Genomic DNA, 57,052 nt, shown 5'->3' with positions numbered 1-57,052 from the left:
TGGCGGAGCCGGACCCCTTCGAGACGGACGACTGGCTGAGCGCCTGGTACCTCCAGATGGGCCGCACCGGCGCCGACGTCGAGGTGTACCGGTACGCCGGGGCCGGCCACCTCTACACCGACCCCGACCTGCCGGACTACGACGAGGAGGCCGCCGAGACCACCTGGCGGGTGGCCCTCGGCTTCCTCGACACCCTGTAGGGCTGTTACACCGGGTCGTAGGTGCGCTCGACCTTCTGCGTGCCGCTGCGGGTGCGGTACGAGCGGGACCACTTGGCGGTCGCGTCGGGCTTCGTGCGGTCGGAGACGACGTAGAAGTCCATCTGCGCGCGCTCGGCGGTGATGTCCAGGACGCCGAAGCCGTGCCGGTCGGTGTCGACCCAGTGGACATGGCGGTTGGCGGCGCGGATGACCGGTGAGGCGACCGCGGAGACCGTGCCCTCCGGCACCTTCACGATGTCGTCGAGGTTGTCGGAGGTGACCGACGTGACCACGAACTCCGTGGCGGCCGAGGGGGACAGCGGATACGTCCCGGCGTCCACCGGCACGTCGTTGGCCCAGGCCATGTGGATGTCGCCGGTGAGGAAGACCGTGTTGCGGATGGCGTTCGTCCGCAGATGCGCCAGGATCTCGCGGCGGTCGTCGGTGTAGCCGTCCCACTGGTCGGTGTTGAGGGCGAGGCCCTCCTGCGGCAGGCCCAGGAGCTTGGCCAGCGGCTTCAGCAGGTCGGCGGAGAGTGAGCCGATGGCGAACGGCGAGATCATCACCGAGTTGCCGACCAGGCGCCAGGTGGTGTCGGAGGACTTCAGCCCCGCCTTGAGCCAGTCGAGCTGGGCGCGGCCGGTGAGCGTGCGGTCCGGGTCGTCGACCTCGCCGTTGCCGACCTTCACCTGCTGCGAGCGGAAGGACCGCAGGTCCAGCAGCGAGAGGTCGGCCAGCTTGCCGAAGCGCAGCCGCCGGTAGGTGGTGCCGGCGATCGCCGGGCGGACCGGCATCCACTCGAAGTAGGACTGCTTGGCCGCGGCCTGACGGGCGGACCAGGCACCCTCCGCGCCCTCCGTGTGGTTCTCCGCACCGCCCGACCAGGTGTCGTTGGCGAACTCGTGGTCGTCCCAGATCGCCACGACCGGGGCCGTCGCGTGCAGCGCCTGGAGGTCCGGGTCGGTCTTGTACCGCGCGTGCCGGATGCGGTAGTCGGCGAGCGTGACGATCTCGTGCGCCGGGGCGTGCGGGCGTACGACCGTGCCGCGGGTGGCGTACTGGCCGGTGCCGTACTCGTAGATGTAGTCGCCGAGGTGCAGCCAGGCGTCCAGGTCGCCGCGGGCCGCGAGGTGCCGGTACGAGGAGAACCAGCCGGCCTCCCAGTTGGCGCAGGAGACCACGCCGAAGCGCAGGCCCGTGACGGCCGCGTCGTGCGCGGGGGCGGTGCGGGTGCGTGCCGCGGGGGAGTCGGTGCCGCCGGCGGAGAAGCGGAACCAGTAGTCGGTGCCCGGTTCCAGACCGCGGATGTCGGCCTTCACGGTGTGGTCGGAGGCCGCCGTCGCGGTCGTGGAGCCCTTGGCGACGACGGTGGTGAACGCCTTGTCCCTGGCGACGACCCAGCTCACCTCGGTGTCCGGGCCGAGACCGGAGCCGGGTATCGCCCCGGGCACCGGCGTGACGCGGGTCCACAGCAGGATGCCGTCCGGCAGCGGGTCACCGGAGGCGACGCCGTGCAGGAAGGCGGGTGCCTGGTCGACGGCGCGCGCGGGCAGGGTCGCCGCCAGCGGCCCGGCCAGAACAGCGGTCGCCGCCGCGGCCTTGACGACCGTACGGCGGCGCGGGGTGAGGGAGTTGAGTCCCTCTGACGTATTCGATGATCTGTATCGACTGGTCACGACCGATCAGGTTACTGGTCGGTATGGGCCGGAGCGGGCGAACTCCGGAAGTTCGCCCGCTCTTCACATCCCGACCGGTACCTGACCCGGCGTCACTTCTTGAGGGCCTCGCCCACGACCCGGTTGAAGTCGTCCACGGTCATCAGCGGCGTGCCCTGGTTGTCGGCGGTGAGCTGCTTGCCGTCCATGACGAAGCCCGGCGTGCCCTTCACGCCGTCCTTGTTGTCGTCGAAGGTCTTCGACATGGCCATCGCCCAGGCGTCGTAGGTGCCCTTCTCGACCGCGTCCTGGAACTTCTTGTTCCCCTTCAGCTCGGGGACGGTGTCCGCGACCTTGATGAGGTAGCTGTCGTCCTTGAACTTGTCGGTCGTCTCCTCCGGGTGGTACTTCGCCGAGTACAGCGCGGCCTTGTAGTCGAGGAACGCCTGGTCGCTCACGTTCAGCGCGGCGCCCAGGGCGCTCAGCGCGTTCTTGGAGCCCTCGCCGTTGTCCTTGTCGTCGATGAAGGTGGCGCCGACGAACTGCATCTTGAACTTGCCGTCGTCGATGTCCTTCTTCACGGTCGGGCCGACGGTCTGCTCGAACTGGGCGCACACGGGACAGCGCGGGTCCTCGTAGATCTTCAGCGTCTTCTTGGCCGAGGCCCTGCCGATGACGACCGTGGTGCCGTCGGTGCCCGTGGTGTTGGCGGGGGTGACGACCTTCTCGTCCTTCACCGCCTCCCAGTGGGTGGGCTTGTTGGCCTGGACGACCGCGTACCCGATGCCGCCGGCTATCGCCAGGACGCCGACGATCGAGCAGGCGACGATGATCTGCCGCTTGGTCTTCGCCCGCTTGGCCTCGCGCTCGCGCTCGATGCGCAGCCGCTCGCGGGCCGCCGTCTTCGCCGACTGGCTGTTGCGCTTGCTCATGGTGATGTTCTCCGTAGGGGACGCGCACCTCTGTGGGTGCGGGATACGTAGGGGACTGCTGGTGCTCGAAAGTGCCGCGGGTGGCGAGGGTGCCTCGCACGACGGCGGGTGCCTTACGCGAAGGCGGATGAGCACGGCGGTCCACGCCGTCCCAGGGAGTACGCGAGGATCCGGTCCCGGGCCGTCGGGGTGCGGTCGGCGGCACGCGCCGGCAGGCGCCGCCCGGCCGGGGCCCGCTCCACCGCGACCGCGGCGACCGCCAGCAGCAGCGGCCGGAACGTGGTCGCCGTCACCGCCCGCAGCAGCTGGGCCAGGGCCCGCTCGCCGCGGCGCAGCCACACGGCGGCCAAGAGGCCGACACCGACGTGCGCTCCGAGGAGGAGCCAGGCGGTGGCCGGGTCGGCGTGGGCGACCGCGGCCGCGAGCCGTTCCGTGCCGGTGGCGCCGGCCATCCGGGCCAGCGGCGTGCCGACCTCGCCGCCACCGCACAGCACGTCCAGGCCCACCGAGCGCAACGGGCCGGCGACCGGGCCGCCCGCACGGCCGTAACAGGCGTGCTGGCCCGTGGTGAACACGGTGTCGGCGGCGAGTTCCAGCGGGATCAGCAGAGCCGCGATCCTCCCGAAGGAGCGCTCGCGGCCCGCCAGGGCGAACGCGATCACGAACACGGCGGCGGCGACCGCCGCCACCGTGCCCATCGGCAGCGGGGCGCGGGACAGCAGGACGTGCGACGCGGTGCTGAGCGTCACGACCACGGCCGTGAACAGTGCCGCGCGTACGGCTCTGAGCTGGATCCCGGATATGTCCATAGCGAGAGGAGAGTGTGTCACGTCGGCCTGTAAGAGACCCCTAAAGGATGCCTGTGAGAGGCCTTGCCGTCACAGGCCCGGAATGCGGCCGTTGCGGAACAGGTCCACGAAGGTCTGGTGGTCGGCACGCGCGCGGGCGCCGTAGCTGTGCGCGAAGTCGACCAGCAGGGGCGCGAAGCCCTCCTCGTCGGCCGCGATCGCCGCGTCGATGGCCCGCTCCGTGGAGAACGGCACCAGGGACTCGCCGGACTGGTCGTCCGCCGCCGCGTGCATCGTGGCCGTCGCCCGGCCGAGGTCGGCCACCACCTGGGCGATCTCGCCCGGGTCGTCGATGTCGCCCCAGTCCAGGTCGACCGCGTACGGCGAGACCTCCGCGACCAGCTGGCCCGCGCCGTCCAACTCGGTCCAGCCCAGCCACGGGTCGGCGTGCGCCTGCAGGGCGCGCTGGGAGATGACCGTGCGATGCCCCTCGTGCTGGAAGTAGTCGCGGATCGCCCGGTCCGTGACGTGCCGGGAGACCGCCGGGGTCTGGGCCTGCTTGATGTAGATCACGACATCGTTCTCCAGGGCGTCGCTGTGCCCCTCCAGCAGGATGTTGTACGACGGCAGCCCCGCCGAACCGATGCCGATGCCGCGCCGGCCGACGACGTCCTTCACGCGATAGGAGTCCGGGCGGGTCAGCGAGCTGTCCGGCAGCGTCTCCAGGTAGCCGTCGAAGGCGGCGAGGACCTTGTAGCGCGTGGCCGCGTCCAGCTCGACCGAGCCGCCTCCCGAGGCGAACCGGCGTTCGAAGTCGCGGATCTCCGTCATCGAGTCCAGCAGCCCGAAGCGGGTCAGTGAGCGGGCGTCACGCAGCGCGTCCAGCAGCGGCCCCTGTGCCGTGTCCAGTGTGAACGGCGGCACCTCGTCGCTCTTCGCGCCCGTCGCCAGGGCGTGGATCCGCTCGCGGTAGGCGACCGCGTAGATCGTCACCAGCTCCGAGATCTGCTCGTCGCCGAGTGCCTTCGCGTAGCCGATCAGGGCGATGGAGGCGGCCAGGCGCTTGAGGTCCCAGGTGAAGGGGCCGACGTAGGCCTCGTCGAAGTCGTTGACGTTGAAGATCAGGCGGCCGTTGGCGTCCATGTACGTGCCGAAGTTCTCCGCGTGCAGGTCGCCGTGGATCCACACGCGCGAGGTGCGCTCGTCCAGATACGGCCCACTGAGCGTCCTCCCGCCACCCCGCCCGGCGTTCTCCTCGTCCAGATCGTGGTAGAAGAGACCCGCCGTGCCCCGGTAGAACGCGAAGGCCGAGGCCGCCATCTTCCGGAACTTCACGCGGAACGCGGCCGGGTCGGCGGCCAGGAGCTCGCCGAAGGCGGTGTCGAAGACGGCGAGGATCTCCTCACCGCGTTGCTCGTCGCTGAGCTGCGGGAACGACATCGCTGGGTGCCTCCTGGTACATGCGTCTCAGGGCGGCAGGTCCGCCCTGAAGCCTAACGTGCGGCGTCCCGCGGGAGTGCCCGCGAAGCCTCGCACGAAGGTACGCGGGTCAGCCCTCCAGGTGTCAGTGCCGAGGCATAGACTTCGACGCTGTCCCCCAGACTGTTCGCAGCCTGCCGGACCCCTTTGCCGTACTTTTTCTCTGGAGGCCGCCGCATGTCGAAGCCGCCGTTCACGCACCTGCACGTCCACACCCAGTACTCGCTGCTGGACGGTGCCGCGCGGCTGAAGGACATGTTCAACGCCTGCAACGAGATGGGCATGACGCACATCGCCATGTCCGACCACGGCAACCTCCACGGCGCCTACGACTTCTTCCACTCCGCGCAGAAGGCCGGGGTCACGCCGATCATCGGGATCGAGGCCTACGTCGCCCCCGAGTCCCGGCGCAACAAGCGCAAGATCCAGTGGGGCCAGCCGCACCAGAAGCGCGACGACGTCTCCGGCTCCGGCGGTTACACCCACAAGACGATGTGGGCGGTGAACTCGACCGGCCTGCACAACCTCTTCCGGCTGTCCTCCGACGCCTACGCCGAGGGCTGGCTGCAGAAGTGGCCCCGGATGGACAAGGAGACCATCGCGAAGTGGTCCGAGGGGATCGTCGCCTCCACCGGCTGCCCCTCCGGCGAGGTCCAGACCCGGCTGCGCCTCGGCCACTTCGACGAGGCCCTGAAGGCCGCCGCCGACTACCAGGACATCTTCGGCAAGGACCGCTACTTCCTGGAGCTGATGGACCACGGCATCGAGATCGAGCACCGGGTCCGCGACGGCCTCCTGGAGATCGCCAAGAAGCTCGGCATCCCCCCGCTGGTCACCAACGACTCGCACTACACGTACGCGCACGAGGCGAGCGCCCACGACGCGCTGCTGTGCATCCAGACCGGCAAGAACCTCTCCGACCCCGACCGCTTCCGCTTCGACGGCACCGGCTACTACCTGAAGTCCACGGACGAGATGTACGCCATCGACTCCTCGGACGCCTGGCAGGAGGGCTGCGCCAACACCCGGCTCATCGCCGAGATGGTCGACACCACGGGCATGTTCGAGAAGCGCGACCTGATGCCCAAGTTCGACATCCCGGACGGGTACACGGAGGTCAGCTGGTTCCGCGAGGAGACCCTGCGCGGCATGCACCGCCGCTTCCCCGACGGCATCCCGGACGACCGCATGAAGCAGGTCGAGTACGAGATGGACACCATCATCTCGATGGGCTTCCCGGGTTACTTCCTCGTGGTCGCCGACTTCATCATGTGGGCCAAGAAGCAGGGCATCGCGGTCGGCCCCGGCCGAGGCTCCGCGGCCGGCTCGATCGTCGCCTACGCCCTGGGCATCACCGACCTCGACCCCATCCCGCACGGTCTGATCTTCGAGCGGTTCCTCAACCCCGAGCGCATCTCCATGCCCGATGTCGACATCGACTTCGACGAGCGCCGGCGCGTCGAGGTGATCCGCTACGTGACGGAGAAGTACGGCGCCGACAAGGTCGCCATGATCGGCACGTACGGCACCATCAAGGCCAAGAACGCGATCAAGGACTCCGCGCGCGTGCTGGGCTACCCGTACGCGATGGGCGACCGCCTCACCAAGGCCATGCCCGCCGACGTCCTCGGCAAGGGCATCAACCTCGACGGCATCACCAACCCCGAGCACCCCCGCTACTCGGAGGCGGGCGAGATCCGGGCGATGTACGAGAACGAGCCGGACGTGAAGAAGGTCATCGACACCGCCAAGGGCGTCGAGGGCCTGGTCCGGCAGATGGGCGTGCACGCCGCCGGCGTGATCATGTCCAGCGAGACCATCACCGACCACGTGCCCGTCTGGGTCAGGCACACGGACAAGGTCACCATCACTCAGTGGGACTACCCGAGCTGCGAGTCGCTCGGCCTGCTGAAGATGGACTTCCTGGGCCTGCGCAACCTGACGATCATGGACGACGCCGTCAAGATGGTGAAGTCCAACAAGGGGGTCGACATCGACCTCCTGAGCCTCCCGCTCGACGACCCCACAACCTTCGAACTGCTCCAGCGCGGCGACACCCTCGGCGTCTTCCAGTTCGACGGCGGCCCCATGCGCTCCCTGCTCCGGCTGATGAAGCCGGACAACTTCGAAGACATCTCCGCCGTGTCGGCCCTGTACCGCCCGGGCCCCATGGGCATGAACTCCCACACGAACTACGCGCTGCGCAAGAACGGCCAGCAGGAGATCACGCCCATCCACCCCGAGCTGGAGGAGCCGCTCAAGGAGGTCCTGGACGTCACCTACGGCCTGATCGTCTACCAGGAGCAGGTGCAGAAGGCCGCCCAGATCATCGCCGGGTACTCGCTCGGCGAGGCCGACATCCTCCGCCGCGTGATGGGCAAGAAGAAGCCCGAGGAACTGGCGAAGAACTTCGTCCTGTTCCAGGAGGGCGCCCGCAAGAAGGGCTTCAGCGACGAGGCCATCCAGTCCCTGTGGGACGTGCTGGTCCCCTTCGCCGGCTACGCGTTCAACAAGGCGCACTCCGCCGCGTACGGACTCGTCTCGTACTGGACGGCGTACCTCAAGGCGAACCACCCCGCCGAGTACATGGCCGCGCTGCTCACGTCCGTGAAGGACGACAAGGACAAGTCGGCCGTCTACCTCAACGAGTGCCGCCGCATGGGCATCAAGGTCCTCCCGCCGGACGTCAACGAGTCGATGTCCAACTTCGCGGCCCAGGGCGACGACGTGATCCTCTTCGGCCTCTCCGCCGTCCGCAACGTCGGCACGAACGTGGTCGAGTCGATCATCAGGTGCCGCACGTCCAAGGGGAAGTACGTCTCCTTCCCGGACTACCTCGACAAGGTGGAGGCGGTGGTCTGCAACAAGCGCACCACCGAATCGCTGATCAAGGCCGGCGCCTTCGACGCCATGGGCCACACCCGCAAGGGCCTCACCGCGCACTACGAACCGATGATCGACAACGTGGTCGCGGTCAAGCGCAAGGAGGCCGAGGGCCAGTTCGACCTCTTCGGCGGCATGGGCGAGGCCGAGACCAGCGAACCGGGCTTCGGGCTCGACGTGGAGTTCTCCCCGGAGGAGTGGGACAAGACCTATCTGCTCGCCCAGGAGCGGGAGATGCTCGGTCTGTACGTCTCCGACCACCCGCTGTTCGGCCTGGAGCACATCCTGTCCGACAAGGCGGACGCGGGCATCTCCCAGCTGACCGGCGGCGACTACTCCGACGGCTCCGTGGTCACCATCGGCGGCATCATCTCCGGCCTGCAGCGCAAGATGACCAAGCAGGGCAACGCCTGGGCCATCGCCACCGTCGAGGACCTCGCCGGTTCGATCGAGTGCATGTTCTTCCCCGCGACCTACCAGCTCGTCTCGACGCAACTCGTCGAGGACGCCGTGGTGTTCGTCAAGGGCCGCCTCGACAAGCGCGAGGACATCCCGCGGCTCGTCGCGATGGAGCTGATGATCCCGGACCTGTCGAACGCGGGCACCAACGCGCCCGTGGTCCTCACCATCCCGGCCACCCGGGTCACCCCGCCGCTGGTCAGCCGCCTCGGCGAGGTCCTCAGTCACCACAAGGGCGACAGCGAGGTCCGGATCAAGCTCCAGGGACCGACCAAGACGACCGTGCTGCGGCTGGACCGGCACCGGGTGAAGCCGGACCCCGCGCTCTTCGGCGACCTGAAGGTGCTGCTCGGACCGTCCTGCCTGGCCGGGTGAGACAGGGCTGGTGACGCGCTCGAGGGGCGTACCCGGGATCGGGTACGCCCCTCGTGCTTGTGCGCGGGCTCGACAACCCGTCACACGGGCGTCAGTTGTGGCCGAAGCTGCGCTTTCGCTTGGCCGACGCCATCTCGCCGGGGGTCGCCTCGACCTCGGGCTGGGGCTCCGTCTGCGAGGCGGGGCTGCGGTCGGCCCGCTGACCACGCTCGGTCGGACGCTGCTGCTTGCGGTCACGGTTCTTGTTCTTGGCCATGGTGATGCCTCCTGTAGGGGACTAGGGGCCAGGGCCGGGACCAGATTCACACAGGCCGACAACGATCGCATGTCGGACAATTACCGTGCGTGACAGGGCTGGTCGGAGCGGGAGGGCCCGAAACGCCACGCCGAAGATCGAGTTCCGGCCGTTAACCTCCGCGCCGTCGGGCAGACTCGAAGCGAGCCCGAAGCAAACCTCCTGGGAAGAGGGTGAGTCGCGTGGACCGCTGCATCGTCCTGGTGGACGCTGGGTATCTGCTGGGAGCCGCGGCGAGCCTCCTCGCCGGGGAGCCCTCGCGGTCCCGCATCACCGTCGACCACACCGCCCTCATCCAGGGGCTGCGCGAGCGCGCCGAATCCGACACGCAGCAGCCGCTGCTGCGCATCTACTGGTTCGACGGCGCCCCAGACCGCGTCCCCCAGCCCGAGCACCGCAGGCTGCGCGTGATGCCCCGGGTCACCGTCCGGCTCGGCGCCCTGACCCGCAGCGACGGCCGCTGGGCCCAGAAGGGCGTGGACGCGGCGATGCACGCCGAGCTCACCGAACTGGCCCGCAACCGCGCCTGCTCCGACGTCGTCCTCGTCACCGGCGACGGCGATCTGCTGCCCGGCATGATGGCCGCCAAGGAGCACGGCGTCGCCGTCCACCTGTGGGCCGTCCAGGCCGCCGACGGCGACTACAACCAGTCCGAGGACCTCGTCGCCGAGGCCGACGAGCGGCGCGTGCTGGACCGTACATGGATCACCAAGGCCGTCCGCGCCAAGGAGCACACCGGCGTGTGCGCGCCGCAGCCCGCGCCCCGGCCCGAGATCGCCGCCATCCTCTCCGCGCCCCTGCCCGAATCCGCCCTCGGCACCGTGACCGGCCGGTCCGCCCCGCAGCCCCGGCACCAGGAGGACGCCCCCGGGCACAACGGCACCGAGGAACGGGTGCCCGCCGCCAAAGGGGTCCCCACGCCCAAGGACCTGGCCGCCCTGCGCGCCCCCGGCACCCAGCCCGCCCAGCAGCCCGCCTCCGCCACCCTCCGGTGGTCCTCCGACAAGGGCTGGGTCGACCGGCCCACGGCCGAGCCCCCCGAGGCCGCCTCGATGCCGACGCTCGCCCAACTGACCACGGCCGAGCAGCGCTGGGCCGACCGCGAGGAGGACATCACCACCGTCGGCGGTGACCCCTTCGAGGTGGGGCAGGTCTTCGCCCGGCGCTGGGTGGAGCGTCTGGGCGACCAGACCCACCTGCCGAAACTGTCCGGGATGTACCCGCGCATCCCGCACCGCGTCGACGGGGAGCTGCTGCGCTACGCGGCCCGCTTCGGCCTGCTCGCCCACAAGGACGACCAGATCGACGAGCGGGACCGGTACGCCATCCGGGCCGGCTTCTGGCGGGAGATCAGCGTGCGCACGGGCGTGGAGCACCCGCCCGTCGAGGCCTGAGTTCTTTGCCGGCGGATTTCCCGGTGCGGACCGACCCGAGGGCGGACCGGGGCCGCCGACCCCGTAGTCTCGTCCCTTGTGAGTAAGCGCGCGGCACAGGCATTTCGGCACGATGGTGACGTCGTGTGCGCGGTGCGCGGGCTGACCAAGACCTATCCGGCGGTCCGCGGCCGGCGCGGCACTCCCGCGGCGCCCGAGGTCCGGGCCACGGACGACGTGACGCTGGCCATCCGCCGCGGCGAGATCTTCGGCCTGCTCGGCCCGAACGGCGCCGGCAAGTCCACCCTCGTCCGGCAGCTGACCGGGCTGATGCGGCCCGACCGCGGCAGTGTGGAGATCCTCGGCCACGACATCGTGCGCCACCCCGAGCGGGCGGCGCGGATCCTCGCCTACCTCGGACAGGAGTCGACCGCCCTCGACGAGCTGACCGTGTCGCTCGCCGCCGAGACCACCGGGCGGCTGCGCGGCCTGGACGTGCGCCGGGCGCGGGCCGAGCGGGACGCCGTCCTCGACGAGCTGGGCCTGGCGGCGCTCGCCGGGCGGCCGCTGAAGAAGCTCTCCGGGGGCCAGCGGCGCCTGGCGTGCTTCGCGGCGGCCCTGGTGGGGGAGCGGCCGCTGCTCGTGCTCGACGAGCCGACCACCGGAATGGACCCGGTGGCGCGGCGGGCCGTGTGGTCCGCCGTCGACCGGCGCAGGGCCGAGCGCGGGACGACCGTGCTGCTCGTGACGCACAACGTCATCGAGGCCGAGACGGTGCTGGACCGGGTGGCCGTCCTCGACCGGGGGCGGGTGATCGCCTGCGACACGCCCGCCGGGCTCAAGGAGCAGGTCGCCGGAGAGGTGCGTGTCGACCTGGTGTGGCGGGACGCGGCTCCCCTGCACGTGCCCGAGGTCGCCGCGCTGAAGGACCGTGTCGTGGAGTCGGGCCGCCGCTGGACGCTGCGGCTCGGGCCCGAGGAGGCCCGGGCGGTCGTCGCGACCGTCACCGGCGGGACCGCCTTCGCCGCCCTGGACGACTTCACCCTGGCCACGCCGAGCCTGGAGGACGTGTACCTCGCCCTCGGCGGCGCCGCGCAGCAGGGGCTGGTGAAGGCGTGAGCACCCGGGCACCCGACGCGCGGGCCGTGAGCACTCCGGCCGCGGACTCCGTACCGAACAGGCGACTGCCGCAGTGGATCCGAGCGAAGGGGAGCAGCACGACGTGAGTGTCGTACCCGCCGATGTCCTGCCGGGCGGTGCCCTGGCCGCTGAGAAGCCGGCCGAGGGCGCGGCCGAGCTCGGACCCCGGGCGCGGCTGTGGCCCTCGCTGGCGGCCGTGTACCGGGCCCAGCTCTCCCGGGCGAGGGTGGCGCGGATCCCGCTGCTGTTCGTGGCGACCTTCCAGTCGGTCGGGATCATGATCCTGATGCGGGGGGTCGTGGACGACGGAGCGGAGGCGCAGGCCGTCGTCGCCGGGTCGTCCGTCCTGGTGGTCGCCTTCGTCGCGCTGAACCTGCTCGCGCAGTACTTCGGGCAGCTGCGGGCCAGCGGCGGGCTCGACCACTACGCGACGCTGCCCGTGCCGCCCGCGGCGGTGGTGCTGGGCGCGGCCGGGGCGTACGCGTCGTTCACCGTGCCCGGGACGGTGGTGACCGCGGTGTTCGGCTGTGTGCTGTTCGGGCTGCCGATGGCCCACCTGTGGGTCCTCATGGCCGTGATCCCGCTCGCGGGCGCCGCGCTCGCCGGGCTCGGTGCGGCGCTGGGGCTGCTCGCGCCCCGGCCGGAGCTGGCCACGCTGCTGGGGCAGCTCGGCATGTCGGCGGCGCTGCTGCTGGGCGTGCTGCCCGCCGACCGGATGCCGGAGATCGTGCGCTTCGCGCGGGACCTGCTGCCGTCGACGTACGGCGTGGAGGCCTTCGCGCGCACGTTCGGGCCGCATCCCGACTGGGCCTTCGTGCTCGGGGACCTCGCGGTGTGCGGGGCCGTGGGCGTCGTCTCGCTGGCCGTGGCGACCTGGGCGTACCGCCGGGCGGCCGTCCGTTGAGCGGGGAGCGGTCGTCCGGTGACGCGGCGCACAGGCGGGCCTGGCACGATGGCAGGGTGACCGCACCACTGACTCCGCCTCAGCCACCGCACGGACATGCCGCACAGGGTTCGTGGCAGCCGCCGGACGCCGGGCCCGCGGCTCCCGGGGCCCAGCACGCCGAGTACGCCGGACCCGGCTGGTACGGACAGGACGGCCCCGGGATGAAGACGGAACTGCGGGAGGCCGCGGTGATCGCCGTGGCCGTGGCGCTCGGCGGGGTGCTGCTCGGAGTGCTGTGGTGGTGGCTCGCGCCGCACGTGCCGCTGGTCGGCGACGTGGTGGAGAAGAACTGGGTCGTCTACCTCAAGGACACCGAGGGCGAGCAGGGCATCGGCGTCGACGGCACCTTCACGCTGCTCGGGCTGGGCTTCGGGATCGTCAGCGCGCTCGTGGTCTTCCTGCTGCGCCGGCGCGGGGGTGTGCCGCTGGTGGTGGGGCTGGCCCTCGGAGGGCTGCTCGGGTCGCTGCTCGCCTGGCGGGTCGGGGTGTGGCTCGGGCCCGCGCAGGACGTCATCGCCCACGCGCGGGAGGTGGGGCGGGGGGTGACGTTCTCCGCGCCGCTGAAGCTGGGGGCGAAGGGGGCGCTGCTGGCCTGGCCGTTCGCCGCGCTGGTGCTGCACCTCGGGCTCATGGCGCTGTTCGGGCCCCGGGATCCGGAACCCGAGCCCTATCACGAGCCGTACCAGGGGACGCCTGCTTCGTAGCGGCCCGGCGTCGGGGCCGGGGGCGGCGCCGTGCGGTGCCGCCCACTTCGGTACGGATGCCGAGCCGGCAGCACCATCGCCCGCCGCCCGGCGAGACTACGCGCGGCCGATCGGGGCCAGGACCGCCCCCGTCAGCTTCTGCAGGTCCTGCGGCGACAGCTCCACCTCCAGGCCCCTGCGCCCCGCCGACACGCAGATCGTCGCGTGGGCCGTGGCCGAGTCGTCCAGGACCGTCGGCAGGCGCTTGCGCTGGCCCAACGGTGAGATGCCACCCCTGACATAGCCCGTCGTGCGTTCCGCCAGAGTCGGGTCGGCCATGGTCGCGCGTTTACCGCCGGCCGCGGCTGCCAGGGCCTTGAGGTCCAGTTGGCCCGCGACCGGGACCACCGCGACCGTCAGGGTGCCGTCGACGTCCGCGACCAGGGTCTTGAACACGCGGTCGGGGGAGACGCCCATGGCCTCGGCGGCCTCCTCGCCGTAGGAGGGGTGCGCGGGGTCGTGGTCGTAGGAGTGGACCGTGTAGTCCGCACCGGCAGCCGTGAGGGCCACCGTCGCCGGAGTGCCGCCCGGCTGCTGCTTCTTCGCCTTCTTCGCCATGCCGATCCGCTCAGTTGAGGCTCATCGGGCCGCGCGTCAGCTCCGACGCCGGCAACGACGGCAGACTACGGATGATCGCCGTCTCGGAGCGAAGGAGTTTCAGCTCGTCGCGCAGGCGGGACGCGGTGTCCGGGGACTGGAGCAGGCGCTGTTTGGTCGGGGTGTCCAGCATCATGGCGGCCGCCACGAGGTACGACACCACGCCCGGCTCGTCCGGCAGGTCGGCCCCCGTCGCCAGGGACCGTTCCCGTGCGCCGGCCAGTCGCTTCTGGTACTGGCGGAAGGAACGCAGCACCCCCTCCGCCAGGGGCGCGGCCTCGTCGCCCGGTTCCTCCTCCAGCGGCTCCAGCTCGGCCGTCAGGAACGGCCCGGACGCCTCGACCGACAGCAGCTTCACCCGGGTCGTGCCGGTCGCCAGCACCTCGAAGGAGCCGTCGGTGCGCTCCCGGATCGTCGCCGCGTCGGCGATACAGCCCACCTTGTGGAACGCCTTGACCGGGTCGGCGCCGAAACCGGCCGCCGGTCCCCGCTCGGGCACGGCCGTCGGGTCGGGCATGCCGGGCGCGCTCGGGGCCACCTCGTGGCCGTCGCGGATCGCCACGACGGCGAACCGGCGGGACTCGTCCTCGGGCGTCTTCAGCAGCTCGCGCATCATGGCGCGGTACCGCTCCTCGAAGACGTTGAGCGGGAGCACGAGCCCCGGGAACAGCACCGAGTTCAGGGGGAAGAGGGGGAGCCGGACGGTGGTCACGACGCAAAAGCCTAATGGTCGCCGGGACGGACTCGACCGCCCCGTTCACTCCGTGGATGCCCGGACGGGTCCCCGGCGGCCCCGGCCGTCCCGGCCAGGATGTCCTCGCGCACCCCCAGGAAGTGGCCGAGCGGGTCGTCCGACACCTGGTCCCAGGGGAAGGAGGTGGCGTACGGGCCGTTCAGACGCAGCTGTTCGGCGGCGTCGGCCCAGCGCTCCAGGCGCACCAGGACGAAGATCAGCAGGTTCCGCATCCGGGCCGGCCAGGGGTCGGCCGCCGGCAGCAGCGGGGACAGCGCGATCGCCCGGTCGGCCGCCGCGTCCAGCCGCTCGCGCGGCACCTCGGGCCCGCACCGGTCGGTGACGTAGCCGAAGGCCGCCCGCAGCGGCAGGGCCTGCACGAGCGCGTCGGCGGGAGCGTCCTGGGCCGCCCGGTCGGCGAAGTCGAAGCACTCGTGGTGCGAGCCGTGCCAGTAGGTGGCCAGGTAGCGCAGGGCCGCCACATGGCAGCCGTAGTGGTGCGGGGCACGGCGTACGGCCGCCGCCCACAGCTCCTCGAAGTAGGTGTGCCCCGCCTGTGCTCCCCGGGCGTGGTCGAGCGCGAGCCGCCACGGCACGGGGTCGCGCTGGTCACCCCGGGCGGCCGCCGTGATCAGCGGGCTCACCTCGCGCAGCACCTCGGCCCGGGCCGGTGACTGCCAGGCCCGGTCCACCGCCAGCTGGGCCCCGACCAGCAGCGCGTCGGGGTCCTGCGGGGCGATGGCGAGCCAGGCGTCCAGCCACTCGGGCCGCGAGCGGGCGAACGCGGCCAGCCGGGTCACGTACCGGTCGCGCCGTTCCCATTCACCGGCCGCGCGGGTGGCGAAGAGCAGGGCCGCGGCCGGCCCGTGATCGCCCCGGGCGGCGGCGACCAGCGCCGGACTCAGCCGGGCGTCGGGAGCGTCGAGCAGCACCTCGTCGCCGGCGCACGGCTCGCCGACGAGGTGGGGGGAGGTCCTTGCCATCCGGCTCGGGCGGATGAACGGGAGCTGCATTGCCATGGTGCCGACCATTGAAAGTCGGCTGGTCATGACGGCGCCAGAGTGTTCATGGAACCTACGGAAAGTTGTACATCGGATGGTCAAGAGAGCGTAAAACCGTGACAGTTCGGCCCCTGTGGTCACACCAGCACCATCAGTTGCGGCGCAGCAGCCGGGTCGCTCCCGCCGCCACCGTCGTCGCCAGGATCCAGCCGAGCAAAATCATCGCCGTCGCCAGCCACTGCCAGGGTCCCCGCAGCTGCCAGAAGCCCACCTGGCCCAGGTCGATGACCGGCAGCAGCAGGTCGAGGGTGAACAGCGTGGGGTTCCACTCCGGATGTTCGCCCCGCTTCATCGGCGGATGGCCGGCCTGCGCGAAGGCGTAGGAGCCCGCCGCCCACAGCACCGCCATCCACACCGCGGCCCGGCCCGGCCGGTATCCGTAGGCGACCGTCCAGTCCTGCGCGTAGCCCCACAGCTTGGCCGCCATCGGCAGGCTCTCGCGGTGGCGGCGCTGCTTGGCCAGCAGCACCTCGCGGGCGTCCTCGTCCTCTCCGCCGGCCCGCAGCACGGCCGCGAGGCGCTCGTAGGGCTCCGGGTTGTACTCGGCGGTCGCCGCCGCCACCCAGGCCAGCCGCTCGTCCAGAGGGAACGGCCCGCGCGGCACCAGGTTCTCGTAGGCGAAGCCGCCCATGTGCAGCCGCCCCGGGCCCGGCCAGGCGTCCGCCCGGTCCATCAGGTTGACGACCTTCGCCCCGGACAGCACCACCCGCCCCCGCACCGGCTGCTCGCCGAGGAACCGCAGCTCCGGCGTCTGCACCCGGCGCAGCGACAGCTCCTGGTCGTCCGTGAGGGTGAACCGGGCCCGCTCGAAGTCGACGGCGTCACCGAACCGGCCGTCGTCCAGCCGGATGCCGCCCTCGCAGGCGAAGCGCTGGATCCGCGTCCCCTGCGCCGGGGTCATCCCGCTCATCGCCTGGGCGCCGACCCCCGCCGGCGTCAGATAGAGGCTGCGCTCGACGGTCAGCTGCGGGGCGTTCAACGCGAGCCGCTCGTACGGGTTGGACAGGCGCGCCCCGCGCAGGCTCAGGGAGACGCCGACGGTCGCGGCGCGCAGGCTCAGCTCGCCGTGCGACGACAGCAGCTCGGCCTGTAGGTCCTGGCCGACGGTCATGCCGTCCGCGGCGATCGACCGGCCGCTGTGGTCCCGGTGCACGATCGCCTGGTTGAGCATCAGGTCCGTGCCGATCTGCGCGTCCGTGAGCCGGATGCCGTGGTGGAAGCGGCAGCGCGGCAGATGCAGATCGCCCTCGGTGTGCACGCGGGCCGCCTCCAGCCGGGGCACCGAGCAGTCCACCATCCGCAGCGTCGTGAAGCGGGCCTCCGGCAGCAGCACGTCCTGCTCGAAACGGCACCGGCGCATCTCGACGTACGGCACCACCGTGCCGCCCGCGAGGTCCAGCGAACCGCTGACCTGCACGCCCATCAGTTTCAGCGACGACACGCGGCCGGCCAGGGCGGGCGGACCGTCCAGCAGCAGCCAGCACACGACCCGGGCCCGTACGGTCCGCTCCGCACCCCAGGGGTGGCCGCCGTGCGGATCGTCCACCACGGCGTCGCCGCTGCTCAGGTCGTACACGGTGCCGTTGCGGAAGGCCTGCCACATGCCCGCCTCGGCCGCGGTCAGGTCCCCGGGCAGCTCCCCGGCACGGACGCCTGCCCCCTCGGTCACAGCGCTTCCTTCCTCCCCGGGTACTCGCGGGTCACTTCCTCGTACACCCGTTCATGCCCGGTGAGTGACGTCCCGAACACAAGAAGTGAAGGTGATCTTCCGCCCTTCCGCGACGCGCTGTATCAGCCATTGATACGCGCGGACGACGCCTCACCCGGGTCTGAGAGAATTGAGCACGTGATCTCCCGAATCGACCTGCGTGGCGACGCCCTTCCCGAGGGCCCCGCCCTGCGCGACCTGCTGCCCCGAGCCGACTTCGACGTCGCGGCCGCCCTGGAGAAGGTGCGTCCGATCTGCGAGGACGTGCATCATCGGGGCGACGCGGCGCTGATCGACGCCGCCGAGCGGTTCGACGGGGTCCGGCTCGACCAGGTGCGCGTGCCGGCCGCCGCGCTCACCCGTGCGCTGGAGGAGCTCGACCCGGCCGTGCGCGCGGCCCTGGAGGAGTCCATCCGCCGCGCCCGGACCGTCCACCGCGCGCAGCGCCGCCAGACGCACACCACCCAGGTCGTGCCCGGCGGCAGCGTCACCGAGAAGTGGGTGCCGGTCGATCGCGTCGGGCTCTACGCGCCCGGCGGCCGGTCGGTGTACCCGTCCTCCGTGATCATGAACGTGGTGCCCGCGCAGGAGGCCGGCGTCGGGTCCGTCGCGCTCGCCTCGCCCGCCCAGGCCGGCTTCGGCGGCCTGCCGCACCCCACGATCCTCGCCGCCTGCGCCCTGCTCGGCGTCGACGAGGTGTACGCGGCCGGCGGTGCCACGGCCGTCGCCATGTTCGCCTACGGCACCGAGTCCTGCGCACCCGCGAACATGGTCACCGGCCCCGGGAACATCTGGGTCGCCGCCGCCAAGCGCTACTTCACCGGCAGGATCGGCATCGACGCCGAGGCCGGCCCGACCGAGATCGCGGTCCTCGCCGACGACACGGCCGACCCGGTCCACGTCGCCGCCGACCTGATCAGCCAGGCCGAGCACGACCCGCTGGCCGCCGCCGTCCTGGTCACCGACTCGGTCGAGCTCGCCGACGCGGTGGAGAAGGAACTGGAGCCGCAGGTCGCCGCCACCAAGCACGTCGACGACCGGATCGTCCCGGCCCTGTCGGGCAGGCAGTCCGCGATCGTGCTGGTGGACGGCGTCGACGAGGGCCTGCGGGTCGTCGACGCGTACGGCGCCGAGCACCTGGAGATCCAGACCGCCGACGCCGCCGCCGTCGCCGACCGGGTCCGCAACGCCGGTGCGATCTTCATCGGCCCCTGGGCGCCCGTGTCGCTGGGCGACTACGCGGCCGGCTCCAACCACGTCCTGCCCACCGGCGGGTGCGCCTGCCACTCCTCGGGACTGTCCGTCCAGTCCTTCCTGCGCGGCATCCACATCGTCGACTACACGCAGGACGCGCTGGCCGAGGTCGCGCACCACGTGGTGACGCTGGCGGAGGCGGAGGATCTGCCCGCGCACGGCGCGGCGATCAAGGCGAGGTTCGACTGGAAGGTTCCGCAGGGCAAGTGACAGGCATCGACGATCTCCCCGTACGGGACGAACTGCGCGGCAAGTCGCCCTACGGCGCGCCCCAGCTGGACGTCCCCGTACGGCTGAACACCAACGAGAACCCCTATCCGCTGCCCGAGCCGCTGGTCGAGCGGATCGCCGAGCGGGTCCGTGAGGCCGCCCGGAACCTCAACCGCTACCCCGACCGGGACGCGGTCGAGCTGCGCACCCGGCTGGCCGAGTACCTCACCGACACCTCCGGCCACGAGGTCGGTGTGGCCAACGTCTGGGCGGCCAACGGCTCCAACGAGGTCATCCAGCAGCTGCTGCAGACCTTCGGCGGACCGGGCCGCACGGCCATCGGCTTCGAGCCGTCGTACTCGATGCACGGCCTGATCTCGCGCGGCACCGGCACGGGCTGGATCTCCGGCCCCCGCAACGAGGACTTCACGATCGACCTCGCCGCCGCGGAGAAGGCGATCGCCGAGAACCAGCCGGACGTCGTCTTCATCACCACCCCCAACAACCCCACGGGCACGGCCGTACCGCCCGAGACGGTCCTCGCGCTGTACGAGGCCGCCCAGGCCGCCAAGCCCTCGATGGTCGTGGTCGACGAGGCCTACATCGAGTTCAGCCACGGCGACTCGCTGCTGCCGCTGATCGAGGGCCGCCCGAACCTCGTCGTCTCCCGCACGATGTCGAAGGCGTTCGGCGCGGCGGGACTGCGCCTGGGCTACCTCGCGGCGCACCCGGCCGTCGTCGACGCCGTCCAGCTGGTCCGGCTGCCCTACCACCTGTCGGCCGTCACCCAGGCGACCGCCCTGGCCGCCCTGGAACACACCGCCACGCTGCTGGGCTACGTCGAGCAGCTCAAGGCCGAACGGGACCGCCTGGTCACCGAACTGCTCGCCCTCGGCTACGAGGTGACCGCCTCCGACGCCAACTTCGTGCAGTTCGGCCGCTTCGAGGACTCCCACGAGACCTGGCGGAAGATCCTCGACCGGGGCGTCCTGGTCCGGGACAACGGCGTGCCCGGCCGGCTCCGGGTCACCGCCGGAACCCCCGAAGAGAACGACGCGTTCCTCGACGCGGTACGTGAGTTGAAGAAGGAGCAGAGCACATGAGCCGCGTAGGCCGCATAGAGCGGGTGACCAAGGAGACCTCGGTCCTCGTCGAGATCGACCTCGACGGCACCGGCAAGACCGACATCAAGACCGGCGTCGGCTTCTACGACCACATGCTCGACCAGCTCGGCCGGCACGGTCTGTTCGACCTCACCGTGAAGACCGAGGGCGACCTGCACATCGACTCGCACCACACCATCGAGGACACCGCCCTCGCCCTCGGCGCCGCCTTCAAGCAGGCCCTCGGCGACAAAGTCGGCATCTACCGCTTCGGCAACTGCACGGTCCCGCTGGACGAGTCCCTCGCCCAGGTCACCGTCGACCTGTCCGGCCGCCCCTACCTCGTGCACACCGAGCCCGAGAAGATGGCGCCGATGATCGGCGAGTACGACACCACCATGACCCGGCACATCCTGGAGTCCTTCGTGGCCCAGGCGCAGATCGCGCTGCACGTGCACGTGCCCTACGGGCGCAACGCGCACCACATCGTGGAGTGCCAGTTCAAGGCGCTCGCCCGGGCCCTGCGGTACGCCTCGGAGCGCGACCCGCGCGCGGCCGGCATCCTCCCCTCCACGAAGGGCGCCCTGTGAACGGCACCTCGACCCTGCTGATCGTCGTCGGCCTGTTCCTCGTCGGCGGGATCTACTCCTTCGTGAAGCAGAAGATGCCCAAGGGCCTGATCGTGCTGCTGTCCATCGGCGCCGCGATGTGCCTGGCGGCCGGTGTGGTGAGGCTGGAGGTGTGGAATTGAGCGCCCCGCAGAAGAAGGTGGTGGTCTTCGACTACGGCTTCGGCAACGTCCGTTCCGCCGAACGCGCCCTCGCGCGCGCGGGAGCCGACGTCGAGATCACCCGTGACTACGACAAGGCCATGAACGCCGACGGCCTGCTGGTACCCGGCGTCGGCGCCTTCGCCTCCTGCATGACGGGCCTGCGCGAGGCACGCGGCGACTGGATCGTCGACCGCCGGCTCTCCGGCGGCCGCCCGGTGATGGGCATCTGCGTCGGCATGCAGATCCTCTTCGCGCGTGGCATCGAGCACGGCGTCGAGAGCGAGGGCCTCGACGAGTGGCCCGGCTCCGTCGAGCCGCTCCAGGCCGACGTCGTGCCCCACATGGGCTGGAACACCGTGGAGGCGGCGCCCGGCTCGCGGCTGTTCGCCGGCCTCGACCCGGACGCCCGCTTCTACTTCGTGCACTCCTACGCCGTCCACGACTGGTCGCTGGAGACGCACAACCCGACCATCGAGGCCCCCAAGGTCACCTGGTCCACGCACGGCAAGCCGTTCGTCGCGGCCGTCGAGAACGGCGCCCTGTGGGCCACGCAGTTCCACCCCGAGAAGTCCGGCGACGCCGGAGCCCAGCTCCTCACCAACTGGATCGGAACACTGTGAGCAAGCTCGAACTCCTCCCCGCCGTCGACGTCCGGGACGGCCAGGCCGTCCGTCTGGTGCACGGCGAGTCCGGCTCGGAGACCTCCTACGGCTCCCCGCTGGAGGCCGCCCTCGCCTGGCAGCGCTCCGGTGCCGAGTGGCTGCACCTGGTCGACCTGGACGCCGCGTTCGGCACCGGCGACAACCGCGAGCTGATCGCCGAGGTCGCCCGGGCCATGGACATCAAGGTGGAGCTGTCCGGCGGCATCCGCGACGACGACACCCTCGCCGCCGCCCTCGCCACCGGCTGCAGGCGCGTCAACCTCGGCACGGCCGCCCTGGAGACGCCCGAGTGGGTCGCCAAGGTCATCTCGGAGCACGGCGACAAGATCGCCGTCGGTCTCGACGTCCGCGGCACGACCCTGCGCGGCCGCGGCTGGACCCGCGACGGCGGCGACCTCTACGAGACGCTGGAGCGCCTCGACAAGGAGGGCTGCGCCCGGTACGTCGTCACCGACATCGCCAAGGACGGCACGCTCCAGGGCCCGAACCTGGAGCTGCTGAAGAACGTCTGCGCCGCCACCGACCGCCCGGTCGTGGCCTCCGGCGGGGTCTCCTCGCTCGACGACCTGCGGGCCATCGCCGACCTAGTCCCGCTCGGTGTCGAAGGAGCCATCGTCGGGAAGGCGCTGTACGCGAAGGCGTTCACCCTGGAAGAGGCCTTGGAGGCTGTGTCGTCATGACCGTACGGCGTGTGCAGAGCGGAAGTCCCTGGGAAGAGTCCGTCGGCTTTGCACGCGCCGTCGAGGCGGGCGACCGTGTCCTGGTCGCGGGCACGACCGCCTTCAAGGGCGACGTGCTCTACGGCGAGGGCGACCCGTACGAGCAGGCCAAGGTGGCCTTCACCACCGCCCTGGAGGCGATCGCCGAACTCGGGCTCGCACCCGAGTCGGTGATCCGCACCCGCGTGTACCTGGCCCACGCCCGCGATGTCGACGCGGTGGGCCGGGCCCACAAGGAGCTGTTCGACGGCGTGCGCCCGGTCACGACCCTGCTCATCGTGCAGGGCTTCATCGACTCCCGGGTCCTGGTGTCGGTGGAAGTGGAAGCATTCAGAGGGACACCCTCCGAGGAACACTAGAGGAGCACGATTCATGACCCTGGCGGTCCGAGTCATCCCCTGCCTGGACGTGGACAACGGCCGGGTCGTCAAGGGCGTCAACTTCCAGAACCTGCGCGACGCGGGCGACCCCGTCGAGATGGCCAAGGTGTACGACGCCGAGGGCGCCGACGAGCTGACGTTCCTGGACATCACGGCCTCGTCGGGCAACCGCGAGACCACCTACGACGTCGTGCGCCGCACGGCCGAGCAGGTGTTCATCCCGCTCACGGTCGGCGGCGGCGTCCGCACCGCCGAGGACGTGGACAAGCTGCTGCGGGCGGGAGCGGACAAGGTCGGCGTCAACACCGCCGCCATCGCCCGCCCGGAGCTCATCCGCGAGATCGCCGAGCGCTTCGGACGCCAGGTCCTGGTCCTGTCGGTGGACGCCCGCCGCACCGACTCGGGCTCCTTCGAGGTGACCACCCACGGCGGCCGCCGCTCCGCAGGCATCGACGCCGTCGAATGGGCCCACCGGGCCGCGGAACTGGGCGCGGGCGAGATCCTGCTCAACTCGATGGACGCGGACGGCACCAAGGACGGCTACGACCTGGAGATGATCCGGGCCGTCCGCAAGCACGTCACGGTCCCCGTCATCGCCTCGGGCGGCGCGGGCGGACTGGCCGACTTCCCCCCGGCCGTCGAGGCCGGCGCGGACGCGGTCCTGGCCGCGTCGGTGTTCCACTTCGGAGACCTGCGGATCGGCCAGGTCAAGCAGACGCTGCGGGAGGCGGGGCACCCGGTGCGCTGACGCCGCCCCCGACCGCCGAGAGCCCCGGCCGCGTGCTGCGACCGGGGCTCCGGCATGCCCGCTCAGATCCCGAGCTGCTTCGACTCGTTGAGTTTCGCGATCGCGTTCTCGTCGCCGTCCAGGCCGACCTTGGCCGCGCTCTGCCGGCCGTAGGCGAACAGCACCAGCTCGGACGGCTCGCCGGTCACCGTGACCACCGGGGTGCCACGGTGGGCGACCGCCGTCTGGCCGTCGGGGCGCCGCAGGACCAGGCCCGTCGGGACGCCGCGGCCCATCAGACGGGCCGTGCGCTCCAGGCGGGACCACAGGGCGTCCTGGAAGACCGGGTCGAGATCGCGCGGCGACCAGTCGGGCTGGGCGCGGCGGACGTCCTCGGTGTGGACGTAGAACTCGATGATGTTCGACGCCTCGTCGACCGGCTTGAGGGAGAAGGGGGAGAACCGCGGGGGGCCCGTACGGAGCAGCTGGATCAGCTCCTCGTACGGCTTGCCGGTGTACTCCGCCATCACCTTGTCCAGACGCGGCGCGAGCTGCTTGATCAGCATCCCGCCGGCGGCGTCCGGGCGGCGCTCGCGCACCACCACGTGCGCCGCGAGGTCCCGGGTCCGCCAGCCCTCGCACAGGGTGGGCGCGTCCGGGCCCGCGGTCTCCAACAGGTCGGCGAGGAGAAGTCGTTCACGCTTGGCATGGGTCGACATGGGGCCCAGCCTACGACCGGCCCCCCGGTCCGCCCAGTGGACACTCCACCGGGAACGTCAGTGGCGCGCGGCACAATGGTCACCATGACCAGCACGCCCAGCCCCCTCGACCCGGAGATCGCCGCGCGCCTCAAGCGCAGCCCCGACGGCCTCCTGCCCGCCATCGCCCAGCAGTACGACACCAACGAGGTGCTGATGCTCGGCTGGATGGACGACGAGGCGCTGCACCGTACCCTCACCACCGGCCGGTGCACGTACTGGTCGCGCAGCCGCGGGGAGTACTGGGTCAAGGGCGACACCTCCGGCCACTTCCAGTGGGTGAAGTCCGTCGCCCTGGACTGCGACGCCGACACCGTGCTCGTCAGGGTCGACCAGGTCGGCGCCGCCTGCCACACCGGGGCCCGCACCTGTTTCGACGAGGACGTGCTCCTCGAGGACGGCGGCTCCGACCGCGCCGCCCGGGATCAGTAAGGTCAGCGGCCATGGACCTCGAGACGTTCCGCAAGCTCGCCACCGACCGGCGGGTCATCCCCGTCACCCGCAAGCTCCTCGCCGACGGCGACACCCCGGTCGCGCTCTACCGCAAGCTCGCCGCCGAGCGGCCCGGCACCTTCCTGCTGGAGTCCGCGGAGAACGGCCGCTCGTGGTCCCGGTACTCCTTCGTCGGCGTACGGTCCGCCGCCACGCTGACCGCACGCGACGGGCAGGCGCACTGGCTCGGCGCCCCGCCCGTCGGCGTGCCCACGGGCGGCGACCCCCTCGCCGCCCTGCGCGCCACCATCGACACCCTGCACACGCCCCACCAGGAGGGCATGCCGCCCTTCACCGGCGGCATGGTCGGCTACCTCGGCTACGACATCGTCCGCCGCCTGGAGAAGATCGGCCCCGGCGAGCGCGACGACCTGAAGCTGCCCGAGCTGACCATGCTCCTCACCAGCGACCTGGCCGTCATGGACCACTGGGAGGGCTCGGTCCTGTTGATCGCCAACGCGATCAACCACAACGACCTGGAGACGGGCGTCGACGAGGCCTACGCCGACGCCGTCGCCCGCCTCGACGCGATGCAGGCCGACCTCTCCCGCCCGGTCGCCCAGCCCCCGGCCGTCCTCCCGCCCTCCGAGCTCCCCGAGTACACCGCGCTGTGGGGCGGACCCGACTTCCAGGTGGCCGTCGAGGACATCAAGGAGCGCATCCGGGCCGGTGAGGCCTTCCAGGTGGTCCCCTCCCAGCGTTTCGAGACGCCGTGCACCGCGAGCGCGCTGGACGTCTACCGGGTCCTGCGGGCCACCAACCCGTCCCCGTACATGTACCTGTTCCGCTTCGACGGCTTCGACGTCGTCGGCTCGTCCCCGGAAGCCCTGGTCAAGGTCGAGGACGGCCGCGCCATGGTGCACCCCATCGCCGGCACCCGCTGGCGCGGCGCCACCCCCCAGGAGGACCAGGCCCTCGCCGACGAGCTGCTCGCCGACCCCAAGGAACGCGCCGAGCACCTCATGCTCGTCGACCTGGGCCGCAACGACCTGGGGCGGGTCTGCGAGCCCGGCTCGGTCGAGGTCGTCGACTTCATGTCCGTCGAGCGGTACTCGCACGTCATGCACATCGTCTCGACCGTGACCGGCCGCGTCGCCCCGGGCCGCACCGCCTTCGACGTCCTCACCGCCTGCTTCCCGGCCGGCACCCTCTCCGGCGCCCCGAAACCCCGCGCCATGCAGATCATCGACGAACTCGAACCCTCCCGCCGCGGCCTCTACGGCGGCTGCGTCGGCTACCTCGACTTCGCCGGCGACTCCGACACGGCCATCGCCATCCGCACGGCCCTCCTGCGCGACGGGACCGCCTACGTCCAGGCCGGCGCGGGTATCGTCGCCGACTCCGACCCGGTCGCCGAGGACACCGAGTGCCGCAACAAGGCGGCCGCGGTCCTGCGCGCCGTCCACACGGCGAACCGGCTCGGAAAGGCATGAGATGACCCCCGGGTGACGGTTCGCCCGGGCTTCAGGCGATAGTGGGGTACGTGACTGCTGTACCGCACCCCCGTTCCGAAGCCCCCGGATCCGCCCGGGCCGGCCGCCTGAGCCTCGCCGTGGCGCTGCTGAGCGGCGCGCTCGGCGCCGCCGTGGCGCTGCTCGCCACCCGGCAGGAGTGGTCGCAGGGCACCGCGACGGTGGCCGGCGGCGCCTTCCCCCTCACCGCCAAGGGCAGCGACGTCACGGGTGTTCCCGCGGCGCTCGCCATAGTGGGCCTCGCCGCGCTCGTCGCCGTGTTCGCCGTCCGCCGCGCCGGCCGCCTGATCGTCGCCGCGCTGCTGGCGCTCTCCGGCGTCGGCATCGTCGCCGCGGCCCTGCTCGGCGCCTCCGACAGCGCCGCGCTCGACGAGCAGGCCGCGCAGGCCTCCGGCGACACCTCGGCCTCCGTCGACGCCCTCAGCCACACGGCCTGGCCCTACGTCGCGGTCGTCGGCGGCGCCCTGATCCTGCTGGCCGGGCTGCTCGCCCTGCGCTACGGCCGGCTGTGGCCCGGCATGTCCGGCCGCTACGAGCGCTCCGGCACGCCCCAGCCGCGCCGCAAGGCCCCCGCCGTCGACCCCGACCGCCCCGAGGACCTGTGGAAGGCGCTCGACCGCGGCGAGGACCCGACCGGCGCCTGAGCCCGCACGGGCGACCGGGAGCGGCAGGGGGAGCACCCCCGCTCACCCCGCACGCGCGCGTGCGGGACAATGGGCCCGAGCGTCCTGCTCAGATACGCACACAGCAACGAGGAGCAAGCAATGGCGGGCAGCAGCCACGGTCACACCCCGGCCGCCTGGACCGGTGTCACGATCGCGTTCATCGGTTTCTGCGTCTCGGGCGCGTTCATGGTGCTGGACCAGCCGGTGGGCTTCTGGGCGGGCATGGTGGTCGTGCTGCTCGGCGGTGTCGTCGGCGGCATCATGCGGATGATGGGCCTCGGCCAGCCCAAGGACCTGCACCAGCCGCACCGGATGACGGGCGACCGCGAGCCGGCGCGCGCCGAGGGCTGACCCCCGCGGAACACCTGGTCGCACGAGGGGCGACCGGCACTCGGGTGCCGGGACCGCCCCTCACGCGCGTCCGGGGCACAATGCCTGGCGTGAACGCCGAGAGCCGAAGGGTGACGCCGAGCGTCCCGAGCCGTCTGGCCATTCCCGCAGGAGTGCTCGCGGCCGTCGCCGCCGCGTTCGCCTACGTGGGCGCCGTGGACCCCAACGAGCCCGGCCACTACCCCGTCTGCCCGCTGCTGCGCCACACCGGCCTCTACTGCCCCGGCTGCGGCGGACTGCGCAGCGCGCACGCCTTCGTCCACGGGGACGTCCTCACCGCGCTGCACGCCAACGCGCTCGCGACCCTCGGCTATCTGGGCTTCGCCGTGCTGTGGACCGTATGGGTGGTCCACGCGGTCCGCGGGCGCCCCCTGCGGATCGACCCCCGCCCGGGGCTGGTGTGGAGCCTCGGGGCGTTGCTGCTGGTCTTCTCCGTCGTCCGGAACCTGCCCTTCGGCGGCTGGCTCCACCCCTGATCAGCGGACGGAGGTCCAGGTACTGGGACCGGCGTCAACCGGATGCGAGGCCTGCGCCCCGCTGCGGATACCATCGCAGTGACCGTCGGTTGTCCGGTCGGTCGCTGGAACTGTCAAGAGTCTGGAAGGGGGCCGCTCGCGTGAGTGTGCTCGACGAGATCATCGACGGAGTCCGTGCCGACCTCGCGGAGCGGCAGGCGCGCGTCAGCCTCGACGAGCTCAAGGAGCGCGCGGCGAAGGCTCCCGCGGCCAAGGACGGCGTGGCCGCACTGCGCGGTGACGGTGTCAAGGTCATCTGCGAGGTCAAGCGCTCCAGCCCGTCCAAGGGCGCGCTGGCCGCGATCGCCGACCCGGCCGGTCTCGCCGCCGACTACGAGGCGGGCGGCGCGGCCGTCATCTCCGTCCTCACCGAGGAGCGCCGCTTCGGCGGCTCGCTCGCCGACCTGGAGGCGGTCCGCGCCCGGGTGGACATCCCGGTCCTGCGCAAGGACTTCATCGTCACGTCGTACCAGCTGTGGGAGGCCCGCGCCTACGGCGCCGACGTCGTGCTGCTGATCGTCGCCGCCCTCGACCAGCCCGCCCTGGAGTCCCTCATCGAGCGCGCCGAGTCCATCGGGCTCACGCCGCTCGTCGAGGTGCACGACGAGGACGAGGTGGAGCGCGCGGTCGACGCGGGCGCCCGCGTGATCGGCGTCAACGCGCGCAACCTCAAGACCCTCGAGGTCGACCGCGGCACCTTCGAGCGGGTGGCACCGGAGATCCCCGGCCACATCGTCAAGATCGCCGAGTCCGGTGTCCGCGGCCCGCACGACCTCATCGCCTACGCCAACGCCGGCGCCGACGCGGTGCTGGTCGGCGAGTCCCTGGTCACCGGCAAGGACCCCAGGACGGCCGTCTCGGACCTCGTCGCGGCCGGCGAGCACCCCGCACTCCGGCACGGCCGGAGCTGATCACCGCTAAACTTGCCCCGATGACTCCCACCCTGACGACCGTGGACCGGTACGCCCGCCTCGCGCGCGGCTGCCGCCCCCGCGGCTGCCGCGCGCCCGCCCGCCGGGTCCACGGCCGCCGCGTCCGGTACGTCATCGGTGACGAACCCGGGCAGGTCAACGGCATGCGATGGCAGCAGCGCCCCGCAAGGGGCGCGGGGCTCTGTTCGATGTGCGGCTACCGCCGCGTGGGCGCGACCAGCCCCCACGGGCCCGCGGCCACCTGACCATCCCCGCCCCCACGGCGATCAGTGCATTCCACACACACTCACCGTGAGGTATTCGCATGCCCAGCCAGTTCTTCATCCCCGACCCCGAGGGTCAAACCCCCAATGTCGATGGCTACTTCGGGGCCTTCGGCGGCAAGTTCATCCCCGAGGCCCTCGTCGCCGCCGTCGACGAGGTGGCCGTGGAGTACGACAAGGCCAAGCACGACCCGGAGTTCGCCAGGGAACTCGACGACCTCCTGGTCAACTACACCGGCCGCCCCTCGGCGCTCACCGAGGTCCCCCGATTCGCCGCGGAAGCGGGGGGCGCACGGATCTTCCTGAAGCGGGAAGACCTCAACCACACCGGCTCCCACAAGATCAACAACGTCCTCGGCCAGGCCCTGCTCACCCGGCGCATGGGCAAGACCCGGGTCATCGCCGAGACCGGCGCCGGACAGCACGGCGTGGCCACGGCCACCGCCTGTGCGCTCTTCGGCCTCGAGTGCACCATCTACATGGGCGAGATCGACACGCAGCGCCAGGCCCTCAACGTGGCCCGCATGCGCATGCTCGGCGCCGAGGTCATCGCCGTGAAGTCCGGCAGCCGCACGCTGAAGGACGCCATCAACGAGGCCTTCCGCGACTGGGTCGCCAACGTCGACCACACCCACTACCTCTTCGGCACCGTCGCCGGACCGCACCCCTTCCCCGCGATGGTCCGCGACTTCCACCGGGTCATCGGTGTCGAGGCCCGCCGCCAGCTCCTGGAGCGTGCCGGGCGCCTGCCCGACGCGGCCGTCGCCTGTGTCGGCGGCGGCTCCAACGCCATCGGTCTCTTCCACGCCTTCATCCCCGACGAGGGCGTCCGCCTCATCGGCTGCGAGCCGGCCGGGCACGGCGTCGAGACCGGCGAGCACGCCGCGACCCTCACCGCGGGCGAGCCCGGCATCCTGCACGGCTCCCGCTCCTACGTCCTCCAGGACGACGAGGGCCAGATCACCGAGCCCTACTCGATCTCCGCGGGCCTGGACTACCCGGGCATCGGCCCGGAGCACTCCTACCTGAAGGACTCCGGCCGCGGCGAGTACCGCGCGGTCACCGACGACGCCGCCATGCAGGCCCTGCGCCTGCTGTCGCGCACCGAGGGCATCATCCCGGCCATCGAGTCCGCCCACGCCCTCGCCGGAGCCCTGGAGGTCGGCAAGGAGCTGGGCAAGGACGGGCTGATCGTCGTCAACCTGTCCGGCCGCGGTGACAAGGACATGGACACCGCCGCGCGCTACTTCGGCCTGTACGACACCGACGCCGAGGTCGCCGCCGACACCGACACCGACACCGCCGAGATCGAGGGGGACGCCAAGTGAGCGGCAACATCCAGCTGTTGACGGACACCCTCGCCACGGCGAAGTCCGAAGGGCGTTCGGCGCTCATCGCCTACCTCCCGGCCGGGTTCCCGACCGTGGACGGCGGCATCGAGGCGATCAAGGCCGTCATCGACGGCGGCGCCGACGTCGTGGAGGTGGGCCTGCCGCACAGCGACCCCGTCCTCGACGGCCCGGTCATCCAGACCGCCGACGACATCGCCCTGCGCGGCGGCGTGAAGATCGCCGACGTGCTGCGCACGGTCCGCGAGGCCCATACCGCCACGGGCAAGCCGATCCTCGTCATGACGTACTGGAACCCCATCGACCGCTACGGCGTCGAACGGTTCACCGCCGAGCTCGCCGAGGCGGGCGGCGCCGGGTGCATCCTGCCCGACCTGCCCGTGCAGGAATCGGCGCTGTGGCGGGAACACGCCGAGAAGCACGGTCTCGCCACCGTCTTCGTCGTCGCGCCCAGCAGCAAGGACGAGCGGCTCGCGCAGATCACCGCGGCGGGCAGCGGCTTCGTCTACGCCGCCTCCCTGATGGGCGTCACCGGCACCCGCGCCACCGTCAGCTCGCAGGCCCAGGGCCTGGTGGAACGCACCCGGGCCACGCGCGCCGACCTGCCCGTCTGCGTCGGGCTCGGCGTCTCCGACGCCACCCAGGCCGCCGAGGTCGCCGGTTTCGCCGACGGCGTGATCGTCGGCTCGGCCTTCGTCAAGGCGATGCTGGACGCCCCGGACGACGCCGCCGGTCTGGACGCCGTGCGCGCGCTCGCCGGTGACCTCGCCCGGGGCGTGCGCCGGCAGGCGTAAGAAACCGGGAAGTCATACAGGTCCCTCGTACGGGTGGACCTGGGGCCGGGGAGGCGCGGTGCGCCTCCCCGGTTCGTTTCCGGGGTGTGAGCGAGAAGAACCGTGAGGGAAAGCGCACCGCCCGGGAGAAGCTGGCGGTCGAGCGCGAGAAGCAGAAGTCCGCGGACAAGCGCCGGCGCGCGCTGATCGTCGGCGGCGCCGTCGTCGCCGTCCTGGGACTCGCGGCGGTGATCGGCGTCGTCGCGGCCAACGCCGGCAAGGACGACGGCAGCGAGGCCTCGGGGCCGGTCGTGGTGCCCTCCGGAGCACGGGGCAAGGACAGCCTCGCCCTCCCGGTCGGCAAGGACAGTGCCAAGTCCACGCTCACGGTGTGGGAGGACTTCCGCTGCCCCGCGTGCAAGTCCTTCGAGACGGCGTACCGGCCGGTGATCCACGAACTGACCGACGCCGGCGACCTGAAGGTCGAGTACCACCTGGTGACCCTGATCGACGGCAACATGCGCGGCACGGGCTCCCGCAACGCCGCCAACGCGGCGGCCTGCGCCCAGGACGCCGGGAAGTTCCCCGCCTACCACGACGTCCTCTTCGACCACCAGCCCTCGGAGGTCGACGACGCCTACGCGGACAACGCCCGGCTGATCGAGCTGGCCGGCAAGGTCGACGGACTGGACACCCCCGCCTTCCGCACCTGTGTCGAGAAGGGCACGCACAACGGCTGGGTCACCAAGTCCCACCAGGCGTTCGACAAGGGCGGCTTCTCGGGCACGCCGACCGTGCTGTTCGACGGCGAGAACATCTACCAGGACCGGACGATGACCCCCGCCAAGCTGAAGCAGATGGTGCGGGAGGCGAACAAGGGGTAAGGGCGTAAGGGCCATTCTCACGCCCCTGTTATGGACCCGTAGCCGGGCTGCCTGCCGCGGGCCCGGTGCGGCACGGTAGCGTCGACCTTGCCATGGAACTTGCCTTCATTCCCAGCCCGTCGCGCGGGGTGCTGTACCTCGGCCCCATTCCGCTGCGCGGCTACGCGTTCTGCATCATCATCGGCGTCTTCGTCGCGGTCTGGCTCGGCAACAAGCGCTGGATCGCCCGGGGCGGGCGGGCCGGCACGGTGGCCGACATCGCTGTCTGGGCCGTGCCGTTCGGCCTGGTCGGCGGCCGGCTCTACCACGTGATCACGGACTACGAGCTGTACTTCAGCGAGGGCCGTGACTGGGTGGACGCCTTCAAGATCTGGGAGGGCGGCCTCGGCATCTGGGGCGCGATCGCGCTGGGTGCGCTGGGCGCGTGGATCGGCTGCCGCCGCCGCGGCATCCCGATGCCGGCCTACGCCGACGCCGTCGCGCCGGGCATCGCCTTCGCCCAGGCGATCGGCCGCTGGGGCAACTGGTTCAACCAGGAGCTGTACGGCAAGCCCACCGATCTGCCCTGGGCCCTGGAGATCACCTCCTCGTCGGACGGGCGGGTGCCGGGCACCTACCACCCGACGTTCCTGTACGAGTCGCTGTGGTGCATCGGTGTGGCGCTCCTGGTCATCTGGGCCGACCGCCGCTTCCGGCTCGGACACGGCCGGGCGTTCGCGCTGTACGTCGCCGCGTACTGCGCGGGGCGTGGCTGGATCGAGTACATGCGCGTCGACGACGCCCACCACATCCTGGGCGTCCGGCTGAACGTGTGGACCGCGATCCTCGTGTTCCTGCTCGCGGTGACGTACCTGGTGGTGTCGTCGAAGAAGCGGCCCGGACGGGAGGACGTCGTCGAGCCGGGTGCGGATGCCTCCGGCGGTGAGACCGACGGTGCCGAGCCGGCCGATGCCACGGGCAAGGCCGACCGGGCCGAGGACGCCGGGGAGGACGACCAGCCCGCGGACGACGCCGAGACGGACGGTGCCAGGAACGAGGCCGGGTCGGGGAAGAAGACCTGACGGTCCAGCCGCATGTGACGCGCCGAGGGCGCCCGGGACTCTCCCCGGGCGCCCTTCGGCACGTCAGGGCTCGGTACGTGAGAGGCGGTGGGTGTGGGAAGGGTGTGTCCCGCCGTGGCCGTCGGTTCGTCAGCGGTGACGGGTCAGGGCCAGGGTGCGCCGGGCCGCCGTGACCATCGCCGCGTCGATGAAGCGGCCGTCCGGCAGGGCCTGGGCGCCCTGCTCGGCGGCGGCCGCCTCGAGGACCGTTTCCGCCTGCTCGATCTCCTCCGCGCCGGGCAGATAGGCCCGCTCGATCACCGGCAGCTGGCGGGGGTGGATCGCGGCCCGGCCCAGAAAGCCCAGGGCGCGGCCGTGCGCGCAGGAGGCGGCCAGTCCCTCCTGGTCGTGGATGTCCGGGTGGACCGACTGGGCCGGTGGCGGCAGGCCCGCGGCGCGGGCGGCCACCACCACCCGGGAGCGGGACCAGTCCAGGCCCGTGCCGTCGCGCACGCCGAGGTCGGCGCAGAGGTCGGCCTCCCCGAGCGAGATGCCCCGCAGACGGGGGTGGGCGGTCGCGACGGCGTAGGCCCGCTCCACACCGAGGGCCGTCTCCAGGAGCGCGTACAGGTCGGTCCGTGCCGTGCGGCGGGCCACACGGACGATCTCGGCGGCCGAGGTCACCTTGGGCAGCCGCAGCCCGGACAAACCCGGCGCTCCCACGAGGGCGGCGATGTCCTGCTCGCCCCGGCCGCCCAGCGGGTTGACGCGTACGTGGACCGGCACCGGGGGCCCTTCCGTGAGCAGCTCCGCGGTGGCGGCGCGGGCGTAGGCCTTGCGGTCCGGGGGGACCGCGTCCTCCAGGTCGACGACCACGACGTCGGCGCCGCTGGTGAGGGCCTTCGCCACCACGTGCGGGCGGTCGCCCGGGACGTAGAGCCAGGTGAGCGGGTACGCCGTCACAGGGCGCCCTCCGCGCGCAGCGCGGCGAGGTCGCCCGGGGTCAGGCCCAGCTCGGTGAGGACCTCCTCGGTGTCGGCGCCGTGCGGGCGGCCGGCCCAGCGGATCACGCCGGGTGTGGCGGAGAGGCGGAACAGGACGTTCTGCATGCGCAGCGGGCCCAGTTCGGGGTCGTCGACGGTGGTGATGGTCTCCAGGGCCTGGTACTGCGGGTCCGCCATCACGTCCCGGACGTCCTGGACCGGGGCCACCGCCGCCTCGGCCTTCTCGAACGCGGCCAGGACGTCGGTGCGGGTGCGCGCGGCGATCCAGGTGCCGACCGCCTCGTCCAGGACGTCGGCGTGCAGGGCGCGCTCGGCGCCCGTGGCGAACCAGGGTTCGTCGATCAGTTCCGGGCGGCCGACCAGGTGCATCACGCGTTCCGCGACCGACTGGGCCGAGGTGGAGACGGCGACCCAGGTGCCGTCCGCGGTGCGGTAGACCCCGCGCGGGGCGTTGTTGGGGGAGCGGTTGCCGGTGCGGGGCTGGACGTGCCCGAGCTGGTCGTACCAGAGGGGCTGGGGGCCGAGCGCGGCCAGGATCGGCTCGATCAGGGCCGTGTCGACGACCTGGCCCTCGCCGGTGCGCTCGCGGGCGGCGAGCGCGGTCATCACGGCGTACGCCGTCGTCAGGCCCGCGATGGAGTCGGCCAGGCCGAACGGCGGGAGGGTCGGGGGCGCGTCCGGTTCGCCGGTGATCGCGGCGAAGCCGCTCATCGCCTCGGCGAGGGTGCCGAAGCCGGGGCGATGAGCGTAGGGGCCGAACTGTCCGAAGCCGGTGACCCGGGCGAGGACCAGGCGGGGGTTGGCCGCCGACAGCTCCGGCCAGCCCAGGTCCCACTTCTCCAGAGTGCCGGGGCGGAAGTTCTCGATGATCACGTCGGTGCGGGCGGCCAGGCGCAGGAGGATGGCACGGCCGCCGGGCTTCGACAGGTCGAGCGTCATGGTCCGCTTGTTGCGGCCCAGCATCTTCCACCACAGGCCCACGCCGTCCTTGGAGGGGCCGTGGCCGCGGGAGGGGTCCGGCCTGCCCGGGTGCTCGATCTTGACGACCTCGGCGCCGAAGTCGCCGAGCAGGGTGGCGGCCATCGGGCCGGCGAAGAGCGTGGCGAGGTCGAGGACGCGCAGGCCGGTGAGGGGCCCGGTGGTGGAGGCGGTCATGGGCGTCGGGTCTCCCGGTACGTGAGGTGGGCGAGGGTGTCGAAGCCGATGCCGTTGAAGTCGCCGATGGACGTGGCCAGCCGGTTCTTCAGGGGTGCGGTCCATCGGTCGGGGAGCGCCGCGGGGTGCCCGGCCAGCAGTCCGGTGATGCTGCCCGCCGTCGCGCCGTTGGAGTCGGTGTCCCAGCCGCCGCTCACCGCGCGGCAGACGGAGCCGGTGAAGTCGCCGTTCGCGTGGGTGAGGGCGGCGGCGATCAGCGCGGTGTTGGGGACGGCGTGCACCCAGTGGTGGGTGGCGGCGTGGGTGGCGTGGAGTGCGTCGACGACGGTGTCGAAGTCCTCGTGCTCGTGCGCGAGCCGGACGGCTTCGGTGACGGCCCGGGCGAGACGGGAGCGTGGCGGGACGACGGTGAGGCCGGTGCGGAGACAGGTGTGGACGTCGTGGTCGCCGGTCGCGGCCGTTGCGATGACGGCCGCCGTGAACATCGCCGCGTAGACGCCGTTGGCGGTGTGCGTGAGAGTGGCGTCCCGGTGGGCCTGCCCGGCCGCCGCGGCCGGGTCGCCGGGATTGGTCCAGCCGTGGACGTCGGCGCGGATCAGGGCGCCGATCCATTCGCGGAACGGGTTGCGGTGGCGGGCGGTGTGCGGGGGCTCCAGGCCGGTCAGGAGGTTGCGGTAGGCGACGCGTTCGGCGGTGAACGTACGGCCGGCGGGGAGTTCGTCGAGCCAGGTCCGGGCCACGTCCGCGGTGGTGAAGGCCGTGCCGTACCGCTGGAGCAGGACGAGGTTGAGCACCGGGTAGTCGAGGTCGTCGTCCTCGGGCATGCCGTCGATGTTCTCGGCGAGGGAGGTGGCTGCCGAGCGGCGGTTCCAGGGATGCCGTTCCAGGAGTTCCGCCGGGACGCCCCGGGCGGTGAAGTAGGTGGTGAGGGGCCAGTTGCCGGTGGAGCGGGCGAGCCGGCGGATGGCGTCGAGGGGGAGCTTCTCGACCGGCTTGCCCAGGAGGCAGCCGGCGGCGCGGCCGAGCCAGGCGGCTTCCAGGTGTTCCGGGGTGGTGGCCGGGATGCCCAGGGGTTCGGGCCAGTCGGGGCACGCCGCCTTGATCCTCTCCAGGTCTGTCGGCTCGTCGTCGGTCAGGCGGCTGGGGAGGTCCGCCAGTTCGTCCAGGAGGTCCGCGGCCAGCCGGCGCAGGTAGCGGGACACGGGCGTGGGGGACGCGCCCCCGGCGGCCGGGGCGTCCGGGCCGCCCGCCGCTCGCCAGCGGGCCGCGACCGCCCTCGGCTCGCGTCCGTCCAGGGCCGCCTGGCGCAGTTCGTGGCCGATCAGGTCCTCCGGCTGGACCCAGGTCAGTCGGAGCATGCCAGGCCTCCGAGGGATGCGAAGGCCTGCTCGTGGGCACGGCGGCGGGACAGGTCCCTGGTGAAGATCTCGCGGGTCACGGCCGTGAGGGTGGCCGCCGGTTCCCAGAGGTCCAGCCGGCTCGCCTCCGCGACCGTCTTGGCCCAGTCCTCCGGGACCGGGGAGCCCAGGGCGCCCGCCAGGGCGCCGGCCATCGTGGCGATGGAGTCGCAGTCGCGGCCGTAGTTGACCGCGCCGAGGACCGCGTGGCGGTGGTCGCCGCGTGCCACGACCAGCATGCCCAGCGCGATGGGCAGTTCCTCGATCGCGTGCAGCCGGGAAGGGCGGCGGGCGCCGAGCGAAGGGGCACGGTAGTCGGGGCCCACCGTGTCGTAGGGGGCCACCGCCGCACGCAACGGCCCCAGTGCCGACTCGAAGTCCGTGTGCCGGGAGGCCTCCTCGCAGACCCGCTCGATCGCGGCCCGGGTGCCGTCCTTCGCGAGGGCGAGACAGGCCGAGACGACCGAGTCCGGTGTCGCGCCGGGCGTGCACGCCGCCGCCACGCCCGCGGCCAGGACGCCCGCTGCCTCACGGCCGTACGACGACTGGTGCGCGCCGGCGATGTCGAGGGCCTCGGCGTACGCAGCCCGCGGGTCGGCGGCGTTGACCAGCCCGACCGGGGCCGTGTACATCGCCGCCCCGCAGTTGACGATGTTGCCGGTGCCGGCCTCGCGAGGGTCGGCGTGGCCGTAGTGGATCCTCGTCACCAGCCACTTCTCGGCCAGGAAGATCCGCTGGAGGGGGAGTGCCTCGGTCTCCAGTTCCGGGATCCAGCGGGGCTCGGTCATCAGGTCCGGGACCAGGTGGTCGGCGATCGCGTAGGCGTCGAGGTGGTCGCGGACCCGGGCGTAGACGCGGACCAGGGCATGGGTCATCAACGTGTCGTCGGTCACGTGCCCGTCGCCCTTGTGGTACGGAGCGAGGGGGCGGGCCGTGCGCCAGGCGTCGCCGTGCCAGGGGCCGACGATGCCGTGGACGCGGCCGCCGTGGCGTTCGAGGATCTGCTCGGGCGAGTAGCCCTCGACGGGACCGCCGAGAGCGTCACCGACCGCCGCCCCGACCAGGGCGCCGGTGATCCGCTCGTCCAGCGAGGCGTTTTGTTGGCTTTTGGGCTGCATGGCCGCATCATCCACCCGGGCGGGCCGGTTGTACGGCTTCCAGGAGCCCGGCGAGTTCCACGAGGTCCGTGCCGGTGAGGCGGGGCAGGGCGCAGCCGGAGAGGGTGCGGCAGCTCTCCCGCCAGGACCCGGGGACGCACGCGCCGCCGCCCAGCGCGCCGGTGAGGGCGCCGGCCAGGGCCGGGGCGGAGTCCGCGACGCGGGACAGGCAGGCCGCCGCGGGGATCGCGTCCGCGATGCGGCCGCGGGCGGCGGTGGCCAGGGCGAGGGCGACCGGGACGGTCTCGGCGGCGGCGATGCCGTAGCTGTAGACGTGGTCGACGATCTGGTGTTCCAGGGGTGGGACCAGGGCGAAGGCACTGTCCGCTGCGGCGGCGAGCCGCAGGGCGTGCCGGGCGTTGCGGCCGATCTCCGTCTTCTCGGGCAGTTCGGCGAGGGCCGCGGTGACGCAGGCGTCGACGTCCGCACCGGCCAGGGCGAGGGAGAGCGCGGCAGCCATCGCGCGGGCGCCGTGGACGCCGTCGCCGTCCTGGGTGTAGCGGGCGTCGAACTCCGCCAGGTCTGCGGCGCTGCGGGGATCTCCGGGGTGGGCCACGGCCAGGACGCAGGCGCGTACGCAGGCGGCGTCGTCGAAGTAGTGCGGGTTGTCGTGGCCGGTGGCGGGCGGACGCAGGCCGGTGGCGAGGTTGCCGAGGCCGGCGCGGACGGAGATGCGGGCGCGCAGGGGGAGGACGGCGGACTCGATCTCGGGGGCGCGGTCCGCCGCGGCGGCGACCTCGGCGGCGAGGGCGTTCCAGGTGAGGTCGATGGCGGCTCGGGCCCGGCGGTCGCGGCTGAGGTCGTTCAGGACGGTGTCGTCGCCTGCGCGCAGGAGGGCTTCCGCAGCGAAGGCCGCCCATTCGGCGTCGTCGGAGGGGCCGAGGTGCAGGGGCTCGGGGGGCTGGTTCAGGGCGATGGGGACGGGGAGGGTGGTCGTGGCGTTCTGTTCGGCGAAGGTGTCCAGTTCGCGGGTGAGGCGGCGGGTCCAGTCGGGCATGCGGGCGGCTCTGTGCCGGGCCGCGGGCCAGCCGGCGGCGTCGCCGGCGGCGAGTCCGAGCAGGAGGCCTTCGGCGCGTCTCGGGGCCTCGGCTTCGCCTTCGGCCCGTGTGTCTCCCGCCCGCGCACCGCCCGTAACTGTCACCCGAGGGGTCCTGGTCTCCTGTGGGGCGCGCTCACCGTCGGCGGGTGCCGGTGCGTGCGTTGTCATGCGAGGGCCTCCGTTCCGTCGTTCGGCAGGAGGGAGTCCGCCGGTGTCAGCAGGTCCGCCACGTCCAGGACGTGGTAGCCGGCCATCGCCGGGAGGCATCTGCCGTGAACCGGGCCGATGGCGGCCGCCCAGGCCTGCGGGACCGCCGACTCGCCCCGCGTCGCGCCCGCCAGTGCTCCCGCCACCGCCGCCGTCGTGTCCGCGTCGCGGCCCATGTTCACGGCCGTCAGGACCGACTGTTCGAAGTCGCCGTCGGCCGCCGCGTACGCGCCGAAGGCGAGGGCGACGGCCTCGGGGGCCAGATCGGTCCAGGGGTAGCCGCCGATGACGACCGCGGAGCGGACCGCGCGTTCGCCGTGGTGGGCGACGGCGACCGCGCGGCGCAGGCTGCGGGCCGTCCAGGAGTCGTCGGGGAGGACCGCGAGGGCCGCCGCCACCACCGCGTCCGGCGGCGCGCCCGCCATGGCCGCCGCGACACCCGCGGCCACGGCCCGGCCGCCGTGGATGCCCTCGCCGTCATGGCTCACCGAGCCGTCGATCGCGACCAGCCGGGCCGCCTCCGCCGGGCGGCCCGCGGCGAACACGCCGAAGGGTGCCGCGCGCATGGCCAGGCCGTCGCTCCAGGCATGCCGGTGCTGGGCGGAGATCGGGGCGGCCAGGCCCCGGCGGAGGTTCTCCAGGGTGCCGCGTTCGCTGAACCCGGCGCCCCGGAAGGGGCCCTCGTCACGGTCGGCGATCCACTCGTGCCAGGCCGCTTCCACATGGCCCGGGGTGAGCGCGGAGCCGTGCCGGGCCAGCAGCAGCCCGGAGAAGATCGCGTACTCGGTGTCATCCGTGCCGGACGGGTTATCAGAGACGTACCCGGTGATGCGGCCCCACCGGGCGCGGATCTCGGAGGGCTTCATGTTCTCGGCCGGGGCCCCGAGCGCGTCACCGACGGCCAGGCCCAGCAGTGCGCCCCGTGCCCGTGCCCGGAGCCCGATCGATGCCATGGGGGATGTGTCCCACTGCGATGACTCCGCCGAGCCTCACGAGCCTCAGCATCACCCGGTCGACATCTGCGCACCATGTTGATCAAGTGAGCGGATGACGGTAAAACCGCAGGTTAGCGCAGCCTTTCCTTGCTGGCGGTGATGGAATTCGGGGCGTAGTTTTGGTGTTGTAAAACTCTGGAACGTGTCCAAAGAGCAGTCCGTGGACGGGGAGTGGGGTTCTTTTCATGGCCATCATCGAGACCGAGGCGACGCTGCACGAGGCGCACCGGGACAACCACACGCACCGGGACGTGAACGGCGGCTGGCTGCGTCCCGCGGTCTTCGGCGCGATGGACGGCCTCGTCTCCAACCTCGCCCTGATGACCGGCGTCGCGGGCGGTGCGGTCAGTCAGCACACCGTCGTCCTCAGTGGACTCGCGGGCCTGGCCGCCGGCGCCTTCTCCATGGCCGCCGGCGAGTACACCTCCGTCGCCTCGCAGCGCGAGCTCGTCGAGGCCGAGCTGGACGTGGAGCGCCGCCAGCTGCGCAAGCACCCCAAGGACGAGGAGGCCGAGCTCGCCGCGCTCTACGAGTCGAGGGGCGTCGAGCCGGGGCTGGCCCGCGAGGTCGCGCGGCAGCTGTCGAAGGATCCCGAGCAGGCGCTGGAGATCCACGCCCGGGAGGAACTGGGCATCGACCCCGGCGATCTGCCCTCGCCCACCGTGGCCGCGGTGTCCAGCTTCGGCTCCTTCGCGCTCGGCGCGCTGATTCCCGTCGCGCCCTATCTGCTGGGGGCGAGCAGCATGTGGCCGGCCGTGCTGCTGGCGCTGCTCGGACTCTTCCTGTGCGGCGCGGTGGTGGCCAAGGTGACGGCGCGGACCTGGTGGTACAGCGGGCTGCGGCAGCTGTTGCTGGGAGGCGCGGCGGCCGGTGTGACGTACGCCCTGGGCACCGTGTTCGGAACGGCCGTAGGATAGCGCGGCTCGGACCTATGCAAGGGACTGCATAGGTAGTCGTTACTCGTTGGTTTCGGATGTGCGACCACCGGGCATGAGCCGTAAGCGCTGCGGGCAACGACGCCCGCCGCGCACCCCGGCGGGTCGGGCGAAGACGCCTGCCCCGCCCCCCGGGCCCTACGCAGACCGATCTGACCCGATCGTTTCGTGCGGTCCCTCCACAGCTTCCACTGCTGGCGCGGTACCCCCGCCGCGCACCCGCAGTGTCCGCATGCTGGAACGGATTATCCCGGTTCCCGAGAACCGCTCCATCATGTAACCTGCACGAAATTTTGCGATCACGCGAGGGCCAACGTCGTCCCTCGGCACTTTTGCATATGCCACAGACGACGACGGGAGAGCCGATGCGTACGCCGCGCCAGCCGTCCCAGCATTCCGCGAACGGCCAGAATTGGTCGTTCATGGATGCTCGCCCTGCTGCGCAGGGTATGTACGACCCCCGCAACGAGCACGACGCCTGCGGCGTCGGCTTCGTCGCCACCCTCACCGGCGAGGCGTCCCACACCCTGGTGGAACAGGCTCTGACCGTTCTGCGCAACCTCGAACACCGCGGCGCCACCGGCTCCGAGCCCGACTCGGGTGACGGCGCCGGCATCCTGTCGCAGGTCCCGGACGCCTTCTTCCGGGACGTGGCCGGATTCGAACTGCCCGACGCCGGTTCCTACGCCGTCGGTATCGCCTTCCTGCCGGAGGACTCCACCGCCGAGGCCGTCTCGCAGATCGAGACCATCGCGGCCGACGAGGGCCTGACCGTCCTCGGCTGGCGCGAGGTGCCGGTCGCCCCCCAGCTGCTGGGTGCCACCGCCCGGTCGACCATGCCGGTCTTCCGCCAGATCTTCGTCGCCGACGGCACGTCGGAGGGGATCGCCCTCGACCGCAAGGCCTTCGTGCTGCGCAAGCGCGCCGAGCGCGAGGCCGGCGTCTACTTCCCGTCGCTGTCCGCGCGGACCATCGTCTACAAGGGCATGCTGACCACCGGCCAGCTGGAGCCCTTCTTCCCGGACCTGTCCGACCGCCGCTTCGCCTCCGCGATCGCGCTCGTGCACTCCCGGTTCTCGACGAACACGTTCCCCTCGTGGCCGCTGGCCCACCCCTACCGCTTCGTCGCGCACAACGGTGAGATCAACACCGTCAAGGGCAACCGCAACTGGATGGTGGCCCGCGAGTCGCAGCTGGTCTCCGACCTGTTCGGCTCCGACGACAAGGCCATCGACCGGATCTTCCCGGTCTGCACGCCGGACGCCTCCGACTCCGCCTCCTTCGACGAGGTCCTCGAACTCCTGCACCTGGGCGGCCGTTCCCTGCCGCACTCCGTGCTGATGATGATCCCCGAGGCGTGGGAGAACCACGACTCCATGGACCCGGCCCGGCGCGCCTTCTACCAGTTCCACTCCACGATGATGGAGCCCTGGGACGGCCCGGCCTGTGTCACCTTCACCGACGGCACCCAGGTCGGCGCGGTCCTCGACCGCAACGGCCTGCGCCCCGGCCGTTACTGGGTCACCGACGACGGCCTCGTCGTCCTCGGCTCCGAGGTCGGCGTCCTCGACATCGACCCCGCCAAGGTGGTCCGCAAGGGCCGTCTCCAGCCGGGCCGTATGTTCCTCGTCGACACCGTCGAGCACCGCATCATCGAGGACGACGAGATCAAGGCCGGCCTCGCCGCCGAGCAGCCCTACGCCGAGTGGCTGGAGGCCGGGGAGATCGAGCTCTCCGACCTGCCCGAGCGCGAGCACATCGTGCACACGCACGCCTCGGTCACCCGCCGCCAGCAGACCTTCGGCTACACCGAGGAGGAGCTGCGCGTCCTCCTCGCGCCGATGGCCAAGGCCGGTGCCGAGCCGATCGGCTCGATGGGCACCGACTCGCCGATCGCCGCGCTGTCGGACCGCCCGCGTCTGCTCTTCGACTACTTCACCCAGCTGTTCGCGCAGGTCACCAACCCGCCGCTGGACGCCATCCGCGAGGAACTGGTCACCTCCCTGCGCTCGTCGCTGGGCCCCCAGGGCAACCTGCTCGACCCGACCGCGGCCTCCTGCCGCAGCGTCCTGCTGCCCTTCCCGGTGATCGACAACGACGAGCTGGCCAAGCTCATCCACATCAACGCAGACGGCGACATGCCCGGCTTCAAGGCCGCGACGCTCTCCGGCCTGTACCGGGTGCACGGCGGCGGTGACGCGCTGGCCGCGCGCATCGAGGAGATCTGCGCCGAGGCCGACGCCGCCATCGAGAACGGCGCCCGCCTGATCGTCCTGTCGGACCGCCACTCGGACGCCGAGCACGCCCCGATCCCGTCGCTGCTGCTCACCGCGGCCGTCCACCACCACCTCATCCGCACCAAGCAGCGCACCCAGGTGGGCCTGCTGGTCGAGGCCGGTGACGTCCGCGAGGTCCACCACGTCGCCCTGCTCATCGGCTACGGCGCCGCCGCCGTCAACCCGTACCTGGCGATGGAGTCCGTCGAGGACCTGGTCCGCGCCGGCACCTTCCTGCCCGGCGTCGAGCCCGAGAAGGCCATCCGCAACCTCATCTACGCCCTCGGCAAGGGCGTGCTGAAGGTCATGTCCAAGATGGGCATCTCGACCGTCGCCTCCTACCGCGGCGCCCAGGTCTTCGAGGCCGTCGGTCTCGACGACGCCTTCGTCGAGAAGTACTTCAACGGCACGGCCACCAAGATCGGCGGTGTCGGCATCGACGTCGTCGCCAAGGAGGTCGCCGCCCGGCACGCCAAGGCCTACCCGGCCTCCGGCATCGCCCCGGCGCACCGCGCGCTGGAGATAGGCGGCGAGTACCAGTGGCGCCGCGAGGGCGAGCCGCACCTGTTCGACCCGGAGACGGTCTTCCGCCTCCAGCACTCCACGCGCTCCGGCCGCTACGACATCTTCAAGAAGTACACCGAGCGCGTGAACGAGCAGTCCGAGCGCCTCATGACGCTCCGCGGGCTCTTCGGCTTCAAGTCGGACCGGCAGCCGATCTCCATCGACGAGGTCGAGCCGGTCTCCGAGATCGTCAAGCGCTTCTCCACCGGCGCCATGTCGTACGGCTCCATCTCCCAGGAGGCGCACGAGACCCTCGCCATCGCCATGAACCAGCTGGGCGGCAAGTCCAACACCGGTGAGGGTGGCGAGGACGCGGAGCGCCTGTACGACCCGGCGCGCCGGTCGTCCATCAAGCAGGTCGCCTCCGGCCGCTTCGGTGTGACCTCCGAGTACCTGGTCAACTCCGACGACATCCAGATCAAGATGGCCCAGGGCGCCAAGCCCGGCGAGGGCGGTCAGCTGCCCGGCCACAAGGTCTACCCGTGGGTCGCCAAGACCCGTCACTCGACCCCGGGTGTCGGTCTGATCTCCCCGCCGCCGCACCACGACATCTACTCCATCGAGGACCTCGCCCAGCTGATCCACGACCTGAAGAACGCGAACCCGCAGGCGCGGATTCACGTGAAGCTGGTCTCCGAGGTCGGCGTCGGCACGGTCGCGGCGGGTGTGTCCAAGGCGCACGCGGACGTCGTCCTGATCTCCGGCCACGACGGAGGCACGGGCGCCTCGCCGCTCACCTCGCTGAAGCACGCCGGCGGTCCCTGGGAGCTCGGCCTCGCCGAGACCCAGCAGACGCTGCTGCTCAACGGCCTGCGCGACCGCATCGTCGTGCAGACCGACGGCCAGTTGAAGACCGGCCGTGACGTGGTCATCGCCGCGCTGCTCGGCGCCGAGGAGTTCGGTTTCGCGACCGCGCCGCTCGTCGTCTCCGGCTGCGTCATGATGCGCGTCTGCCACCTCGACACCTGCCCGGTCGGCATCGCCACGCAGAACCCGGTCCTGCGCGAGCGCTACTCCGGCAAGGCCGAGTACGTCGTGAACTTCTTCCAGTACATCGCCGAAGAGGTCCGCGAGATCCTCGCCGAGCTGGGCTTCCGCTCCATCGAGGAGGCCGTCGGCCACGCCGAGACGCTCGACGTGACCCGCGCGGTCGACCACTGGAAGGCCCAGGGCCTGGACCTGGAGCCGCTGTTCCACGTGCCCGAGCTGCCCGAGGGCGCGGTGCGTCACCAGCTGATCGAACAGGACCACGGTCTGGAGAAGGCGCTCGACAACCAGCTGATCAAGCTGGCCTCGGACGCGCTCGCCGCTTCCGGCGCCACCGACGCCCAGCCGGTGCGCGCCCAGGTGCAGATCCGCAACATCAACCGCACGGTCGGCACCATGCTCGGCCACGAGGTGACGAAGAAGTTCGGTGGCGCGGGCCTGCCCGACGACACCATCGACATCACCTTCACCGGCTCCGCGGGCCAGTCCTTCGGCGCCTTCGTGCCCAGCGGTGTCACGCTCCGACTGGAGGGCGACGCCAACGACTACGTCGGCAAGGGCCTCTCCGGCGGCCGGATCGTGGTCCGCCCGGACCGCGCGGCCGACCACCTCGCCGAGTACAGCGTCATCGCCGGCAACACCATCGGCTACGGCGCCACCGGCGGCGAGATGTTCCTGCGCGGCAAGGTCGGCGAGCGGTTCTGCGTCCGCAACTCCGGTGCCACGGTCGTCTCCGAGGGCGTGGGCGACCACGGCTGCGAGTACATGACCGGTGGTCACGCGGTGGTGCTCGGCGAGACCGGCCGCAACTTCGCGGCCGGCATGTCCGGCGGTATCGCGTACGTGATCGACCTGGACCGCGACAACGTCAACGTCGGCAACCTGGACGCCGTCGAGGCGCTGGACGACACCGACAAGCAGTGGCTGCACGACGTGGTCCGACGCCACCACGAGGAGACCGGCTCGACCGTGGCCGAGAAGCTCCTGGGCGAGTGGGACACCGCCGTCGAGCGCTTCAGCAGGATCATCCCCAGCACGTACAAGGCAGTGCTCGCCGCCAAGGAAGCCGCCGAGCGAGCCGGTCTGTCCGAGACCGAGACCCACGAGAAGATGATGGAGGCGGCGATCAATGGCTGACCCGAAGGGCTTCCTGAACCACGGGCGCGAGGTCGCCAAGTCCCGCCCCGTCGAGGAGCGCGTCAAGGACTGGAACGAGGTCTACGTCCCCGGCTCCCTGCTGCCGATCATCAGCAAGCAGGCCAGCCGCTGCATGGACTGCGGCATCCCGTTCTGCCACAACGGCTGTCCGCTCGGGAACCTCATCCCCGAGTGGAACGACTACGCCTACCGCGAGGACTGGGCCGCCGCCTCGGAGCGTCTGCACGCGACGAACAACTTCCCGGAGTTCACGGGCCGCCTGTGCCCCGCTCCCTGCGAGTCGGCCTGTGTGCTCGGCATCAACCAGCCGGCCGTCACCATCAAGAACGTCGAGGTCTCGATCATCGACAAGGCGTGGGAGACCGGGGACGTCGCCCCGCAGATCCCCGAGCGCCTGTCCGGCAAGACCGTCGCCGTCGTCGGCTCGGGCCCGGCCGGTCTCGCCGCCGCCCAGCAGCTGACCCGCGCCGGCCACACCGTCGCCGTCTACGAGCGCGCGGACCGCATCGGAGGCCTCCTCCGCTACGGCATCCCCGAGTTCAAGATGGAGAAGCGGCACATCAACCGCCGTATCGAGCAGATGCGCGCGGAGGGCACCCGCTTCCGCACGGGCATCGAGATCGGCCGCGACCTGAAGGCCACGGACCTGAAGAAGCGCTACGACGCGGTCGTCCTGGCCGTCGGCGCCACCACGGCCCGCGACCTGCCGGTGCCCGGCCGCGAGCTCAAGGGCATCTACCAGGCCATGGAGTACCTGCCGCTGGCCAACAAGGTCCAGGAGGGCGACTACGTCACCACTCCGCTGTCGGCCGAGGGCAAGCACGTCGTGGTCATCGGCGGCGGCGACACCGGCGCGGACTGCGTGGGCACCGCCCACCGCCAGGGCGCGGCCTCCGTCACGCAGCTGGAGATCATGCCCCGCCCGGGCGAGGAGCGGAACGCCGCCTCCCAGCCCTGGCCGACCTTCCCGATGCTGTACAAGGTCACCTCGGCGCACGAGGAGGGCGGCGAGCGGGTCTACTCCGTCTCGACGACCCACTTCGAGGGCGACGAGGACGGCAACGTCCAGTGGCTGCACCTCACCGAGGTGGAGTTCATCGACGGCAAGCTCACCCCGAAGCCGGGCTCCGAGCGCAAGATCCCCGCGCAGCTGGTGACCCTCGCGATGGGCTTCACCGGCACCGACCGGGAGAACGGCCTGGTCGAGCAGTTCGGCCTGGAGCTCGACGAGCGCGGCAACATCGCCCGCGACGCCGACTTCCGGACCAACGTGCCGGGTGTGTTCGTCGCCGGTGACGCCGGCCGCGGCCAGTCGCTCATCGTCTGGGCGATCGCCGAGGGCCGCTCGGCGGCGCGCGGAGTGGACCGCGCGCTCACGGGCGCCAGCGAGCTGCCGGCGCCGATCCGTCCCACGGACCGCGCGCTGATGGTCTGACCGCACCGCACAAGACGTCCCGTACAAAGGCGTACGGAACACTGACGGCGCCTGCCCCACAGTCCCCGACCGGACGCCCGGGCAGGCGCTGTCGCACGTCCTCAGCCGCTCTCGCCGTCGTTCCCGCCCGTGTTCTCGTCCGGCCGCACCTGGATGTGGTCCTCGGCCAGCTCCAGCAGCACCCGGTCCGCCATGCCCAGGGCAGCCGTGTACTCGGCCGGCAGCTGAAGCCGGCCCGTGCGGTCGAGCATCGCGTACTCACGCGCCACGAGGGACTCCCGGCCCGTCTCGTCCAGTCCTTCGGGCTCATCCCCATCCTCACCGCCGCCGAGAACGTGGGCGTGCCGCTGAGACTGCGCCGGGCCGAGCCACGGGAACGGGAGGAGCGGGTGGCGATGCTGCTGGCCCTGGTGGGGCTGGCCGGACACGAGACACAGCGGCCCGCCGAGCTCTCCGGCGGGCAGCAGCAGCGGGTCGCCATCGCCCGGGCCCTCGCCAACCGTCCGGCCCTGCTGCTCGCCGACGAGCCGACCGGTCAGCTCGACGCGGCCACCGGCCTGGCGGTGATGGAGCTGCTGCGCGCCGTGGTCCGCAGCGAGGGCGTCACGGCCCTCGTCGCCACCCACGACCCCCAACTCCTCGGCCTCGCCGACCGGGTGCTGGAACTGAGTGACGGAGTGGTCGTCGAGCAGTGAGAGGATGCCGCCCATGGTCGCGATCGGTCTGAGCAAGGTCCAGGAGACCGCTCCCGCGCTGGTGAACCTCTACAAGAGCGCCGGGGTGTCCCTCGTGAAGCACGGGCTGGACGGGCTGCGGGCCGCGGTCTACCTCGTGGTCGACTACTCCGGCTCCATGAAGCCGTACTACATGGACGGCAGTGTGCAGGCGCTGGCCGACCGGGTCCTCGGGCTTTCGGCGCACTTGGACGACGACGGCACCGTGCCGGTCGTGTTCTTCTCCACCGACGTCGACGCCGAGACCGAGATCGCCCTGGCCGGCCACCAGGGGCGGATCGAGCGGATCGTCGCCGGGCTCGGGCACATGGGCAAGACCAGCTACCACCTGGCGATGGACGCCGTGATCGACCACTACCTCGACAGCGGCTCGACGGAGCCCGCCCTGGTGGTCTTCCAGACCGACGGCGGACCCATCAACAAGCTCGCCGCGGAACGCTACCTGTGCAAGGCGGCGAAACTGCCGCTGTTCTGGCAGTTCATCGGGTTCGGCGACCCGGACAGCAGGCAGTTCGACTTCTTGCGCAAGCTGGACGAGCTGGCCGTGCCCGGCAAGCGGGCCGTCGACAACGCCGGCTTCTTCCACGCCGGGCAGGACCCGCGCAAGGTCCCGGACGCCGACCTGTACGACCGGCTGGTGGGCGAGTTCCCGAAGTGGCTCGTGGCCGCACGGGCGCAGGGGATCGTCAAGGACCCCGGCGGCCGCTGAACCGGACCCGGCCCCCGGCCCGACCGCTCGACCGGGCCCCTCGCCTCCCTGGCCCAACCGCTCCTCCGCCCCGTTTGCGCGGCCGCGTCGCCGTGCCACGCTGGGAAGGATCCGACGGGGAGGCGACGACGTATGGGCGACGACGGCGCACGACGGGTGTACGGGACGGACTCCGTTCAGCGGAGGCCTCCCGCCGGCAGGGGCGAGAAGCTCGCCGACTGGGCCGACGGACGGCTCGGGCTCTTCGCCCTGGCCAAGGCCAACATGCGCAAGGTCTTCCCGGACCACTGGTCCTTCATGCTGGGCGAGGTCACCCTCTACAGCTTCGTCGTACTGATCCTCACCGGCGTCTACCTCACCCTGTTCTTCGAGCCCAGCATGCAGGAGGTCGCCTACAACGGGTCCTACACGGAGCTCAACGGCGTCCTCATGAGCAAGGCGTTCGAGTCCACGCTGGACATCAGCTTCGACGTGCGCGGCGGGCTGCTCATCCGGCAGATCCACCACTGGGCGGCGCTGGTCTTCATCACGGGCATGCTGGTGCACATGATGCGGGTGTTCTTCACGGGCGCCTTCCGCAAGCCGCGCGAGCTGAACTGGCTGTTCGGCTGGACCCTGCTGATGCTCGGCATCATCACCGGCCTGACCGGCTACTCCCTCCCCGACGACCTGCTGTCCGGCACCGGCATCCGCTTCGCGCAGGGCGCGATCCTGTCGATCCCGATCGTCGGGACGTACCTGTCGTTCTTCCTGTTCGGCGGGGAGTTCCCGGGCGAGGACATCATCTCGCGGCTCTATCCCGTCCACATCCTGCTGCTGCCCGGGATCATGCTGGGCCTGGTCACCGCCCATCTGATCCTGGTCTTCTACCACAAACACACCCAGTTCCCCGGCCCCGGACGCAAGGAGCGCTCGGTCGTCGGGATGCCGTTCCTGCCGGTCTACATGGCCAAGGCCGGCGGCTTCTTCTTCCTCGTCTTCGGTGTGCTGACGGTGATGGGCGCGGTCGCCCAGATCAACCCCGTGTGGGCCTTCGGCCCCTACCGCCCCGACCTGGTCACCACCGGCGCCCAGCCCGACTGGTACCTCGGCTTCTCCGAGGGCCTGATCCGGGTGATGCCGGGATGGGAGATCAACCTCTGGGGGCACACCCTCGTCCTCGGCGTGTTCATCCCCTTCTCGCTCTTCCCCCTCATCCTGCTCGCCCTCGGCCTCTACCCCTTCCTCGAAGCGTGGATCACCGGCGACAGACGCGAGCACCACATCCTCGACCGGCCGCGCAACGCGCCCGTGCGCACCGGCCTCGGCGTGGCCTGGCTGACCCTGTACGCGGTGCTGCTGATCGGCGGCGGCAACGACATCGTCGCCACCCATCTGCACCTGTCCATCAACGTGATCACCTGGTTCGTGCGGATCGGTGTCTTCGTGCTGCCGGCCGCCGCCTTCATCGTCACCAAGAAGATCTGCATGGGCCTGCAGCGCCGCGACCGCGCCAAGGTGCTGCACGGCAGGGAGACCGGCACCATCAGGCGGCTGCCGACCGGCGAGTACACCGAGGTCCACGAGCCCCTCACCCAGGGCGAGCTGTTCACGCTCACCCAGCACGAGCAGAACCCGCCCTACGAGATCGGGCCCGAGGTCGACGCGGGGGGTGTCCGCCGCAGAGTCAAACGGTCCGAGCGGCTGCGCGCCCGGCTGGCGAAGGCCATGTACGGGCCCGACGCACGGATCGAGAAGCCGACCGCGGAGCAGTACCGGGAGATCACCAGCGGCGACCACTCCCCCTGACGGCCGGGGCCCGGAACACCTTCCCGGCCTTCGCTACGTATCGCACTCCAGCACACTCCGGCACAGCGCACACCGCGCCCGGACCCGCCCGCGCACCGGCACCCTGATCCGCTGATGGCAGGTGGGGCAGGGGAACGACACCCGCAACCGCCCGCCCCCGTCGGGCGAGAACGCGTACGGCACCCCGGGCTGCGACGGACCCGCCGCAGCGTGCCGCCGGTCCCGGGCGTACCGCCGCCGACCCGCCCATCCCGCCGCCGTCAACGGCGGCTGCTGTCCGTCACGGCGAGCCAGCTCCCTCCCCTTCACATACGCCGTGTACGCCTGCGCGCTGGTGAACCACACCGCCGGGTCCTCCCCGAAGGCCAGCGCCCGCTTGGCCAGCACGTACCCGAACTCCTCCGGCGTGAGATACCCCAGCTTCTGCGACGACGCCCCGTCCTCCCGGTACGCGTCCAGCAGCAGCCACCCCGCACCCAGGTACGTCGTCACCGTGTCCGTGAGGATCTCGTTGTCCCGCACGCCCGGGAAGGACAGACCGAGGCGATGCAGGTACACATGCGTCACCTCGTGCGCGAGGGCCGCCCCGATGTCCCGCCGATGCGTACGGAACCGGTCGTTCAGCTCCACGAAGTACTCCGGCCCGGCCGTGAGCTCCACGTTCGCCGCGTGCCGCATCTCCCGGAAGCTCACGACCAGCCGCGCATCCGGCAACCGGTAGTGCCGCACCAGCTCGTGCGCCACCCGCTGCGCCCCCAGATACAGGTCGTCGGTGTCGCAGAACGCCACGTCGACGGGGAGCACGCTCGTCGCGAACGTCCGCACGGTGTCGTGGGACAGCCGCTTGTACAGCGCCGTGACGGCGGCCCGCACCGTCTCCAGATGCGGGTAGCCGTGCTCGACCGGCCCGTCGTTCGCCACGCCTCACCCCCAAGACGCCCCTGAACCCGGTTCCACTGTACGAGGACGCGCCCCGCCGCGGACGGGCCCGGCCACGGCGAAATCCGGTCGTCGCCCCGCGCATCCGGGGCAGAATCCGGGCCGTGACCAGCGAACAGCACACCGCCGCCGGCTCCCTCCGCGCGGGCGGCCGGGACGACGCCCTCGAACAGCGGCTCGACGAGGAGCTGACCGCCCTCAACACCGCCGCCGCCGACGGGGCCGTCACCGAGCCCCTCTCCGTCCGTGCCACCGACCCCAGCGGCGACCTGATCGGCGGGCTCACCGCCTGGACCTGGGGCACCCTGTGCTCGGTGGACATGCTCTGGGTGCGCGAGGGCCAGCGGCACTCCGGGTGGGGCGGCCGGCTGATGCGCGCCGCGCAGGACGAGGCCGTCCGACGCGGCTGCACCGACATGATCGTCTCCACCTACAGTTTCCAGGCACCCGGCTTCCACCCGAGGCTCGGCTTCCGGGAACGGGCCCGCATCGCAGGCGTCCCCGGCGGCCACGAGGACGTCTGCTTCCACAAGCGGCTCTCACCGCCGAGGGATGAGACGCCCTTCGGTCACCGGCCGTGATCCCCGTAGGCTGACGCCCCATGACCAGCAACACCGGTTCCCCCGACGTCGACCCCGCCGTCCGCGAAGAGCTCGCCCGGCTGCGCGACAGCATCGACAACATCGACGCCGCGGTCGTCCACATGCTCGCCGAGCGTTTCAAGTGCACCCAGCAGGTCGGCCACCTCAAGGCCCGGCACCAGCTGCCGCCCGCCGACCCGGCCCGCGAGGCCCGCCAGATCGCCCGGCTGCGCGCCCTCGCCGAGAACGCCAAACTCGACCCGGCCTTCGCCGAGAAGTTCCTGAACTTCATCGTCGCCGAGGTCATCCGCCATCACGAGCGCATCGCCGACGAGGCGCTCAACGGCGCCGCCCCAGGCGGCAACTGACGTCGCGCACGCCCCGGGGGAGTGACACGGCGGCCCGCTCGGGGCATGCTGCGCTGTACACAGCACGTCAGCTGACGAGCACTGCGCGTCAGCATCCCGGGCTACTCTGGTCCTCCACGAGGGAGGGGCGTGGGGCCATGCCGTCGGATACCAGGATCCTCATCGTCGACGACCACGAGGACACGCTGTACGCGCTCGAAAGCGCCCTGGCCCCGCTGGGCTACCTGCTCGGCCGGGCCACCAGTGGCGACGAGGCACTCAAGCAGGTGCTCCGCGGCCAGGTGGGCCTGCTGCTGCTCGACGTGCGCATGCCCGGCGTCGGCGGACTCGAGGTCGTGCGCTACATGCGGCGCGTGGAGCAGACCCAGCACATCCCGGTCATCCTGCTCACCGGCTTCGGCGCCGACCACGAACTGACCACGACCGCCTTCCGGCTCGGCGTCGCCGACCTCGTCATGAAGCCCGTCGACCCCTGGGCCCTGCGCACCAAGGTGCGCTACCTCTACGACGCCCACCGGCGCCATCTCGCCCTGGAACGCGAGGTGCGCCGCCTGCGCGCCCTCGCGGGGGAGCACACCGAGACCGCCGCCCACCCCGCACACCCCGCGCGCCCCGGACTGCCCCATCCCGACGCGCGCGTACCCACGCAGCGGCCCGACGGGGCGCACGCCGGGGAGCTCGAAAAGGACCGCACCTAGACCGGACATTGGGCACGTACCGATCCGCCTCTGTGCCCTGCCCACGCCATCAGGCAGCATGTCTCGCATGTCCGTACTGACGCGCGACGAAGCGCAGACCCGAGCAGAGCTCCTCGACGTCCACCACTACACGATCGAACTCGACCTGACCGGCGGAGACGAGACCTTCGGCTCCCGCACCACGATCAGGTTCGCTGCCCGCGTGGACGGGGACACCTTCGTCGAGCTCAAGCCCGCCGAGCTGCGCTCCGTCACCCTCGACGGACACCCCCTGGACCCGGAGACGCTGGACGGCAACCGCCTCGCCCTGCCGCACCTCACCGCCGGCGAGCACGAACTGCACGTGGACGCGACGATGCGCTACTCCCGCACCGGCGAGGGCATGCACCGCTTCACCGACCCCACCGACGGCGAGACCTACGTCTACACCCAGCTGTTCATGGACGACGTCCAGCGCGTCTTCGCCGCCTTCGACCAGCCCGACCTGAAGGCCGTCTTCGCACTGTCCGTCACGGCCCCGCCCCGCTGGACCGTCCTCGCCAACGGCATCGCCGAACAGACCGACGGCGTATGGAAGGCGGCCACCACACCGCGCATCTCCACCTACCTGGTCGCCGTCGCCGCGGGCCCCTGGCACTCCGTGCGCACCGAACACCGCGGCCTGCCCTTCGGCCTGCACTGCCGCCGCTCCCTCGCCCCCTACCTGGACGCCGACGCCGACGAACTCCTCGACATCACCCGCGCCTGCTTCGACCGCTACCACGAGAAGTTCGACGAGCCCTACCCGTTCGACTCCTACGACCAGGCCTTCGTCCCCGAGTTCAACGCGGGCGCCATGGAGAACCCGGGCCTGGTCACCTTCCGCGACGAATTCGTCTACCGCTCCGCCGTCACCGACACCGAACGCCAGACCCGCGCCATGGTCATCGCCCACGAAATGGCCCACATGTGGTTCGGCGACCTCGTCACCCTCAAGTGGTGGGACGACATCTGGCTGAACGAGTCCTTCGCCGAGTACATGGGCTACCAGACCCTCACCGAAGCCACCCGCTTCACCGACACCTGGACCGACTTCGGCGTCACCCGCAAGTCCTGGGGCTACGACGCCGACCAGCGCCCCTCCACCCACCCCGTCGCCCCCGACGCCGTCGACGACACCGCCTCCGCGCTGCTCAACTTCGACGGCATCTCCTACGCCAAGGGCGCCAGCGCACTGCGGCAACTGGTCGCCTGGCTCGGCGAGAAGGACTTCCTCGCCGGCATCAACACCCACTTCGCCCGGCACAAGTACGGCAACGCCACCCTCGCCGACTTCATCGACAACCTCGCCGGCGCCACCGACCGCGACGTCCACGCCTGGGCCGACGCCTGGCTGCGCACCACCGGCGTCGACACCCTCACCCCGCGCATCACCCCCGGCGAGCACGGCACCTGCGCCCTCACCGTCGACCGCGCCGGCAGCCGCCCGCACCGCGTCGCCGCCGGCCTCTACGACCGCGACCTCGGCGACGACGGCGGTCAGCTCGTCCTGCGCGAACGCCTCCACCTGGACCTCCCGCACACCGAAGCCCACCCCATCGGCAAGCGGCCCGCCCTGCTCCTCCTCAACGACGGCGACCTCACCTACGCCAAGGTCCGCTTCGACCCCGAGTCCTTCGAGACCGTCCGCAAGGACCTGTCCGGACTGCCCGAACCGCTCACCCGAGCGGTCGTGTGGAACGCCCTGCGGGACGCCGTCCGCGACGGCGAACTCGCCCCCCACGCCTACCTGGAGACCGCCCGCATCCACCTCCCGCTGGAGACGGACCTCGCCATCGTCCAGGGCGTGCTCGCCTTCGCCACCACGTACATCGCCGACCGCTACCTCACCCCCGAGGAGCGGCCCGCCGCACTCGCCACCCTCTCCGAACTGTGCCGCGACCTCATCCGCCGCACCGAGGACGGCGACAACCCCGGCCTGCGCCTGATCGCCGTACGCCACCGCATCGACGTGGCCGCCCACCCCGACACCATCGCCGCCTGGCTCGCCGACGGCACCGTCCCCGGCGGCCCCGAACTCGACCCCGAGCTGCGCTGGCGCGTACTCGCCCGGCTCGCCGTCCTCGGCGCGACCGACGAGGCCGCCATCACCGCCGAACTGGAACGCGACCCGAGCGCCACCGGCCAGGAAGGCGCCGCCCGCTGCCGCGCCGCCCTGCCCGACCCCGAGGCCAAGGCCCGCGCCTGGGAGACCCTGTTCGGCACCGACGACCTCTCCACCTACCTCTTCACCGCCACCGCCCGCGGCTTCTGGCAGCCCGAACAGGCCGACCTGGTACATGAATACGTCGGGCGGTACTACGCCGACGCGGTCGCCCTCGCCGACCGCCGCGGCCCCGCCCTGGCGGAGGCGGCGGGCCGCTGGGCCTTCCCCGCACACGCCGTCGACGCCGACACCCTCCGCCTCGGCGAGGAATGCCTGCGCGACGCCGCCCCGATCCCCGCGCTGCGCCGCAAACTGGCCGACCAACTGGACGACCTGGCACGAGCGTTGCGGGTCCAGCGGGCCGGGGAGAACCAGGTGTATTGATCACGGGCGTCGTTGACGCGGAGCGGCGAGAGCCGGGGTCGGCGGGAACCGAGGCCGACTCCCGCACCGCTCCGCCGGGTTTCCCCTACGGGAGATACCTCCACCCGGGTCGGGTCGTTGAGCCGTGCGGGCGTCTCGCCCCGCGCCCCGGAGGTCAACCCCATGAGCACGCCGCCCCTCGCCTCAGGCCCCGAAGGCTCCCACGCCCTGCGGCCGCTGCTCGGCACCGTCCTCGAAGCGCTGGACACCGGCGCCCGGGCCAGGGGCGGGCCGCTGCCCGCGGGCGGACCCGACGCGGTCGCCGTCCGCCTGCGGGCGGCGGTGGGAGAGCTCCTGCCCGACCAGGGCGACCCCCACGCCCTGTCCACCCTGGTCCGTGCCTTCGCGGAAGGCGCCGCCGACCCGGCCCACCCCCTGTGCGCGGCCCACCTCCACTGCCCGCCCCTCGCCGTCGCCACCGCCGCCGACCTCGCCGCCTCGGCCCTCAACCCGTCCCTGGACTCCTGGGACCAGGCCCCGGCGGCCTCGGAGCTTAAGGCCCTGGCGGCAGGCGTGCTGGCACGGGAGATCTACCCGGAGAACGGCACGGCCGACGCCCTCGTCACCACCGGCGGCACCGAGTCCAACCAACTCGCCCTGCTCCTCGCCCGGGAAGCCCACGGCACATCCGTCCGGCTCGTGTGCGGAGCCAACGCCCACCATTCACTGCCCCGCGCCGCCTGGCTCCTCGGACTGCCCGAACCCGTCGTCGTACCCGCCCCGGGCGGCACACTCCACCCCGACGCGCTCGACCAGACCCTCACCGGCCTGACCGGCCCACTGCTCGTCGCCGCCACCGCCGGAACCACCGACGCCGGACGCATCGACCCGCTGCCCGAGATCGCCGCCCGCTGCGCCGCCCACGGCGCCCGGCTGCACATCGACGCCGCCTACGGCGGAGGCCTCCTCTTCAGCGACCTCCACCGGGCCCGCCTCACCGGACTCGACGCCGCCCATACCGTCACCCTCGACCTGCACAAACTCGGCTGGCAACCGGTCGCCGCCGGCCTCCTCGCCGTCCGGGACCCCCGCGACCTCGCCGCCCTGCGGCAGCACGCCGACTACCTCAACGCCGACGACGACACCGAGGCCGGACTTCCCGACCTGCTCGGCCGGTCCCTGCGGACCACCCGCCGCCCCGACGTCCTCAAACTCGCCGTCACCCTCAAGACCCTGGGACGCAGCGGCCTCGGAGCTCTCGTAGACCAGGTCTGCGCACACGCCCGGCAGTTCGCCGCCCTCGTCGACGCCCACCCCGGCTTCGAACTGCACACCCCGCCCGCCATCAGCACCGTGCTGTTCCGGCCCACCGGCGCCACCGACGCCATCGTGGCCGCCCTACGCCGCGCCCTGCTCACCGACGGCCGCGCCGTCCTCGGCCGGGCCCGCATCGACGGCCGGCTCTGGCTCAAGGCCACCCTCCTCAACCCCGCCACCGGGCCCGACGACCTGGCAGCCCTGCTGCACCTCGCGGCAGCGAGCCGAGCCACCCTCGTGGAAGGACACACCCCCCGGTGAACCCCGCACCCACCCCCCACCCCCACCCCCCCCGCCGCCCCCTCCCCATCCGCCTCCGCCCCCCCCACCCCCC

At 71.8% G+C, this 57,052-nt stretch carries 52 protein-coding genes and 2 pseudogenes (1 of these 54 cut by a window edge); 36 read left to right on the top strand and 18 right to left on the bottom strand.

The features are described from left to right. Positions 1-200, top strand: partial view of a dienelactone hydrolase family protein gene (locus tag ADK65_RS21050; protein ID WP_053671884.1) — the 3' portion only. It extends 370 nt beyond the left edge of the window; 200 of the gene's 570 nt are visible here — the last part of the coding sequence; its start codon lies off the left edge, out of view; the stop codon is at positions 198-200. A 5-nt stretch (positions 201-205) separates the two neighbouring features. On the opposite strand, the gene ADK65_RS21045 is transcribed toward ADK65_RS21050, so the two are convergent. From ADK65_RS21045 to ADK65_RS21030, 4 genes are all read right to left on the bottom strand, one after another. Then, complete coding sequence (locus tag ADK65_RS21045) at positions 206-1,876, bottom strand: alkaline phosphatase D family protein (protein ID WP_053671883.1); 1,671 nt, start codon at positions 1,874-1,876, stop codon at positions 206-208. Between the two features lie 92 nt (positions 1,877-1,968). Beyond that, positions 1,969-2,787: a thioredoxin domain-containing protein gene (locus ADK65_RS21040; protein ID WP_053671882.1), complete on the bottom strand. Its 819-nt coding sequence runs from the start codon at positions 2,785-2,787 to the stop codon at positions 1,969-1,971. A gap of 113 nt (positions 2,788-2,900) precedes the next feature. Further along, positions 2,901-3,596, bottom strand: a complete 696-nt coding sequence (locus tag ADK65_RS21035; protein WP_053671881.1) for a hypothetical protein — start codon at positions 3,594-3,596, stop codon at positions 2,901-2,903. Positions 3,597-3,665: 69 nt separating this feature from the next. Further along, positions 3,666-5,015 carry a DUF2252 domain-containing protein gene (locus ADK65_RS21030; RefSeq protein ID WP_053671880.1) on the bottom strand — a complete coding sequence of 450 codons (1,350 nt, stop codon included), beginning with the start codon at positions 5,013-5,015 and terminating at the stop codon, positions 3,666-3,668. Positions 5,016-5,231: 216 nt separating this feature from the next. On the opposite strand from ADK65_RS21030, the gene dnaE reads away from it, so the two are divergent. Continuing rightward, complete coding sequence (dnaE, locus tag ADK65_RS21025) at positions 5,232-8,771, top strand: DNA polymerase III subunit alpha (RefSeq protein ID WP_053671879.1); 3,540 nt, start codon at positions 5,232-5,234, stop codon at positions 8,769-8,771. Between the two features lie 91 nt (positions 8,772-8,862). Here dnaE and ADK65_RS38910 read toward each other — a convergent pair whose 3' ends face one another. Further along, a complete protein-coding gene (locus ADK65_RS38910; protein ID WP_167526560.1) occupies positions 8,863-9,027 on the bottom strand; it encodes a hypothetical protein in 165 nt (54 codons plus the stop codon). Positions 9,028-9,248: 221 nt separating this feature from the next. On the opposite strand from ADK65_RS38910, the gene ADK65_RS21020 reads away from it, so the two are divergent. The 4 genes from ADK65_RS21020 to ADK65_RS21005 all read left to right on the top strand — a co-directional run bounded on the left by ADK65_RS21020 (position 9,249) and on the right by ADK65_RS21005 (position 13,229). Continuing rightward, the gene (locus ADK65_RS21020) at positions 9,249-10,460 is read left to right on the top strand and encodes an NYN domain-containing protein (RefSeq protein WP_053671878.1); all 1,212 of its coding nucleotides are present in this window, start codon (positions 9,249-9,251) and stop codon (positions 10,458-10,460) included. A gap of 123 nt (positions 10,461-10,583) precedes the next feature. Continuing rightward, positions 10,584-11,558, top strand: a complete 975-nt coding sequence (locus tag ADK65_RS21015; protein ID WP_053671877.1) for an ABC transporter ATP-binding protein — start codon at positions 10,584-10,586, stop codon at positions 11,556-11,558. Between the two features lie 103 nt (positions 11,559-11,661). Next, positions 11,662-12,483: an ABC transporter permease gene (locus ADK65_RS21010; RefSeq protein ID WP_053671876.1), complete on the top strand. Its 822-nt coding sequence runs from the start codon at positions 11,662-11,664 to the stop codon at positions 12,481-12,483. Positions 12,484-12,539: 56 nt separating this feature from the next. Continuing rightward, complete coding sequence (locus ADK65_RS21005; RefSeq protein WP_053671875.1) at positions 12,540-13,229, top strand: hypothetical protein; 690 nt, start codon at positions 12,540-12,542, stop codon at positions 13,227-13,229. Between the two features lie 96 nt (positions 13,230-13,325). On the opposite strand, the gene ybaK is transcribed toward ADK65_RS21005, so the two are convergent. From ybaK to ADK65_RS20985, 4 genes are all read right to left on the bottom strand, one after another. Beyond that, entirely contained in the window at positions 13,326-13,826 is a 501-nt protein-coding gene (ybaK, locus tag ADK65_RS21000; RefSeq protein ID WP_053671874.1) for a Cys-tRNA(Pro) deacylase, read from the bottom strand. A 10-nt stretch (positions 13,827-13,836) separates the two neighbouring features. After that, positions 13,837-14,577, bottom strand: a complete 741-nt coding sequence (locus ADK65_RS20995) for an LON peptidase substrate-binding domain-containing protein (RefSeq protein ID WP_053671873.1) — start codon at positions 14,575-14,577, stop codon at positions 13,837-13,839. Between the two features lie 11 nt (positions 14,578-14,588). Further along, positions 14,589-15,629 (bottom strand): hypothetical protein, encoded by a 1,041-nt coding sequence (locus tag ADK65_RS20990; RefSeq protein ID WP_053671872.1) that lies wholly within the window; start codon positions 15,627-15,629, stop codon positions 14,589-14,591. Positions 15,630-15,750: 121 nt separating this feature from the next. After that, positions 15,751-17,328: an oxidoreductase gene (locus ADK65_RS20985; RefSeq protein WP_053671871.1), complete on the bottom strand. Its 1,578-nt coding sequence runs from the start codon at positions 17,326-17,328 to the stop codon at positions 15,751-15,753. A gap of 177 nt (positions 17,329-17,505) precedes the next feature. Here ADK65_RS20985 and hisD point away from each other — a divergent pair, with 177 nt between their 5' ends. Genes hisD through hisF form a run of 8 tightly spaced genes read left to right on the top strand, consistent with a single transcriptional unit; the run spans position 17,506 to position 23,215 of the window. Continuing rightward, positions 17,506-18,831, top strand: a complete 1,326-nt coding sequence (gene hisD, locus ADK65_RS20980) for a histidinol dehydrogenase (protein ID WP_053671870.1) — start codon at positions 17,506-17,508, stop codon at positions 18,829-18,831. Further along, positions 18,828-19,934 carry a histidinol-phosphate transaminase gene (locus ADK65_RS20975; protein WP_053671869.1) on the top strand — a complete coding sequence of 369 codons (1,107 nt, stop codon included), beginning with the start codon at positions 18,828-18,830 and terminating at the stop codon, positions 19,932-19,934. Before hisD ends, ADK65_RS20975 begins: the two co-directional genes overlap by 4 nt. Next, positions 19,931-20,524 (top strand): imidazoleglycerol-phosphate dehydratase HisB, encoded by a 594-nt coding sequence (gene hisB, locus ADK65_RS20970; RefSeq protein ID WP_053671868.1) that lies wholly within the window; start codon positions 19,931-19,933, stop codon positions 20,522-20,524. The genes ADK65_RS20975 and hisB overlap by 4 nt, the downstream gene beginning before the upstream one ends. After that, complete coding sequence (locus ADK65_RS38905; protein ID WP_003989585.1) at positions 20,521-20,685, top strand: hypothetical protein; 165 nt, start codon at positions 20,521-20,523, stop codon at positions 20,683-20,685. Before hisB ends, ADK65_RS38905 begins: the two co-directional genes overlap by 4 nt. Continuing rightward, positions 20,682-21,326, top strand: a complete 645-nt coding sequence (gene hisH, locus ADK65_RS20960; RefSeq protein WP_199825674.1) for an imidazole glycerol phosphate synthase subunit HisH — start codon at positions 20,682-20,684, stop codon at positions 21,324-21,326. Before ADK65_RS38905 ends, hisH begins: the two co-directional genes overlap by 4 nt. Further along, entirely contained in the window at positions 21,323-22,048 is a 726-nt protein-coding gene (priA, locus tag ADK65_RS20955) for a bifunctional 1-(5-phosphoribosyl)-5-((5-phosphoribosylamino)methylideneamino)imidazole-4-carboxamide isomerase/phosphoribosylanthranilate isomerase PriA (protein WP_053671866.1), read from the top strand. Before hisH ends, priA begins: the two co-directional genes overlap by 4 nt. After that, complete coding sequence (locus ADK65_RS20950) at positions 22,045-22,446, top strand: RidA family protein (RefSeq protein WP_053671865.1); 402 nt, start codon at positions 22,045-22,047, stop codon at positions 22,444-22,446. The genes priA and ADK65_RS20950 overlap by 4 nt, the downstream gene beginning before the upstream one ends. 13 nt (positions 22,447-22,459) lie before the next feature. Further along, the gene (hisF, locus tag ADK65_RS20945) at positions 22,460-23,215 is read left to right on the top strand and encodes an imidazole glycerol phosphate synthase subunit HisF (protein WP_053671864.1); all 756 of its coding nucleotides are present in this window, start codon (positions 22,460-22,462) and stop codon (positions 23,213-23,215) included. 62 nt (positions 23,216-23,277) lie between these two features. Here hisF and ADK65_RS20940 read toward each other — a convergent pair whose 3' ends face one another. Next, positions 23,278-23,913 (bottom strand): TIGR03085 family metal-binding protein, encoded by a 636-nt coding sequence (locus ADK65_RS20940; protein WP_053671863.1) that lies wholly within the window; start codon positions 23,911-23,913, stop codon positions 23,278-23,280. 84 nt (positions 23,914-23,997) lie between these two features. Between ADK65_RS20940 and hisI the strand changes: the two genes are divergently transcribed. The 11 genes from hisI to lgt all read left to right on the top strand — a co-directional run bounded on the left by hisI (position 23,998) and on the right by lgt (position 32,748). Continuing rightward, complete coding sequence (gene hisI / locus ADK65_RS20935) at positions 23,998-24,384, top strand: phosphoribosyl-AMP cyclohydrolase (RefSeq protein ID WP_053672254.1); 387 nt, start codon at positions 23,998-24,000, stop codon at positions 24,382-24,384. Between the two features lie 11 nt (positions 24,385-24,395). Continuing rightward, positions 24,396-25,877 carry an anthranilate synthase component I gene (locus ADK65_RS20930; protein ID WP_053671862.1) on the top strand — a complete coding sequence of 494 codons (1,482 nt, stop codon included), beginning with the start codon at positions 24,396-24,398 and terminating at the stop codon, positions 25,875-25,877. Between the two features lie 41 nt (positions 25,878-25,918). Continuing rightward, positions 25,919-26,560, top strand: coding sequence for a TIGR02234 family membrane protein (locus tag ADK65_RS20925; RefSeq protein WP_053671861.1), 642 nt, complete (start codon positions 25,919-25,921; stop codon positions 26,558-26,560). Positions 26,561-26,680: 120 nt separating this feature from the next. Beyond that, on the top strand, positions 26,681-26,932 hold the full coding sequence (locus tag ADK65_RS20920; RefSeq protein ID WP_053671860.1) for an HGxxPAAW family protein: 252 nt from the start codon (positions 26,681-26,683) through the stop codon (positions 26,930-26,932). 80 nt (positions 26,933-27,012) lie between these two features. Next, positions 27,013-27,447 (top strand): DUF2752 domain-containing protein, encoded by a 435-nt coding sequence (locus ADK65_RS20915; RefSeq protein ID WP_053671859.1) that lies wholly within the window; start codon positions 27,013-27,015, stop codon positions 27,445-27,447. 140 nt (positions 27,448-27,587) lie between these two features. Then, the gene (gene trpC, locus ADK65_RS20910; protein WP_053671858.1) at positions 27,588-28,397 is read left to right on the top strand and encodes an indole-3-glycerol phosphate synthase TrpC; all 810 of its coding nucleotides are present in this window, start codon (positions 27,588-27,590) and stop codon (positions 28,395-28,397) included. Positions 28,398-28,417: 20 nt separating this feature from the next. Then, positions 28,418-28,663, top strand: a complete 246-nt coding sequence (gene trpM, locus ADK65_RS20905) for a tryptophan biosynthesis modulator TrpM (protein WP_053671857.1) — start codon at positions 28,418-28,420, stop codon at positions 28,661-28,663. 59 nt (positions 28,664-28,722) lie between these two features. Continuing rightward, positions 28,723-30,009, top strand: coding sequence for a tryptophan synthase subunit beta (trpB, locus tag ADK65_RS20900; protein ID WP_053671856.1), 1,287 nt, complete (start codon positions 28,723-28,725; stop codon positions 30,007-30,009). Beyond that, on the top strand, positions 30,006-30,824 hold the full coding sequence (trpA, locus tag ADK65_RS20895) for a tryptophan synthase subunit alpha (protein WP_053671855.1): 819 nt from the start codon (positions 30,006-30,008) through the stop codon (positions 30,822-30,824). Before trpB ends, trpA begins: the two co-directional genes overlap by 4 nt. Positions 30,825-30,910: 86 nt before the next feature. Then, a complete protein-coding gene (locus ADK65_RS20890) occupies positions 30,911-31,687 on the top strand; it encodes a DsbA family protein (protein ID WP_053671854.1) in 777 nt (258 codons plus the stop codon). 92 nt (positions 31,688-31,779) lie between these two features. After that, complete coding sequence (gene lgt, locus ADK65_RS20885; RefSeq protein WP_053671853.1) at positions 31,780-32,748, top strand: prolipoprotein diacylglyceryl transferase; 969 nt, start codon at positions 31,780-31,782, stop codon at positions 32,746-32,748. A 129-nt stretch (positions 32,749-32,877) separates the two neighbouring features. On the opposite strand, the gene ADK65_RS20880 is transcribed toward lgt, so the two are convergent. From ADK65_RS20880 to ADK65_RS20855, 6 genes are read right to left on the bottom strand one after another with little or no spacing between them, the layout of a single operon-like run. After that, positions 32,878-33,690 (bottom strand): HpcH/HpaI aldolase/citrate lyase family protein, encoded by an 813-nt coding sequence (locus tag ADK65_RS20880; RefSeq protein ID WP_053671852.1) that lies wholly within the window; start codon positions 33,688-33,690, stop codon positions 32,878-32,880. Continuing rightward, positions 33,687-34,886, bottom strand: coding sequence for a CaiB/BaiF CoA transferase family protein (locus ADK65_RS20875; protein WP_053671851.1), 1,200 nt, complete (start codon positions 34,884-34,886; stop codon positions 33,687-33,689). Before ADK65_RS20875 ends, ADK65_RS20880 begins: the two co-directional genes overlap by 4 nt. Further along, positions 34,883-36,244, bottom strand: coding sequence for an ADP-ribosylglycohydrolase family protein (locus ADK65_RS20870; RefSeq protein ID WP_053671850.1), 1,362 nt, complete (start codon positions 36,242-36,244; stop codon positions 34,883-34,885). Before ADK65_RS20870 ends, ADK65_RS20875 begins: the two co-directional genes overlap by 4 nt. After that, positions 36,232-37,401, bottom strand: a complete 1,170-nt coding sequence (locus ADK65_RS20865) for an ADP-ribosylglycohydrolase family protein (protein ID WP_053671849.1) — start codon at positions 37,399-37,401, stop codon at positions 36,232-36,234. Before ADK65_RS20865 ends, ADK65_RS20870 begins: the two co-directional genes overlap by 13 nt. 7 nt (positions 37,402-37,408) lie before the next feature. Then, positions 37,409-38,647, bottom strand: a complete 1,239-nt coding sequence (locus tag ADK65_RS20860; RefSeq protein WP_078956074.1) for an ADP-ribosylglycohydrolase family protein — start codon at positions 38,645-38,647, stop codon at positions 37,409-37,411. After that, positions 38,644-39,639 carry an ADP-ribosylglycohydrolase family protein gene (locus ADK65_RS20855; protein WP_053671848.1) on the bottom strand — a complete coding sequence of 332 codons (996 nt, stop codon included), beginning with the start codon at positions 39,637-39,639 and terminating at the stop codon, positions 38,644-38,646. Before ADK65_RS20855 ends, ADK65_RS20860 begins: the two co-directional genes overlap by 4 nt. Positions 39,640-39,866: 227 nt before the next feature. Between ADK65_RS20855 and ADK65_RS20850 the strand changes: the two genes are divergently transcribed. From ADK65_RS20850 to ADK65_RS20840, 3 genes are all read left to right on the top strand, one after another. Continuing rightward, the gene (locus ADK65_RS20850; protein ID WP_053671847.1) at positions 39,867-40,598 is read left to right on the top strand and encodes a VIT1/CCC1 transporter family protein; all 732 of its coding nucleotides are present in this window, start codon (positions 39,867-39,869) and stop codon (positions 40,596-40,598) included. 383 nt (positions 40,599-40,981) lie between these two features. After that, the gene (gene gltB / locus ADK65_RS20845) at positions 40,982-45,580 is read left to right on the top strand and encodes a glutamate synthase large subunit (RefSeq protein WP_078956073.1); all 4,599 of its coding nucleotides are present in this window, start codon (positions 40,982-40,984) and stop codon (positions 45,578-45,580) included. Further along, positions 45,573-47,036 (top strand): glutamate synthase subunit beta, encoded by a 1,464-nt coding sequence (locus tag ADK65_RS20840; RefSeq protein WP_053671845.1) that lies wholly within the window; start codon positions 45,573-45,575, stop codon positions 47,034-47,036. Before gltB ends, ADK65_RS20840 begins: the two co-directional genes overlap by 8 nt. 101 nt (positions 47,037-47,137) lie before the next feature. Here ADK65_RS20840 and ADK65_RS37290 read toward each other — a convergent pair. Then, positions 47,138-47,326: pseudogene (locus ADK65_RS37290) on the bottom strand (ABC transporter ATP-binding protein); the annotation flags it as partial. On the opposite strand from ADK65_RS37290, the pseudogene ADK65_RS20835 reads away from it, so the two are divergent. The 3 genes and pseudogenes from ADK65_RS20835 to ADK65_RS20825 all read left to right on the top strand — a co-directional run. Continuing rightward, a pseudogene (locus ADK65_RS20835) lies at positions 47,324-47,731 on the top strand (ABC transporter ATP-binding protein); the annotation flags it as partial. The pseudogenes ADK65_RS37290 and ADK65_RS20835 sit on opposite strands and share 3 nt — an antisense overlap. A gap of 13 nt (positions 47,732-47,744) precedes the next feature. Then, entirely contained in the window at positions 47,745-48,479 is a 735-nt protein-coding gene (locus ADK65_RS20830; RefSeq protein ID WP_053671844.1) for a vWA domain-containing protein, read from the top strand. 132 nt (positions 48,480-48,611) lie between these two features. Further along, entirely contained in the window at positions 48,612-50,267 is a 1,656-nt protein-coding gene (locus ADK65_RS20825) for a cytochrome b (protein WP_053671843.1), read from the top strand. A 33-nt stretch (positions 50,268-50,300) separates the two neighbouring features. Here ADK65_RS20825 and ADK65_RS20820 read toward each other — a convergent pair whose 3' ends face one another. Beyond that, complete coding sequence (locus ADK65_RS20820) at positions 50,301-51,188, bottom strand: hypothetical protein (protein ID WP_053671842.1); 888 nt, start codon at positions 51,186-51,188, stop codon at positions 50,301-50,303. A gap of 122 nt (positions 51,189-51,310) precedes the next feature. Here ADK65_RS20820 and ADK65_RS20815 point away from each other — a divergent pair, with 122 nt between their 5' ends. The 5 genes from ADK65_RS20815 to ADK65_RS20795 all read left to right on the top strand — a co-directional run bounded on the left by ADK65_RS20815 (position 51,311) and on the right by ADK65_RS20795 (position 56,979). Then, positions 51,311-51,787 carry a GNAT family N-acetyltransferase gene (locus ADK65_RS20815; RefSeq protein WP_053671841.1) on the top strand — a complete coding sequence of 159 codons (477 nt, stop codon included), beginning with the start codon at positions 51,311-51,313 and terminating at the stop codon, positions 51,785-51,787. Positions 51,788-51,807: 20 nt separating this feature from the next. Beyond that, a complete protein-coding gene (locus ADK65_RS20810; protein WP_053671840.1) occupies positions 51,808-52,155 on the top strand; it encodes a chorismate mutase in 348 nt (115 codons plus the stop codon). Positions 52,156-52,292: 137 nt separating this feature from the next. Continuing rightward, entirely contained in the window at positions 52,293-52,853 is a 561-nt protein-coding gene (locus ADK65_RS20805; protein ID WP_053671839.1) for a response regulator, read from the top strand. A 67-nt stretch (positions 52,854-52,920) separates the two neighbouring features. Further along, positions 52,921-55,422: an aminopeptidase N gene (gene pepN, locus ADK65_RS20800; protein WP_053671838.1), complete on the top strand. Its 2,502-nt coding sequence runs from the start codon at positions 52,921-52,923 to the stop codon at positions 55,420-55,422. A 162-nt stretch (positions 55,423-55,584) separates the two neighbouring features. Next, positions 55,585-56,979, top strand: a complete 1,395-nt coding sequence (locus ADK65_RS20795) for a pyridoxal phosphate-dependent decarboxylase family protein (protein ID WP_053671837.1) — start codon at positions 55,585-55,587, stop codon at positions 56,977-56,979. Positions 56,980-57,052 lie beyond the last annotated feature (73 nt).

The organism is Streptomyces sp. NRRL B-1140 (assembly GCF_001280065.1).
GTDB lineage: Bacteria > Actinomycetota > Actinomycetes > Streptomycetales > Streptomycetaceae > Streptomyces.
The sequence above is the reverse complement of the archived record's forward strand: the minus strand, read 5'-3'. Positions and strand labels throughout refer to the sequence as shown.

Coding starts and splice junctions, on each gene's coding strand:
- ADK65_RS21040 (WP_053671882.1), bottom strand. CDS start 2,787: ATGAGCAAGCGCAACAGCCAGTCGGCGAAGACGGCGGCCCGCGAGCGG.
- ADK65_RS21035 (WP_053671881.1), bottom strand. CDS start 3,596: ATGGACATATCCGGGATCCAGCTCAGAGCCGTACGCGCGGCACTGTTC.
- ADK65_RS21030 (WP_053671880.1), bottom strand. CDS start 5,015: ATGTCGTTCCCGCAGCTCAGCGACGAGCAACGCGGTGAGGAGATCCTC.
- dnaE (WP_053671879.1), top strand. CDS start 5,232: ATGTCGAAGCCGCCGTTCACGCACCTGCACGTCCACACCCAGTACTCG.
- ADK65_RS38910 (WP_167526560.1), bottom strand. CDS start 9,027: ATGGCCAAGAACAAGAACCGTGACCGCAAGCAGCAGCGTCCGACCGAG.
- ybaK (WP_053671874.1), bottom strand. CDS start 13,826: ATGGCGAAGAAGGCGAAGAAGCAGCAGCCGGGCGGCACTCCGGCGACG.
- ADK65_RS20990 (WP_053671872.1), bottom strand. CDS start 15,629: ATGGTCGGCACCATGGCAATGCAGCTCCCGTTCATCCGCCCGAGCCGG.
- hisB (WP_053671868.1), top strand. CDS start 19,931: ATGAGCCGCGTAGGCCGCATAGAGCGGGTGACCAAGGAGACCTCGGTC.
- ADK65_RS20950 (WP_053671865.1), top strand. CDS start 22,045: ATGACCGTACGGCGTGTGCAGAGCGGAAGTCCCTGGGAAGAGTCCGTC.
- hisF (WP_053671864.1), top strand. CDS start 22,460: ATGACCCTGGCGGTCCGAGTCATCCCCTGCCTGGACGTGGACAACGGC.
- ADK65_RS20940 (WP_053671863.1), bottom strand. CDS start 23,913: ATGTCGACCCATGCCAAGCGTGAACGACTTCTCCTCGCCGACCTGTTG.
- hisI (WP_053672254.1), top strand. CDS start 23,998: ATGACCAGCACGCCCAGCCCCCTCGACCCGGAGATCGCCGCGCGCCTC.
- ADK65_RS20930 (WP_053671862.1), top strand. CDS start 24,396: ATGGACCTCGAGACGTTCCGCAAGCTCGCCACCGACCGGCGGGTCATC.
- ADK65_RS20920 (WP_053671860.1), top strand. CDS start 26,681: ATGGCGGGCAGCAGCCACGGTCACACCCCGGCCGCCTGGACCGGTGTC.
- ADK65_RS20915 (WP_053671859.1), top strand. CDS start 27,013: ATGCCTGGCGTGAACGCCGAGAGCCGAAGGGTGACGCCGAGCGTCCCG.
- trpM (WP_053671857.1), top strand. CDS start 28,418: ATGACTCCCACCCTGACGACCGTGGACCGGTACGCCCGCCTCGCGCGC.
- trpB (WP_053671856.1), top strand. CDS start 28,723: ATGCCCAGCCAGTTCTTCATCCCCGACCCCGAGGGTCAAACCCCCAAT.
- lgt (WP_053671853.1), top strand. CDS start 31,780: ATGGAACTTGCCTTCATTCCCAGCCCGTCGCGCGGGGTGCTGTACCTC.
- ADK65_RS20875 (WP_053671851.1), bottom strand. CDS start 34,886: ATGACCGCCTCCACCACCGGGCCCCTCACCGGCCTGCGCGTCCTCGAC.
- ADK65_RS20870 (WP_053671850.1), bottom strand. CDS start 36,244: ATGCTCCGACTGACCTGGGTCCAGCCGGAGGACCTGATCGGCCACGAA.
- ADK65_RS20865 (WP_053671849.1), bottom strand. CDS start 37,401: ATGCAGCCCAAAAGCCAACAAAACGCCTCGCTGGACGAGCGGATCACC.
- ADK65_RS20860 (WP_078956074.1), bottom strand. CDS start 38,647: ATGACAACGCACGCACCGGCACCCGCCGACGGTGAGCGCGCCCCACAG.
- ADK65_RS20855 (WP_053671848.1), bottom strand. CDS start 39,639: ATGGCATCGATCGGGCTCCGGGCACGGGCACGGGGCGCACTGCTGGGC.
- ADK65_RS20850 (WP_053671847.1), top strand. CDS start 39,867: ATGGCCATCATCGAGACCGAGGCGACGCTGCACGAGGCGCACCGGGAC.
- gltB (WP_078956073.1), top strand. CDS start 40,982: ATGCGTACGCCGCGCCAGCCGTCCCAGCATTCCGCGAACGGCCAGAAT.
- ADK65_RS20840 (WP_053671845.1), top strand. CDS start 45,573: ATGGCTGACCCGAAGGGCTTCCTGAACCACGGGCGCGAGGTCGCCAAG.
- ADK65_RS20830 (WP_053671844.1), top strand. CDS start 47,745: ATGGTCGCGATCGGTCTGAGCAAGGTCCAGGAGACCGCTCCCGCGCTG.
- ADK65_RS20825 (WP_053671843.1), top strand. CDS start 48,612: ATGGGCGACGACGGCGCACGACGGGTGTACGGGACGGACTCCGTTCAG.
- ADK65_RS20810 (WP_053671840.1), top strand. CDS start 51,808: ATGACCAGCAACACCGGTTCCCCCGACGTCGACCCCGCCGTCCGCGAA.
- ADK65_RS20805 (WP_053671839.1), top strand. CDS start 52,293: ATGCCGTCGGATACCAGGATCCTCATCGTCGACGACCACGAGGACACG.
- pepN (WP_053671838.1), top strand. CDS start 52,921: ATGTCCGTACTGACGCGCGACGAAGCGCAGACCCGAGCAGAGCTCCTC.
- ADK65_RS20795 (WP_053671837.1), top strand. CDS start 55,585: ATGAGCACGCCGCCCCTCGCCTCAGGCCCCGAAGGCTCCCACGCCCTG.